This window comes from Streptomyces sp. Pv4-95, assembly GCF_045782725.1.
In the GTDB taxonomy this organism is placed as follows: Bacteria; Actinomycetota; Actinomycetes; order Streptomycetales; family Streptomycetaceae; genus Streptomyces.
Window position 1 is genome coordinate 3,149,288 of record NZ_CP127172.1, and the last position, 55,887, is coordinate 3,205,174.

A 55,887-nucleotide genomic window follows, 5' to 3' on the forward strand; every position below is an offset into this window, starting at 1 on the left:
TCCTCGGTCGGCCAGACCTCGCGCTGGATGTCCATCGGTACCCGGAACCAGCCGCCGTCGGGGTCGATCTGGGTGGCGTGCGCGATCAGCGCCTTGTCGCGGATCTCGAAGTAGTCCGCGCAGGGCACGTACGTCGTCAGCGTGCGCTCGCGCTGCTCGAACTGCTTCCAGCGCTCCAGCCACTCGCCGTAGGGCGACTCCATGCCCCGCTCCAGCAGCGCCTCGTGCAGCGCGACGGTGCGCGGCCGGTTGAAGCCCTGGTTGTAGTAGAGCTTCTGGGGCTGCCAGGGCTCGCCGGCCTGCGGGTACTTCTCCGGGTCGCCGGCCGCCTCGAAGGCCACCATCGTGATCTTGTGGGTCATGATGTGATCCGGGTGCGGGTAGCCGCCGTTCTCGTCGTAGGTCGTCATGACCTGCGGCTTGAACTCCCGGATCAGCTTCACCAGCGGCTCGGCCGCGGCCTCGACGTCCTGCAGCGCGAAGCAGCCCTCGGGCAGCGGCGGCAGCGGGTCGCCCTCGGGCAGGCCCGAGTCGACGAAGCCCAGCCACTCCTGCTTGACGCCCAGGATCTCCCGGGCCTCGTCCATCTCCTTCTTCCGTACCTCGTGGATGTTCTCCTCGATGTACGGGTCGCCCTGGAGTTTGGGGTTGAGGATGGAACCTCGCTCACCGCCTGTGCAGGTGGCGACCAGCACGTCCACCCCCTCGGACACGTACTTGGCCATGGTCGCCGCACCCTTGCTCGACTCGTCGTCGGGGTGGGCGTGGACGGCCATCAATCGCAGCTGCTCAGTCAAGACTCGATCCTCAGTGAAAGGCCGGAGAAGGTGCCTCCTATAGTGACCGAAGCGAGGGGGCACTGTATTCCCTGGGCAGGGGACCTCCGGGGTTCCGACCGCCCCGGGCCCCCGTACCAGGAGGAAAGATCATGACGGCGGCGCGCGAAAAGCTCCCGGACGGACGCTACGGCCGCTCCGCGGACGCCCGCGCGGATCGCAAGCTCAAGATCATCGGAGCGGTGCTCGGCGTCGCGCTGCTCGGGGTGCTCGGCTGGATCGGCGCCTCGTACATCGCCGGCCAGGACCTCAGCGCGCGGGTGATCGGCTGGGACGCGGTGTCGGACCACGCCATCAAGGTGCACCTGGAAGTGATCAAGGGCGAGGGCGACACGGGCGTGTGCACGCTCCGCTCGCAGGCCGAGGACGGCTCCGAGGTGGCCCGCAAGGACGTCACCATCGACCAGCGCACCCAGCAGGTCGACCAGGAGATCACGCTGCGCACGACGAAGCGTGCGACGAACGCGGTGCTCGTCGGCTGTACGGCGTCCGGCAGCGGCTGACCGGCCCCGGGGCCGCGGCAGGCCCCGGACCGACCCAGGTGCCCCCGGGACAGGCCCCGGACCGCGCCCCGTATCCGGCTCCCGTGGAGGGCGCAGACCTCCGTCACGCCGCCCGCGGGCCCCCGCCCCGTGCGTCCGGCATGCCCGACGCACGGGGCCGGGCGAGGCGGCTTCCGACCGCCTCTGATCAGCGAAGACGCGTTCCTGTGCGTTCCCTGTAAATTTCCTCTTCCCCGTTTTGTGCCGGAATTGTTAGGCTCGTGGTTTCGCCCACCCGTGAAGGCGCAAGTCTTCCTGGTAGGGCGTTTGATTTATCCCCAGTACCGACGAGGAGCACCTGTGACCCAGACCAGCGAGAACGTCACCTGGCTGACCCAGGAGGCGTATGACCAGCTCAAGGCCGAGCTGGAGCACCTGTCTGGTCCCGCACGCGCCGAGATCACCGAAAAGATCGCGGCGGCCCGCGAGGAAGGTGACCTGAAGGAGAACGCCGGGTACCACGCGGCCAAGGAGGAGCAGGGCAAGCAGGAGCTTCGGGTTCGCCAGCTCACGCAGCTGCTGCAGACCGCGAAGGTCGGCGAGGCTCCTGCCGCCAGCGGCGTCGTGGCCCCCGGTGCGGTTGTCACCATCGCGTTCGACGGAGACCCGGACGACACCCTTACCTTCCTGCTGGCCTCGCGGGAGTATGCGAGCTCGGACATCGAGACCTACTCCCCGCAGTCGCCGCTGGGCGAGGGCGTGAACGGCAAGAAGGTCGGCGCCAACGCGGAGTACGAGCTCCCGAACGGCAAGAAGGCCGCCGTGAAGATCCTCGACGCCAAGCCGTACACGGGCTGAGCCCCGGCGTCCCACGGACGAAGCGGCGGCCCGGAGCCCGAGAGGCTCCGGGCCGCCGCTTCGCTGCGTCCGGTGCGGCTTCGGGCGTCAGGCCGTCGCCGACCGGTACTTGCGCACCGCCAGTGTCCGGAAGACCACGATGATCACGATGGACCAGATCACCGAGGCGATGATCGGGTGGTCCATCGGCCAGGCACCGGTCACCGACTTCGGCACCCCCGCGATGGTGTTGCCGAACAGCTCACGGGCCGCGGCCACGGTCGCGCTGAACGGGTTCCACTCCGCGACGTGCTGGAGGAACGTCGGCATGCCGTTGACCGGAACGAACGCGTTGGAGATGAAGGTCAGCGGGAACAGCCAGATCAGCCCGCCGGACGTGGCCGCCTCGGGCGTCCGCACCGTGAGGCCGATCAGCGCGCCGATCCAGGAGAAGGCGTAGCCGAGCAGGAGCAGCAGCGCGAAGCCCGCCAGCACCTCCGCCATGTTCTCGTGGGTGCGCCAGCCGATGAGCAGCGCCACGGCGGCCAGGACCACCAGCGTCAGCGCGGTCTGCACGAGGTCGGCGAGGGTACGGCCGGTGAGCACCGCGCCGCGGGACATCGGCAGCGACCGGAACCGGTCGATCAGGCCCTTGTGCATGTCGTCGGCGATCCCCGCGCCGGCGCCCGCGGTGGCGAAGGTGACGGTCTGCGCGAAGATGCCGGCCATCAGGAACTCGCGGTACGCCTGGGCGTCGCCCACCGGGGCGCCTGGGATGTTGATGGAGCCGCCGAAGACGTACGTGAACAGCACCACGAACATGATCGGCTGGATCAGCCCGAAGATCACCACTTCGGGGATGCGCACCATCCGGATCAGATTCCGCTTGGCGACCACCAGCGAGTCGCGTACGGAGCGGCCGATGCTGCCGCGTGGCTGCGGCGCCCGGAGGGAGCCGGCTTCGGACACCGTCGTCACTTCGCGTCCTCCTTGGTTGCCGGCCCGCTCGCCGCGGCCGGGTCGGCCGGGTCGGCCGCCTCGGCGCCCTTCTTGCCCTTGCGCTTCCGGCCCTCGGCGCTCGCGCCGCTCCGGCCGTCCGCACCAACGGTGTCGGCAGCGCCCGCCGCGCCGCTCCCGCCGGCCGCGCCGTTGTCCTCCACGATCTCGGCCGCGTGCCCGGTGAGCGAGATGAACACGTCGTCGAGGGTCGGGCGGCGCAGCCCGATGTCGTCGATCTCCACACCCCGGGTGTCCAGTTCGCGGATGACCTCGGCGAGCAGCTTGGCGCCACCGGTCACCGGGACGGTCAGCTTGCGGGTGTGCGGCTCGACCGCGGTCTCCCCCTTGCCGAAGCCGCGCAGGACCTCGTCGGCGATGGCGAGGTGTTCCGGCGCGTGCACCACGACCTCGACGCGTTCGCCGCCGGTGCGCGCCTTGAGCTGGTCGGACGTGCCCCGGGCGATGACCTTGCCGTGGTCGACGACGCAGATGTCGTGCGCGAGGCGGTCGGCCTCCTCCAGGTACTGCGTGGTGAGCAGCAGGGTCGTGCCGCCGGCGACGAGTTCCTGGATGACGTCCCACAACTGCTGGCGGTTGCGCGGGTCCAGGCCGGTGGTCGGCTCGTCCATGAACATCACGGGCGGGCTGACGACCAGCGCGGCGGCGAGGTCGAGGCGGCGGCGCATACCGCCGGAGTAGGTCTTGGCGGTGCGCTCCGCGGCGTCGGCGAGGTGGAAGCGCTCCAGCAGTTCGCCGGCCCGCCGCTTCGCGTCGCGGGCACTCATCTGGTAAAGCTGACCGACCATCATCAGGTTCTCGCGGCCGGTCAAGTATTCGTCCACGGCGGCGAATTGACCGGAGAGTCCGATGGAGCGGCGCACCCGGTCGGGGTGCGCGAGGACGTCGATCCCCGCGACCTGGGCCGTGCCGCGGTCGGGCTTGAGCAGGGTCGTCAGCACGCGTACGGCAGTGGTCTTGCCGGCACCGTTGGGGCCGAGCATTCCGAGGACGGTTCCTTCGGGAACGTCGAGATCGACGCCGTCCAGTGCCCTGACTTCGCCGAAGGTCTTCACCAGACCCTCGGCATAAATGGCACCTGGCATGTGGGTACTCCCATGGCTTGGGTCAGTTCCAGGTCGAATATTACGTTTGGCAACCAAAGACCGCCTTGCGGTATTTGTCCACCCCAGGCCGCCATGTCGCACCGGTGACCCGGAAGCGCGATGGTAGTGCAACGCGATACATCGCGAGTAGTGGTTTTTCGCGATACACGTGCCAAGGATTCACCGGGCGGCGGGGCGGCCCGGCGCCCGTGCGCCCCCGGATGCCGACGAACACCCGGTCCGAGCTGCGACAGCGCACGCGAAAGGCGCCGCGGAGCTCCCGCGGCGCCTCGACCTCACCCTCCCTCTCACACCGCCACCGGCCGCGTACGCGCGCGTCAGCACGTACGTACGACACATACGTACGACGGCACCTGCGCACGCCCCACCCGGGACGCACGGGCACCTCACCCGGTGACGAAGTACCCCGCCTCCAGCAGCGCCGTACTCACTTCGCGGCAGTGGTCCGGCCCCTTCGTCTCCAGGTGCAACTCGACTTCCACCTCGGTCAGGCCGAGCCGCGGATCGGTCCGCACATGGCCCACATCGAGCACATTGGCGTCGACGACCGACAGCACGCCCAGCAGCGTCGCCAGCGCCCCCGGCCGGTCGGTCAGCCGCAGCCGCAGCGACAGGTAGCGGCCGGCAGCCGCCATGCCGTGCCGCAGGATGCGCTGCATCAGCAGCGGATCGACATTGCCCCCGGACAGCACCGCGACCACCGGCCCCTCGAAGGACCCCGGGTCGGAGAGCAGCGCCGCCACCGAACTCGCCCCGGCCGGCTCCACCACCAGCTTCGCCCGCTCCAGGCAGAGCAGCAACGCGCTGGAGAGCTCGTCCTCGGAGACCGTACGGACCTCGTCCACCAGCTCGTCGACGAGCCCGAACGGCACATCGCCGGGCCGCCCGACCTTGATGCCGTCCGCCATCGTCGACAGCCCCTCGACCGCCACCGGGTGCCCGGCCGCGAGCGACGGCGGATAGCAGGCCGCCCCCGCCGCCTGCACCCCGACGACCTTCACATCGGGCCGCAGGGCCTTGACCGCCACCGCGACACCGGCGGCCAGCCCGCCACCGCCGACGCCCACGACGATGGTGCGCACCTCCGGGCACTGTTCGAGGATCTCCAGGCCGACGGTGCCCTGGCCCGCGATGATGTCGCGGTGGTCGAAGGGATGGATGAAGACCGCGCCGGTCTCCCGCGCGTACTCCTGGGCGGCCGCCAGCGTCTCGTCCACCACCTGGCCCTGCAGCCGCACCTCGGCGCCGTACTCACGCGTCGCGGCGACCTTCGGCAGCGGGGCACCGACCGGCATGAAGACGGTCGAGCGCACGCCGAGCAGGGACGCGGCGAGCGCCACCCCCTGCGCGTGGTTGCCCGCGCTCGCCGCGACGACGCCGGCCGCCCGCTCCTGCGTGGAGAGCCCCGCGATCCGTACGTAGGCGCCGCGGATCTTGAAGGAGCCGGTGCGCTGGAGGTTCTCGCACTTGAGGTGGACAGGCGCGCCGACCAGCCCGGACAGATACCGGCTGCCTTCCATGGCGGTGGCCCGGGAGACGCCGGAGAGCATCTTGTGCGCCTCGCGGACATCCTCGACCGTGATCGCGGCAGCCGCCCCGCCCGCCGTCATCCCACCGGCGGTCGGCTCCTCGGCCGGTGCGGCGTCGGCGGGTCGCGGGGAGTCGGAGGGCTCGTGCGGTGTGCGCGGCGTGTGATCGGCCATGCCGTCAGTCTCGCAGTTCGCCCCGATCTCGGCCTTTCCGACCGGATGGCGGACCCCTCGGCGGGATTCCGGGGCCAAACCCCCTCGGACCTGCGGCGGAGCAGGGAGCGGAGCAAGAGCAGGAAGGGGCCGGGCCGGTGGAACGGACGGTTCCGCCATCCCGGGCGAATACGGTGGCGGTCTCGGGCGCCTCACGGTGCGTTATCGGATTCGACAGCGTCGGCACGGTCCGCGCCGGGTCCGCGTACTCTGTCCTCCAATCCGTACGCATCCCATGAAGCGAGCTCCCGGCCATGCCCACCTCTTCGGACATGACGACCCACACCGACCCCGCTCTTCTCGACGCGCTGCAGCATCAAGTCGCCGTCTTCGCCCGCCGCGCAGAACAGAGCCGGCTCGGCGGCGTCGGCCAGGCGCGCAATTCCATGGACCGCGCCGCCTACCTGCTGCTCAACCGCCTGGACCAGGAAGGCCCGATGGGCGTCAAGGCCCTGGCCGCCGGCATGGGTATCGACTCCTCGACGGTCACCCGTCAGGTCGCCCCGCTGGTCGACTCCGGGCTGGTCAGCCGCGCCACGCACCCCGAGGACGGCCGGGCCGTGGTGCTCCAGCTGTCCGACCGCGGCCGCTCGCGCCTCGAAGAGGTGCGCGCCTCGCGCCGCGCGCTGATGGCGCTGGTGACGGAGGAGTGGAGCGAGGAGGAACGCGACGCGTTCTGCACCCTCCTGACCCGCTTCAACTCCTCCCTCGCCACGATCACCACGTCCCTGACGCCGGCCGGCCCCACCTCCTGACTCCCGCGGAGAGGACACACCTCCCCTCCGCACTTCCTGTCGCGCCTCTTGACCGGGTGGCCGCACTGCCGTGCTATTGAGCCAGGGGCGGTCCGTGAGCCGGGGAGGCGCGGTGCGAGAGCGGCGGTTGGCTCAGGAACGCCGCCGCGCCCGGGAGTTCGAGGCGTTCGTGGCGGGCGCGGCGGGCCGGCTGCTGCACACCGCCACGCTGCTGACCGCGGAGCCGGGCTCCGGTCCTGCACCGGCCGCCGAGGAGTTGCTCGTCCGCGCGCTGTCGCGGACGTACGCCGACTGGGACCAGCTGCGCGGCGCGGACCCGTACGAGCGCGCCCGCCGGGAATTGGCCACCCACTTCGCCCGCACCGCCTGGCGGCACCGCAGACCTCGCGGCGGCCTGCTGGACCGGCTGCCACCGCGGGAGCGACTGGTCCTCGTCCTGCGCCTCTTCGAGAACGTGCCCGAGGAACAGACCGCGGCGCAACTCGGCCTGCCCGCCGAGCGGGTACACACCCTCTGTCTGCACGCCATCGCCGAAATCCGCAGCCGCCACCCAGCTCCGGCGGTCGACACCACCACCGCCGCCGGGTCCGGCGCCCCCTCGGCAGGCGCCTCGACCGGCCCCGCACGATCCACGGCCCCATGAGCCTGCCGGACCGCAAGGAGACCGAGGTACGGCGGATGCTGGCGGGGCCGCATCCGCTCGTCCCGCCCGACCTGGCCGCACGGGCCCTCACCCGCGGCGGCCGGCTGCTGGCGCACCGCAAGCTGCTGCGCTACGCCTGCTTGCTGCTCGGGCTCCTCGCCCTGGCTCTCGTGCTGCTCTGGGCCGTCGACCAGCCGTGGCTACCGCCACCGGCCCGCAGCACGCCGCCTGCGGAGGGATGGTGAACCGGGCCCCGGGGCAGGTGAATCCCGCCCCGGCGCCGAGGGTGCACCGCGGCCGGCCCCTACCCACAAGAGGGTGAAACGAGGCCGGCCGGGGCTCTGGGCACAGCGGACAGCAGGGCGGGTCAGCCCAGCGCCTTCGTGAGGTCGGCCAGCAGGTCCTCCACGGACTCGATGCCCACGGAGAGGCGCACCAGGTCGGCCGGGACCTCCAGCGGGGAACCGGCCGTCGAGGCGTGCGTCATCCGCCCCGGGTGCTCGATGAGCGATTCGACGCCGCCCAGCGACTCACCGAGGGTGAACAGCTGCGCCCGGTTGCAGACCTCCACGGCCGCCTGCTCGCCGCCCTCGACCTGGAACGACACCATGCCGCCGAACGCACGCATCTGCTTGGCGGCGATCTCGTGCCCCGGGTGCTCGGTGAGTCCGGGGTAGTAGACGCGGGTCACCTTGGAGTGCGAGGTCAGCAGCTCGGCGACGCGGGCGGCGTTGGCGCTGTGCCGGTCCATACGGACGGCCAGCGTCTTGAGGCCGCGCGAGACCAGCCAGGAGTCGAACGGCCCGGCGATCGCGCCCATCGCGTTCTGGTGGTAGGCGAGTTCGTCACCGAGGGTGTCGTCGTTGACGACCAGGGCACCGCCGACCACGTCGGAGTGGCCGCCCATGTACTTGGTCGTGGAGTAGACCACCACGTCCGCGCCGAGGGCCAGCGGCTGCTGGAGGTAGGGGCTCGCGAAGGTGTTGTCGACGACGAGGCGCGCGCCGGCGTCCCGGGCCACGGCGGCCAGCGCGGTGATGTCGCTGATGCCGAGCAGCGGGTTGCTGGGCGTCTCCACCCAGATCGCCTTCGTCCGGGGCCGGAGCGCCGCGCGGACGGCCGCCGGGTCGGAGGTGTCGGCCACCGACCACTCCACGCCCCAGCGCTCGACGACCTTCGCGAACAGACGGAACGTTCCGCCGTAGGCGTCATTGGGGATGACGACATGGTCACCCGGGGTCAGCAGGGTCCGCAGCAAGCAGTCCTCGGCGGCGAGGCCGGAGGCGAAGGCGAGACCGCGCCGACCGCCGTCCAGGGCGGCGAGGTTCTCCTCCAGAGCGGTACGGGTGGGATTGGCGCTGCGGCTGTACTCGTAACCGCCGCGCAGCCCGCCGACACCGTCCTGCTTGTAAGTAGAGACCTGGTAGATGGGCGGCACCACCGCGCCGGTGGCCTTGTCGGGCTCCTGGCCGGCGTGGATGGCGAGCGTTTCGAAGTGTTGGTGGCGCTGGTCGCGCTGATTGCTCATGCCTGCCGAGGGTAGTCGGCCGCACAGCCGAACTTTCCGGAACTTTCTGGTTCGCTGGATAGTGGATACATACGGGGGAACCGCACACCGGTTCCCGCCACCTCCGACACCGTCACGACCCCCTCCGGCCCCTTCCGGCGCACCACCGACCACCACCGCCCCCTCCGACCGGGACACACCACATGGACGCTCTGCTCGTTCTCTTCGCCGCCCTCGCGATCGGCGGTGTCGTCTTCCTCCCCTGGATGCGACGCCGACGGGCGGTCCAGCACGTCCGGCAGGGCATGGTGGTGGCCTCCGATCCGATGGCGGCCTACGGCTTCGTGCCGCTCGACGAGCTGGACGTACGCCTGCCGGGACCCGACCAGGAGCTCGACGACGCTTTGGCCGAAATGCGCCGTACGCACGACTGGCGCCCCGCGGCCGAGCTGCTGAAGTCCACCGGCGACGACTGGGAACGCCGCTGGCAGCGGGTCCAGACGCTCGCCGGCGCCGCCGCGTTCGAACTCGCCCAGGAGGCGGCGGAACAGCAGGGCGGCCCCGGGGCGACGGCCGCGGGCGGCCGCGTCGGCGGCATCTGGCTGCGCACCTGGCGCTCGGAGGCCCCCAAGGACCCCGGCGGCGCACAGACGCACGCCCAGTTCCTCGTCGTCCAGGCACTGCGCGACCCCGGCTCCCAGGACTTCCGCATGATCCTGGAGGAGGCCCGTACGGTCTGCCGGGAGGCGGCCCTGCTCGCGCCCGGCAGCCCGATCCCGTACATCACGGAGCTGGCCGTCGCCCGGGGCCTGGGCGACCGCCGTGCCGACTACGAAGAGCTGTGGTCCAAGGTCGTCCAGCGGGCGCCGCAGCACATGGGCGCGCACCTCGCCGCCCTCCCCTACTGGTCCGAGAAGTGGCACGGCTCCCGCAAGGAGGCCGACGCGTTCACCGAGCGGGCGGCCGCCGCGGCCCCGGCCGGGAGCCTGCTGCCGGCGCTGCCGCTCTTCGCGGTCTACGACCACCTCCCCGAGGCCAACATGGTCCGCAGCCTCTACCAGAGCGCCGTGGTCGAGCGCGCCGTGGAAGGCGCCCACTTCGCGCTGCGCGAGGCCCCCGCCGACCACCCGATGACGCCGCACGTGCGCCACCTGCTCGTCTGGTTCCTGGTCCGCGCCGAGCGCTACCCCGAGGCCATGGAACAGCTCCGCCTGGTCGACGGCCACGTCGGCGCCGTCCCGTGGTCCTACGGCCGCAGCCCCGCCGCGGAGTACGCCGCCTACCGCGCCCTGGCCATCGCCGGCTGGGAGCAGCTCGGCGGCACCTCCGCGGACTTCCCGCCCCCCGGCCACACCCCCTAGGGCCGGCCGTCGGGCGCAGCGGAATGCCGCACCCGGGCTCCGGCGTTGACCGAATAGCCCGGCTTCCCTCTCGTCCTCCTGGAGCTTGATCCTGATGCTGTTCTCCCGCTTCAAGACCCACCTCCCCACCCCCGAGGAGGCGCTCAAGGGCCGCCCGGAACGGGACTTCACCGTTCCCGACCGGCACACCGTCCTCGGCAACCCGCTGCTCGGCCCGTATCCGGAGGGCCTGGAGATCGCCGACTTCGGCCTGGGCTGCTTCTGGGGCGCGGAGCGGAAGTTCTGGCAGACCGAGGGCGTCTGGACCACCCTCGTCGGCTACCAGGGCGGCCACACCCCGAACCCCTCCTACGAAGAGGTCTGCAGCGGCCACACCGGCCACACCGAGGCCGTCCGCGTCGTATTCGACCCGGCCGTCGTCCCGTACACCGCACTGCTGAAGCTCTTCTGGGAGTCGCACGACCCGACCCAGGGCTTCCGCCAGGGCAACGACGTCGGCACCCAGTACCGCTCGGCGATCTACACCCACTCCCCCGCCCAGCAGCAGGCCGCCGAAGCCTCCCGCGACGCCTACCGCACCGTCCTGCACTCCTCCGGCTACGCCGACATCACCACCGAAATCCTCCCCACCGACCCCCGCCCCTTCTACCCGGCCGAGGGCTACCACCAGCAATACCTCGACAAGAACCCGGCGGGATACTGCGGAATCGGCGGGACGGGAGTGAGCTGCCCGGTGGGGGTGGCGCCGGCCGGTGACTGAACGTGCCACGTCACCCACCGGCCTGCTGCACGCTGCGGCAGTTCGGTGGGTGGACACCAGCGAATACCCCTCGGTTGTCGAGGTCGTCTTCGTCGATGCCGAGGGCGTGCGGCACTCGATCATCGACAAGACTCCTCTGTTCTGGGACGAGGACGAGGAGCCTGAGCCGAACACAGAGCTTCCGATCGCGGTCCGTCTGGATGCGACGCTTGTCGAGTCGGACCTACCTGGCAACCGGGTCCGCGTGGCCGTTGATCACCGATCTGTCAACGACGACGGGCACGCGGAGTTCACGGTCTTCGCCCATCAGGTCACCGCGGACACCTCCTGAGCGGCACCCAGAGGGCGGGCGCATCTGGCCGGGACGGGGGTGCAAGCTAGGTGACCCGTCCGAGACGAACTGGGGAGCGTCTTGCCGGACGGGTCTCACACCGGCTCCGACGGACGACTGACCCCGTTACAGGCCGCGTCATCCCAGGTAAGGGCGATCCCGCCGCTCCAGGAAATGCCGAATACGGAGCTGCTGCGTGTGGTGCATCGGGAGACCGCCGATGTCGTCGGGGTCGACGAAGCGCAGCTCCGTCGACTCATCCGAAATGGCAAGCTGCCCGCCGACGACTCGTGCCGTGAAGCAGACGTTGAACTGCCGCCGTACCTCCCCGTCCGCGTACGCGATCACGTGACGGGGATCGGTGTACGTCCCCACCAGCCCCGTGGTCTCCACATCAAGCCCGGTCTCCTCCTTGACCTCCCGGACCGCGGTACCAGGAAGGGAGCCCGTCATCTCCATGCCGCCGCCGGGCAGGGCCCAGAGGCCGCTGTCCCGGCGCCGCTGGAGCAGGATGCGGCCCTCGCCGTTGGTCACCACAGCTGAAGCGGCCACGACGAGACTGTTGGGCCGGGGGCATCGGGGTCGTCGTAATACTCGGTACGCGACAGGGTTCGCTCCTCGGAAACAGGCTTCGCCGTCGCCCGGACCAGCGTCGACGCGCTGGGCGTAGGTGTCGAAGATTCCACCATCCCCATTGCGGCGAAGGTGCCATACCGGCGCCCCGTAGGCGTTCACGTCTCAGACAGGGGCATTGGCCAGGAGCTGATCGTCCGCCCGATAACGGGAGTTGTACAGCGTGGCTCTTGAGTACGGATCTCGACTCCGGGTACCCCGAGGAGCGGCCGGTAGCGCAGGAGGGCGAGCCGGCAACGCGATTCGATGCCGTGCCCGAACCGTTCCGTCTGCCGATCAGAACTTGGCGAACCGGGAATCAAGGCAGTCCTGGCACATGTCGGCTTCCTCAAACGCGATATGAGCTACCTGTCCGCAGTACTCGCAGAGACCGTCGATCTGGCAGCCGTACTGGAAGCACACCCAGCTCCCCCGATCCGGGGCGGACGCCACCGCGGTTCGGATCGCCGCCCCTCCGCACTCAGCGCAGTCGTAGACCATTTGGGAGTCGCGGCCTTTGGCAACGAGATATGGATCCGTGCCTGTGTACTCCCACGCCGCCTCGCTCGAAGCACCGTAGCTACGACCGCACAGCGCGCACGTGATCGTGTCGCTTCCGTCAACAATTACGGTGAAGCGTGCGCACGAGAGGCACGCGAGAGTGGTCTCCTCCTGATCCTTCAACTGTTCGCGAAGGGGGTCGAGACGCAACGCCACCAGCTCCTTGATCGGGCCCAAGCCCGCGCGCACGCGCTCCATCGACCTGTCGACGTCCAGCCAGTCGGCGCCGTCGTCATTGGGGAGCAGATCAGCCGTGACGAACCGGAGGAGATTGTCCAAGACCGGGATGGCAAGAGCTTCTACGGCCGTGTGGCTCTCGGAAACCCCGAGGTGCTGGAATCGATTGCGCATCTTCGCAAGGGCCCTGTAAATGCGTTTGGGACCGATCTCAGTCTCAGGGGCACACTGCCTTTTGACCCGCTTGACAGCCTCCTCCCAACCGACGCTCGCGAAATCGCCGGCCTGGTGCCTGGCCTCGTCGTAGCCGTCGGGGAATACCCACACCCATTTGTTGCCTTCGAGCGCAAGACGTGCCTTGAGCAGCGTCTCAACGGCCGCCTGAAGGTGCAGGACTCCATACTTGACGTCGCGTGCGGATGGCTCACCCTTCTTTGGCCCAAGAAGTTCCACAGTGCTCTCGAGGTAGTCCAACCCGTTGAGAATCGGCGGGAAGTGGATTCGCTTACTCTCGTTGGTCATCGCTGCTCCTCGACGATCAGGGCGGCCTTCCGGTCCCAGCCTTGCGGCAGCTGATGAACCAGCATGCGTGGCATGAGTGCCAACCTGTAGACATGCGAGAACTGGCCATGGTTGCAAGGCGGTTCGAGCACCCCCCCCGCCTCCGTCGCAGCCTTCGTGGCTTGCTCAAACGGGTAGTTGGGGGTACAGCCGACAGGCCATGCTTGGGGCATGGCGGATCAAGCTGCCCTCTATGGGCTGGTGGGGGCGATCGGTGGGGCGGCTTTGGGGGCGGGGGCCGCAGTGGTCGGGCCGATGTTGCTGCACCGGCAGCAGGCGAGCGAGCGCCGTCGGCAAGAGGCTCGGCTGGAACAGCGGGAACTGGGCCAGGCGCAGCTGGAGTCGGAACGCGAGGAGCGACGCAGCCGTGAGGGGCTGGCCCAGAGGCTGATCAATCTGAGGGCGACCACGAGGAGCTATCAGGAGCTTCTGCAAGAAACGCTTCTCACCTTGCAATCAGGGCGCGAGGTCGACCTCGGAGCATTCGAGGTCGACCTGGCCGCCACGCACTCGGCGCTGAACTCCGCTTTCGACGAGGCCCTCCTGGACGGAATCTGGTTCGCCCACGCGGCGTCCGCCCGTTTCCTCCTGGCCCGGGGCAGCATGCTCGACGCCCTCGGCAGGGGAACGCCGGTGAGCGACAGAGTTGATGTCACCACCCTGGGGCACACCTTGAGTCACGCTGCCTACATCGTGGCGGAGTGCGTCAAGAGCGGTGTCCCGCTCGGCGCGGAGCGGAGCGCCGAAGCAGAGCGGGAACTTGTTCAAGTCGAGGCTGCTCGGGGGGAATTGACCGCATACATCAAGGGGAGGCTCGATGCCCGAAACGTCGAATTCATTGACCGGAACGAGGGGTAGCCGGTGAGGGAGCAGTCTTTGGGGGAAGGCGAGGCGCTCTCCTCGGGGGCGGTGGAGGTTCTCCTGGTTCTTCTGGAGGGGGCTGATCCTGTCCGTGCCGCGTTGCGCGCGCAGATTCCGCACGCGCGGGTCGTCAAGCGCTGCGGGTGTGGCTGTGCCACGGTCGACCTGGCTGTCGATCGGGACGCGGTTGTGGCGGCCCCGCCGCACGAGAGTCCCGTCGTCTCGGGTACCGCCCACACCGTCCCGAACGCGGCCGGTGTCCTGGTCTTCAGCGACGGCGGGTATCTGTCCGGGCTGGAGATCTACTCGGTGGCCGACGAGCCGATCTCCGAGTGGCCGGAGGCGCGGCTGCTCAGCGTCGATGCGAAAGGGTGAAGGGTGAGGCCGGCGGGTCGTTGACGCGGTGAGGGCCGGTCAGGAAGCGCGCCACCCCGTCGCTCAGCCGTTGCCGTCGTTCAGGCGGGCGCGGTCCGCGGCTGCTGTGCCCTGGTGCCAGCCGTCCGCGTCGCGTATGCCGCGCAGCCGGACCGGGGCGGTGTCGGGGAAGAGGGCGCCGGTGGTCTCCTCGACGGCCAGTTCGCGGGCGGCGAGGACCGGGAGGAGGTCGGGTGCGCCGACGGCCGATTCGGCGGTGGCGGCTGCCGTGGCCGCGGCGGTGGCCGCCGAGAGGCGCTCGCGGATGCGGTCGGCGTACGCGACGAGGAAGGTCTGACGGAAGTCGCGGGTACGGCGGGAGCGCCCGCGGGCGTGGTGGTCGTCGCCCGCGCGGCTCATCGCGGCGGTGGCCTGGAGCAGCAGCGAGGTGTAGAGCAGTTCCGCCGCCTCCAGGTCGGACGGGAAGCCGACGACAGTGGAGAAGCCGACATCGGCGGCCCAGACGGCCTGGCAGCGGTTGGCGGCGGCGACCGCGTCCAGCAGCAGGGCCTTGGCCTGTTCGTACGGGCCCTCGATGCCGATTCGGACCGCGGAAGGACCTGCGGCCGCGCCCCCGGGGGAGGCCGCGCCGTCGAGGAGGGCCTCGTCGATGCTGTGCCGGGCCATCAGCTCCTGGGCCTTGGCGGAGAGCGCTTCGGCTTCCTCCGCGAAGGTGGTCGCCTCCGCCTTGGCGAGCAGCCCGCGGATCCGTCCGAGGGCACGCGACGCGGCCGCGCCGCCGCCGTCCCTGACCTGCACAGGGGCCGGGGCGGGCAGCGGGGTGATCCGGGGCAGCCTGGCCAGGAGGCGGAGCGCCGCCAGGACGTCGTACGCGGTCTCGAAGCGGGATTTCTTGCGGCGGCGGGCCAATGCATCGAGGTAGTCGCGGTCGGCACCCCACCAGACGTCCGCGCCGAGCCGGTTCAGCTGCTCGCGCCGACGGGCGCCGCGCGGGGGCCCGGCGGGTGCGCGGGCCGCCTCGGCCGCGATGGCGTCCAGGACGAGGGCCACGAGCGTCACGTCGGACGCCTCGCGCCGCACGATGCGCTCCAGGTCGGCGGGCTCCCAGCCGCCCGCCCAGCACTGCGCCACGCCCGCCGCGGCGGCCGACACCACCGCGGTGCTCACCGCCTCCCAGCCGGCCGTGGCCGCGGCCAGCATCGAGGCGCCCGCCTCGATGGCGTCCTCGGCCGGTTCGCCGTCGGGCGCGTAGCGGACACTGCCGAGCACGTCGGCGACCAGTTCCTCGGCCGCCTTCGGCTGCCCGCCCCGGCCCTTCTTCCCGCGCTCCGTCACGCCTTCACTCTACGGAGGCGGGGCGGGAGCCCCGACGAGGGAGGCCGGGTCCGGCCGAGAGCCCCAAGGCCGAAGCCCAGCCCCCACCCCCCGGCCAGCGAACCCCGAGCCCGCGCAGCCCGCAGCCCGCAGCCCGCAGCCCGCAGCCCGCAGCCCGCAGCGAACGGTCCGCCCCAGCCGGCTCGCCCGCCCGCCCGCCTCAGAACCGGACCTGATAGACCCCCACGCCGCCCTCCGGCCGGTAGCCGAGGGCCGCGTTGACCGACCGCATCGGCCGGTTGTCGTCCGCGACGGTCGTCATGATCTCCCGTACGCCGGGGCATTGCCCGCGGAGGTACTCCAGCATCCGGAGCTTGACCGCCCGCCCCAGGCCGCGCCCACGATGGCCAGGGATGACAACGGTGTCGTACTGCAGCGCGCGGACGGACCGCGGTGTGGGCAGGACGAGTTCGGTGTACCCGGCGACGGTGCCGTCCGCCTCGGCGACGGCCGCGACGGTCAGCATCACGCCGCCGCGTTCGAGAACGACCCGGGCCACCGCCCGCACCCTCTCGGCGTCCCACGGATCGTGCTGCTCGTCCAGATCACCGGTCGGCGCGTCCTGCATGGCGTCGTGCGCGCGGGCGTGCGCGACGGCGTGGGCGTCCGGGACCACGCCGCTCCAGACCACGAAGCGATAGCCGTCGGGGGCCGCCAGGGACTTCCCCTCCACGCCCACCCGCGCCTCCGGCACCTCCTGCACGTACGCCACCAACGGCAGGGCGCACTCCGCGCCCTGCGCGACGGCGAACTTCTCGCCCAACCCGCCCCGTTGGACCGCTGAACTCACCGACGTACGGCCCTCCGCCGCGAGGACGGCGCACACCTCGACCCACAGCGCGCGGCCCACAGCGCGGCCGCGGTGGGCCGGGTGGACCGTCAGGGTGTCGAGGAAGGCGTTGCCGGCGTTCTCCTTCGTGTCGAAGAGACGGAGGAGGGCGACTCCCGCGAAATCCCCGCCATCACCGGGGGCAGGCAGGGCGAAGGCGACGGTGCGGCTGTTCGGGGAGGGGACCCGCAGCCGGCCTTCCTCGGCGGCACGTTCGGGGGCGGGGGTGCTCGGCCGGTCCTGCCGGTGGGCGGCCGCGAGCACCGCATGCCAGGCGTCGATGTCCATCTCCGCCACGGGTATGGGGCCGACGAGACCACCGCGGCCCCCACGACCATCGAGGTCACCACGGTCGCCGCGGGGCGCGCCGGCCGCTTCATCTCCGGGAAGCTTCTCCATGCGGCGCACCGTACGCAGCGCCGACGCCCGGTGCGCCGCATTTATCGGCATCACCGGGCGTCGGTCACTGTGCGTCATGATTTTCGGCTCTTACCGGCCAACCGGCGGCCGGGTTGCTTCAGTTGGTGCCCTGCGACTGCAGCGCGCTGCCGGCCACCCACTGCGACCAGTCCATGTTCCAGCCGTTGAGGCCGTTGTCGGGCTTGACGGTCTTGTCCGGGGAGTTGACGACGTTGACCACGTCACCGAGCTGCGAGTGGTCGAAGAACCACGCGCCGTCCGTGGTGGAGTCGTCCGCGCCCTTGGCGTCCTCCATGCCGATGCAGCCGTGGCTGGTGTTCGCCTTGCCGAAGATGCCCTTGCCCCAGTAGTTGCCGTGGATGAAGGTGCCGGACGCCGACAGGCGCATGGCGTGCGGGACGTCGGGGATGTCGTACTCGCCCTTGCCGTCCTTCTTCTTGAAGCCGACCGTGGAGCCGTCCATGCGGGTCTGCTTGAACCGCTCCGAGATGACCATCTGGCCGTTGTAGGTCGGGTTCTCCTCGCCGCCGGCCGATATCGGGATGGTCTTGACGGTCTTGCCGTCGCGGACCACGGTCATCTCGTGCGCCTTGGTGTCGACGGTGCTGACCTGCGAGTGGCCGACGTCGAAGCTGACGGTCTTGTTCTGGATGCCCTTGACGCCGGGCGACGCCTCGACGTCGTCCAGGCCGAGCTTCATGGTGACCTTGGAGTTCGCCTTCCAGTACTCCTGGGGGCGGAAGTCCAGGCGGGTGTCGTCGAACCAGTGGCCCACGACCTTCTGGTTGCTGCTCGACGCGACCTTGATCGCGGACTCGACTTCCTTCTTGTTCTTCACCGGCTTGTCGAAGTTCAGCGACACCGGCATGCCGACGCCGACGGTCGAGCCGTCCTCCGGCGTGAAGTTTCCGATGAAGCTGTTGGCCGAGGAGACCGTGGTGAAGCTGGAGTTCTCCACCGCCTTGCGCTTCTTGGAGTCCACCGCGTGCGCGGTGACCTTGTACTTCGTCGCGCGGGACAGCGGGGCGTCGGGCTTCCAGGAGGAACCGTCGGCGGACAGGGTGCCCTGGACGGTCTCGTCGGATTCGACGGCGGTCATGGTGACGTCGGTGAGCTTTCCGCCACTGGCGGTCACCCTGGCGTCACCGTTGATGCCGGCGTTGGTCGTGCCGTCCTCGGGTGAAATCTTGATCTTGGCCTTCGAGGCGTCCTTCGCGGCCGCCGCATCCACCTGCTGAGACGTGTCGTGCCGGGCTTCGCCGCCACCGGTCCCCCCGCTGCCCCCGCCGTCGCCGCACGCCGAGAGCGTGATGGCGCCCCCGACCAGCACGGCAGTGGCTATGAGGCCCTTGCGGCGCTTACTGTCCGTCATTACACACATTCCCATCGTTGCGATCCTCAACTCCCCCGAGTTGACGACTGGACGCAGGCATTCCGGCCGACGTCTTATGAACGTCTTTTCCGTTTCGCCCGTTCCATGCATGCGAAAGGTGTGGGGAAGGACACCCGGCCCCGAACGTGGTCGACCCCTGCGCGGCGAGCAGCCGCACAGGGGTCGTGACCAGCGGGTTTGTCATCCGCAGGGGTTGTCGCGCACCACGGGGTGCGCGGAATCGGACACCGGGGGGGGACGGTCGGCCCGGGAACTTCCGGCGATCGGGATCCCGGAATGCGGGACAGCGGGACGCCCGGGGCCGGGCGGCCGGGGCGGCCCGGCCCCGGCGGGTCAGGTCCCCTCTACCGCTCTACCGCGTCATCGGCCAGATCCCACTCCGCCGCGTCCCACTCGGCCTCCGGGTCGTAGTCGGTCAGCTCCTCGCTGCTCCAGGACGCCTGCGCCAGTTCGGTGCCCGGTACGGCGTTGACGAGGTCGAACGGGTCGACGAGATGCGCAAGCGCCTCCGCGGGATCCTCCTTGACCGTCTCCAGGGCCTGCCCGCGCTCCTCCTCCGGCAGGGCGGGATCGCCGCCGATGTGGTCCATGGCCGCGCCGGTCAGCTCGCCGGTGTCGGTGATCTCCAGGACCAGCTCGACATGAAGCCGTACAAAACGTGATGCCTCACCATTGCTCATACCACGGAGCGTAAGCATGTCCGGGTCCCGACTTCCCCGCGACCCGCGGCGGTCACTAACATCTGCGATCACCGGCCAATTCGCCGAACCCACAAGGGGGATCGCTCCGTGACCGCACGTCGACCACTGCTGACCGCCGCTGCCGCGGGATCGGTGCTGTTCGCCCTGTGGTTCGTACCGTCCGCGAACGCCATCGTGGGCGAGGACGGGGTGACGCATTCCCGCCTGCGGGCGGCGCAGCAGCCGGCGGCGTCCGAGGGCGCGGAACGCGCCGGTGCCGCCGCACAGCAGGCCGGCAGCCGGGCCGCGACCGCCCGGTCGGCCGCCGCCGCGGCACCCCAGCGTTTCCTGGCCGACACCGGCAGCCCGGACACCACGCCCTATGTGATCGGCGGCGTCGCCTGCCTCGCCCTCGGCGCCGGCCTGGTCAGCTACTCCCTCCAGCGCACCCGCGGCGTCGCCTGAGCAAACGGGCCCACGCCCCCGCACGGACGGCAGCGGGGGCCGGAACGGGGCAAAAAACGGCCGCGGGCCGAGCGCATCGCGCCCGGCCCGTGCCCATCGAGCGGGACCGTCAGGCCAGCTCGCCCGTGACCGACTCCACGGCCTCGACCAGCTTCCCGGCCCGCACGAACGCGTACGCGCCCTCCAGGTCCGGCGCCAGGAAGCGGTCCTCACCCGGGCCCTGGATGCCCGCGGCGCGGACCGCGTCCACCACCGCTCGGGTGGCGGGGGCCGGCGTCAGCCCCTCACGCATCTCGACGGCACGCGTCGCCGCGTAGAGCTCGACGGCGATGACCCGGGTCAGGTTGTCGACCGCGGTGCGCAGCTTCCGGGCGGCCGACCAGCCCATCGAGACATGGTCCTCCTGCATGGCGGAGGACGGGATGGAGTCCACCGACGCGGGCGCGGCCAGCCGCTTCAGCTCGCTGACCAGCGCCGCCTGCGTGTACTGGGCGATCATCAGGCCCGAGTCGACGCCCGGGTCGCCGGCCAGGAAGGCGGGCAGTCCGTGCGAGCGGTTCTTGTCCAGCAGGCGGTCCGTACGGCGCTCCGCGATGGAACCGAGGTCGGCCGCGGCGATGGCGAGGAAGTCCAGGACATAGGCGACCGGTGCGCCGTGGAAGTTGCCGTTGGACTCGACACGTCCGTCGGGCAGCACGACCGGATTGTCGACCGCTGCGGCCAGCTCGCGGTCGGCGACGAGCCGGGCGTGGTCGAGGGTGTCCCGGCCGGCGCCCGCGACCTGCGGGGCGCAGCGGATCGAGTAGGCGTCCTGGACGCGCGGCGCGTCGTCCTGGTGGTGGCCGGTGAAGCCCGAACCGTCCAGCACCTTGAGCATGTTGGCGGCCGAGGTGGCCTGGCCGGGGTGCGGGCGGATGGCGTGCAGCTCGGGCGCGAGAACCTTGTCCGTGCCGAGCAGCGCCTCCAGGGAGAGCGCGGCGGTGATGTCCGCGGAGGTGAGGAGCCGGGCGAGGTCGGCGCAGGCCATCACGAGCATGCCGAGCATGCCGTCGGTGCCGTTGAGGAGCGCCAGCCCCTCCTTCTCGCGCAGCTCGACGGGCTCGATGCCGTGTGCGGCCAGCAGCTCACCGGCGGGCCGGACGACGCCGTCGGGGCCCTCGGCGTCGCCCTCGCCCATCAGGGTCAGCGCGCAGTGCGAGAGCGGCGCGAGGTCTCCGGAGCAGCCCAGCGAGCCGTACTCGTGCACCACCGGGGTGATGCCGGTGTTGAGCAGGGCGGTCATCGTCTCGACGACGAGCGGGCGGACGCCGGTCCGCCCGGAGGCCAGGGTCTTCAGGCGCAGGAACATCAGCGCGCGCACGACCTCGCGCTCCACGCGGGGGCCCATCCCGGCCGCGTGCGAGCGGACGATGTTGCGCTGGAGCTGGGCGCGCAGCTCGGGGCTGATGTGCCGTACGGCCAGCGCGCCGAAACCGGTGGAGACGCCGTACACGGGGTCCGGCTTGGCGGCGAGGTCGTCGATGAAAGCGCGGGAGGTGGCGACGGCCGCGAGGGTCTCCTCGGACAGCTCGATCCTGGCGGCGCCGCGGGCCACCGCGATGACGTCCTGTGCGGTCGTGCCGGACGTCCCGAGCACCACAGTGTGCATATCCATATTCAGGCACCCTAGAGACTGAATCGCCGGATGTCACCACCGGATTTGGGGATCACCCCTTACCCACCCGGCGACCTGCACGGATCCGCGCCGGCGGACCGGCAACACGACCCGCCGAGCGGCCCCCTGAAGAACACCCCGCCCGAAAGCCCACCCCGGACGCCCCGGAGGAAACCCGGCCGGAACCCCCACCGGCACCCACCACAAGCCCCACCGGGCGCCCCGCCGAAAACCCACCGCGCTCTCACCGAACACCTCACCTCCGGAACCGTCGGCGCTCCGTACCCTGCCGCCGCTCCGGGGTGTCCGCCAGCCGTACGACCGGGTCGTCCTCGCCGCCGTGCCGCCCGGCGATCACCGGCTCGCCCGTCCGCGCCGCCTTGGCCCGGTACTGCGCGGCGTCCGCCAGCCGGAAGAGCCGGCGGGCGCTGCGCACCGGGCCGATCGGATCACCGGTCGAGGCGACGCCCACCGCGACCCCTTCGCCGAGGTCCAACTCCCCCGCGCGTTCGCACAGTTCACCCGCCACCTTCACCACCTCGTCGGACGGCGGGCCGACCGCGAGCAGACAGAACTCGTCCCCGCCGAGCCGGGCCGCGAGCGTTCCGGGGAGCATCGCCCCGCACAGCGAGAGCACCGAGCCGAAACGTTCCAGCAGACGGTCGCCGACCGCGTGGCCCCGCGAGTCGTTCACCCGCTTCAGCCCGTTGAGGTCGCACACCACCAGGCTGACCACCGCACCGTCCCTGCGGTGCAGCTCCAGCGCCTCGTCCAGTCGCATGTCCACGGCACGCCGGTTGGCGAGGCCGGTCAGCGCGTCGGTGAAGGCGAGCCGGCGCGCCTCCGCGAGCCGTTCCGTCTGCGCGATGCCGGCGGCCGTCACCGCGGCCAGCACGGTCGCGAAATCGGCGTCCGCCCGGTTGAAGACCGTCTCGCCGTCGGGTCGCGCCACATACAGCTCGCCCCAGGCCCTGCCGTGCAGCACGATCGGCGCGACCACACAGCACCCACGGCCGCGGCGGCGCAGCGCGGCCACCCGCTGGCGGTTGTGGAAGCCGTCGTCGAAGGGCCCGTTCGCGGTCTCCACCCAGGCGTTGGGTTCGCCGCCACCCGCCCACCGCTCGTGCAGAAAATTGACGATCTCGGGGAACTCGTGCACCGGATATGACTCGTTGTCCGGGAACTCCCGTTCGTCCTCGGCGAGTTCGCCGACATTGACCAGCACCCGCAGTTTGCCCCGCTCGCGCTCCCACTTCGAGATCGCCGCGAACGAGCCCCCCAGGGCCAGCCGCACCCCCTGCGCCGCGGCGTGCGCCGATTCGCGCGGAGTATGCGCGGCCGCCATCGCCTGCGCCAGCTCCACCACGGCCCGCAGCCTCGCATCGCCCGCACCCTCGCCCGCCACCGGACCCTCACATTCCGTCACCGTGAGCACACCCTGTACTACAGCGTAGGAATGTTTAACCCGATTCGCCCCTTTCCGTACGCACTACACGTCTGCGTCATCCTTGAGACCACCGCGCCCTCACCCCACGCCACCGTCACCGGACGCACCGTGGCGCGCCCGCTCGGCCCGTACGGCAGCGGCCGGGCACCCCGCGCGGGCACCCGGCCACAGCCACCGAAGGGGCCATCCGGCCCTGCCTACTCCCCCGGCCAGTCCGGGTCACGCTTCTCGTTGAACGCCGCGACGCCCTCCGCCCGGTCCCCGGAGAAGGCCACGCTCCGCCAGGCGCCGTCCTCCAGGTCCAGCCCCGCACGCAGATCCAGCCCGTGCCCGAGCCGCATCGCGCGCTTGGCCGCCCGCAGGCCGACCGGCGAATTACGGGCGATGCGGGCCGCCAGCGCCAGCGCCTCCGCGCGGTCCTGGCCGTCCGCCACGACCTGGTCGACCAGGCCCAGCCCCCCGGCCTCGGCCGCCGGCACCCGCCGCGCGGTGAAGACCAGCTCGGCCGCCCGCGCCGCACCCACCCGGCGCGGCAGCAGCTGCGTGCCCCCGCCCCCGGGAATGACACCCACCGACACCTCCGGCAGGCCGACCACGGCCGTACCGTCCGCGACGATCAGATCGCAGGCCAGCGCCAGCTCGAAGCCCCCGCCCAGCGCGAAGCCGTGCACCGCCGCGATGGTCGGCATCGGCAGCTCCAGAACGCCCGTGTACGCGGCGCGGGTGTGCGGGCGCTGACGCATCAGGTCCGCGTCCGTGAAGGAGTTCCGCTCCTTGAGGTCGGCGCCCACGCAGAACGCCCGTTCATGGGTGGAGCTGAGCACCACCGCCCGCACGGAGCTGTCCGCGGCCAGTTCGGCACACGCCTCGGACAGACTGTCGGCCATCGCCGTCGAGACCGCGTTCATCGCCTTCGGACGGTCCATGACGAGTTCCGCCACGAAACCGTGCCGGTCCACGCCGACGAATTCCCCGAACCGTTGCATACAGCCCTCCCGGTTAACGACCGTTGACCTGACTGACCGGGATCATGTCAGGTCGCGGCCCGGCGGGACCAGGAAGGGTCGTTCAGCCCCTTCGGCTGAGCAGCCACGGCTCGATGACGCCGAGGCCACGGACGGGGCGCTGCCACATCGGCTGCAACGCGAAGCGGTACGACGGCGGCGGGCTGCCCCCGCTCTCCCGCGCGGCCTTCTCCGCGGCCGCGGCCTCCGCCTCGGACACCGGCGCATCGCCGGTACGCCCCAGCTCCTCCGCGAACGCCTCGTCCACCAGCACGGTGTCCTTCGGCGCTATCGACGTGAGCCGGCTGGCGAGGTTCACGGTCGTGCCGAAGACATCGCCCATCCGCGTGGTGACCGTGCCGAACGCGATGCCGACCCGCAGCTCGGGCATGGTCTCGTCGTTCGCCATGGTCTCGATCAGCCGCAGCCCGATCTCGGCGGCCAGACCCGCGTCGTCGGCCGCGTAGAGGACCTCGTCGCCGAGGGTCTTGATGAGCCGGCCGCCGTGCGCCGCCACCAGATCGGAGCAGGTGGTCTCGAACGCCTCCACCAGCTCGCCGAGTTCCTCCTCCTCCAGCCGGCGGGTCAGGCGGGTGAAGCCCACCAGGTCCGCGAAGCCGACGGCCAGCCGCCGGTCGACCATCTCCTCGTCGTCCTGGGCGCGCACGACCCGGCCGGTGGCCGCGGCGAGCTGCCGCCGCCAGACGTAGACGAGGAACTCCTCCAGCTCCGGGAGCAGCAGCTCGACCAGCGGATAGGTGATCTCCGTACGCGTCAGCCCGGAGTCCTGCGGCTCGGTCAGCCCCTCCAGGAAGGAGTCGATCTGCCAGTCGGCGAGGCGGGCAGTGGTCTGGCCGGTGGAACGGGCGACCTGTACGGCCATCGCCTCGCTCAGCAGCCCCGCCTCCACGAGACCGGCCAGCCGCCGCAGCGCCAGCACATCGGCCTCGGTGAGCGCCTTGACCTGGCCGATGTCGGCGAAGCCCATGGCACGCCAGAAGCGGGCCGCGAGATCCATCGAGACGCCGGCGCTACGGGCCGCCTGGAAGGGCGTGTAGCGCCGGTCGGCTCCGAGGATGAGTTGTTCGAGGCGGACGGCGATGTTGTTCTCGTCGTTGTCGCCGTGCTCCTCGTCCCCTGCGGGGTCGCCGGTGGTGGGATCGGCGCCCGCGGCACCGTCCGCATCATCGGTTTCCGTATCGCGCGGGGTGGCGCCCGAGTCGTCGGCGTTCACCGGCCGCTCCCTGTCCGATCCCTGCGCACTGCCCTTCCGATCACTGCTCGCCCGAGGTCCGCTCCCTGGCGAACCGCCTCAACGATACGGCAGGTGTGCTGTGGCTCACTCTCACATGTCCGCTCTGACCACGGAAGGGGTCTTGACGCGTCGGCGCGCCGGGCACAGGGGCGGCGGGGCCGCGAGGCGCGGCCCACCGCGGCCACGAAAGTCCGGGAGACGGGTGCGGCCGTTCGGTGCGTATGCCCGCCGGACGAGGCCAGCGCGGGCCCGGGTCGTGGCCGCGTGCCCTGTGCGCCCCCGCAGGACACCGCACGGCTCCGGCCCGAGCGCACGCGGACGCTCAGCTCGACGGTGCGCCGCCCCCACCGCCGTCGCCCCCGCCCCCCGCCGGGCGCAGATGAACGATGTCGCCCGCTCCCACCGGCTGCTGGACGCCGTCGCCGGTCGCCAGAACCAGACGGCCGTCGCCGTCGATGGCCACGGCCTCGCCGACGATCGCGGTGTCGCCGGGGAGTTCGGCGCGTACGGTCCGGCCCAGCGTGGCGCAGCCCGCCGCGTACGCCTCCTGGAGATGGCTGGCCACGGGGTCGCCGGCCGCCGCCTGCCACTCGCCGTACCAGTGCGCGAACGACCGCAGGACGGCCCGCAGCAGCGTGTCGCGATCGGTGTTGTGCGCCCCGGCGAGCGCGAGGGAGCCCGCGGTGGGCACCGGCAGCTCCCGCTCGTGCAGCGAGACATTGAGGCCGATGCCGACGACCACGCCCTCGCCGGCCCGCTCGGCGAGGATGCCGCCGGCCTTGCGCTCGTCACCGTCGACGGTCACCAGCAGGTCGTTGGGCCATTTGAGCGCCGTGTCGACGCCGGCCTCGCGGGAGAGCGCGGCGGCGGTGGCGACGCCGGTGAGCAGCGGCAGCCAGCCCCAGCGCTCCTGCGGCACGCGCGGCGTCAGGTAGACGGAGAAGAAGAGCCCGGAGCGGGGCGGCGCGGACCAGCGGCGGTCCAGCCGGCCGCGGCCCGCCGTCTGCTCCTCGGCGACGAGCACCGCCCCCTCGGCCAGGCCCGCCGCGGCCCGTTCCGCGAGGTCGGTGTTGGTCGAGCCGGTGCTGGTGACGATGTCGAGGCCGGTCCACATCGTCTCGGGACGCAGGAGGGCCCGGCGCAGGGCCGTGGCGTTCAGGGGCGGGCGCTCCAGGTCGCTCCAGCGGCCGGCGCCGGCAGCTCCGGAACCGCCGTCCCCGGCCGAGGGGCGGCCATCTTTGTCCCGGTTTTCCGGTGGTTGAGGCGTCATGGGCCCAGCCTAGGTGTGGTCAACGACGCAGTGCCTCAGAGCAGTCCCGCCGATACGCTACGAGGCGGTAGCCCACCCCGTATCACTCTCCGTACGAGCACCAGTCCAGGACGAGCAGGAGCCGCATCCCGATGTCCGAGCCGGAAGCAAACATCCACACCACCGCGGGCAAATTGGCGGATCTGCAGCGGCGGATCGATGAAGCCACCCACGCCGGTTCCGCCCGTGCGGTGGAAAAGCAGCACGCAAAGGGGAAGCTGACGGCGCGTGAGCGCATCGATCTGCTTCTGGACGAGGGCTCGTTCGTCGAGCTGGACGAGTTCGCCCGGCACCGCTCGACGAACTTCGGCCTTGAGCAGAACCGCCCGTACGGCGATGGCGTGGTCACCGGCTACGGCACGGTCGACGGCCGCCCCGTCGCGGTGTTCTCCCAGGACTTCACGGTCTTCGGCGGCGCGCTCGGCGGCGTCTTCGGCGAGAAGATCGTCAAGGTCATGGACTTCGCCCTGAAGAACGGCTGCCCGGTCATCGGCATCAACGACTCCGGTGGCGCGCGCATCCAGGAGGGCGTCGTCTCGCTGGGCATGTACGGCGAGATCTTCCGCCGCAACACCCATGCCTCGGGCGTGATCCCGCAGATCTCGCTGATCGTCGGCCCGTGTGCGGGCGGCGCGGTCTACTCCCCGGCGATCACGGACTTCACCGTCATGGTCGACCAGACGTCGCACATGTTCATCACCGGCCCGGACGTCATCAAGACCGTCACCGGCGAGGACGTGGGCTTCGAGGAGCTGGGCGGCGCCCGGACGCACAACAGCACCTCGGGCGTGGCGCACCACATGGCGGGTGACGAGAAGGACGCCATCGACTACATCAAGGCGCTGCTGTCCTACCTGCCCTCGAACAACCTCTCCGAGCCGCCGGCCTTCCCCGAGGAGGCCGACCTGGAGACCTCGGACCACGACCGCGAGCTGGACGTCCTGATCCCGGACTCCGCGAACCAGCCGTACGACATGCTCAGCGCCGTCGAGCATGTGCTGGACGACGGCGAGTTCCTGGAGACCCAGGCGCTGTACGCACCGAACATGCTCACCGGCTACGGCCGTGTCGAGGGCCATTCGGTGGGCATCGTCGCCAATCAGCCGATGCAGTTCGCCGGGATCCTGGACATCAAGGCGAGCGAGAAGGCCGCGCGGTTCGTGCGGACCTGCGACGCGTACAACATTCCCGTGCTGACCTTCGTGGACGTGCCCGGCTTCCTGCCCGGCACCGACCAGGAGTGGGACGGCATCATCCGGCGCGGCGCGAAGCTGATCTACGCCTACGCCGAGGCGACCGTCCCGCTGATCACGATCATCACCCGCAAGGCGTTCGGTGGCGCGTACGACGTCATGGGCTCCAAGCACCTGGGCGCGGACCTCAACCTCGCCTGGCCGACCGCGCAGATCGCCGTCATGGGCGCGCAGGGCGCGGTCAACATCCTCTACCGCCGCACGCTCGCCGAGATCGAGGACCCGGCGGAGCAGGACAGCAGGCGCCAGGAACTGATCCAGGAGTACGAGGACGCGCTGCTGAACCCCTACGTCGCGGCCGAGCGCGGCTACGTCGACTCGGTGATCATGCCGTCCGAGACCCGCCGGCACGTCGTCCGGGGGCTGCGCACGCTGCGCAACAAGCGTGAGTCGCTGCCGCCGAAGAAGCACGGCAACATCCCGCTCTGATCCGGCAGCATCCAGCCGAGGAGGCCGATTCCGATGTTCAAGGTCGTACGGGGCAACCCGACCCCTGAGGAGCTGGCCGCCGCACTCGCGGTGGTCCAGGCCCGCGCGGCGGCGGCCGCCGCCGTCGAGCCCGGCAGCGCCGCGGGCAACGAGTGGTCCGATCCGGCGACGGCGATTCCGGCCCGCCGGCTGCCGCACCCGGGGCCGCGCGCGTGGCGCACGAGTTTCTGGCCGCGCTGAGCAGCCGGTGACTCCCGGGCGTCGCGGCCGGGAGTCACCACCCCCGGGACAGATCGGTGCACAGTGCACTGACTAGTTCTTTTGCGTCGTGACGCCTGAGTACGCGTACTCAGGCGTCACTGCCGTAACGGGCGCAGGATCGATGTCATGCTGTGGTCAGATCCGCCCGACGAGCCACCCGAGGAGCTGCGCGAGGCGCAGGCGAAGCTCCGCCGGATGGGTGTCGTGCTGGCCGTGGCCGCGGTGGTGTTGATGGTCCTGCTCGCGGGGAGGTGACCCCGCGCAGCACCGTGGCGGGGCGCCCGCCACGCGCCGGAGGCCGTCGATGGTTCCCCCTCCCGGCGAGGTGACGCTCACAGCACCCACCCGCAACCATCGCCTCAGGAAACTCATCTTTCACTCCCGAAGAGCGTAATTCGGGCAGGCGGCGGCGTGGGCAGACGGCCCACGGTGCCCGTGCCGGGAGTGGGAGAGCGATGAACAGGCCGCTGAGGCACATAGCCGTCTTCTGCGGGGTGCTGGTGCTCGCTCTGCTGGTGCGGGCGACATGGGTGCAGTTCGTCCAGGGCGAGGAGCTCGCCAACGACGGGAACAACCGCCGGGTCAAGATCGAGGCCTACTCCTACCCGCGCGGCAACATCATCGTCGGCGGCAAGCCGATCACGGGTTCCGTGGCGACCCCGGGCGACTTCCGGTACAAGCGGACGTTCAAGAACGGCCCGATGTACGCCCCCATCACCGGCTACGCCTCCCAGGCGCAGGGCCCGAGCTTCCTGGAGGGGGTCTACGAGAAGGTCCTCAACGGCAAGGACGACCGGCTCTTCTTCAACCGCGCCCAGGACATCCTCACCGGCGAGAAGCCACGTGGCGGCGATGTGCTCACGACCATCGACGAGAAGGCCCAGAAGGCCGCCTACAAGGGGCTGACCGACCTGCACGCCAAGGGCGCGGTGGTCGCCCTCGACCCCCGCAGCGGCAAGATCCTCGCGATGGCCAGCACACCGTCCTACGACCCTTCCGACTTCGCGGGCATCTCCGAGGCGGAGGGCAAGCGGTTCCTGAAGCTCGACGCGGACAAGAGCAAGCCGATGAGCAACCGGGCGCTGCGCGAGGTCTATCCGCCCGGCTCGACGTTCAAGATCCTCACGGCGGCCGCGGCCCTGGAGCACGGCGCGGTCGACGACATCAACGCCTCCTCCGGAGCCCCCGCCCCGTACACCCTTCCCGGGACCCGCACCCAGGTCGGCAACGACATCGCCTCGGCCCCCTGCGACAAGGCGTCCCTGAAGACCGGCATGCAGTGGTCGTGCAACAACGTCTTCCTGGACGCCGCGCACCGGCTGGGCACCGACAAGATGCGGGAGACGGCCGAGAAGTTCGGCTTCAACAAGGAGCAGTTCACCCCGGTCCGATCGGCCGCGAGCGGCTACCCCGCCGAGCTCGACAAGCCGCAGACCGCGCTCACCGGCATGGGCCAGGGCAGTCTGACCAGCACGCCTCTGCAGATGGCGATGGTCACGGCCGGCCTCGCCAACGACGGCAAGCTGATGAAGCCGTACATGGTCGAGGAACTGCGCGGCCCCGACCTGTCCACGCTGGAGAAGTTCGAGCCCACGCCGCTGAATCCGAAGGATCCGCAGGCCGTCTCCGAGAGCACCGCGAAGAAGGTGCAGGAGATGATGGAGTACACCGTCTCGGACGGCACCGCCGCCAAGGCGAAGATCGACGGAGTCACGGTCGGCGGCAAGACCGGCACCGCGCAGCACGGCGCCGACGTCGGCGACGAACGCCCCTATGCCTGGTTCGTCTCCTACGCCAAGAAGAGCGACGGCAGTTCCCCGGTCGCGGTCGCCGTCTTCGTCGACCCCGAGGACATGGACATCCCCCGCTCGGAGATCGCCGGCGGCAAGCTGGGCGGCCCGATCGCCAAGTCGGTCATGGAGGCCGTGCTCGGCGAATAGCGGGCCCCGGCGGACGCCGGACGCCGCCGGCCGCGCACGGCCTCCGTACGATGGCGGACATGACCGAAGAGCCCAGCCCCCGCCGCCTCGTACTCGCCTCCCAGTCCCCCGCCCGCCTGGCGCTGTTGCGGCAGGCAGGACTGGCACCGGAGGTCGTCGTCAGCGGCGTCGACGAGGACGCGATCACCGCGGGTACGCCCGGCGAACTGGCCCGTGTGCTGGCCGAGGCCAAGGCGGCCGCCGTCGCGGCCCGCCCGGAGTCCGGCGGAGCGCTCGTCGTGGGCTGCGACTCGGTGCTGGAGCTGGACGGCCGGGCGCTCGGCAAGCCGGCCGACGCCGAGGACGCCACGGCGCGCTGGAAGTCCATGCGCGGCCGCTCCGGCGTTCTGCAGACCGGCCACTGCCTCATCGACACCGCCGCCGGCCGCCAGGTATCGGCCACCGCCTCCACCACCGTCCGCTTCGGCGAGCCCACGGACGCCGAGATCGCCGCTTACGTCGAGAGCGGCGAACCGCTCTTCGTCGCGGGCGCCTTCACCCTCGACGGCCGCTCGGCTCCCTTCATCGACGGCATCGACGGGGACCCGGGCAACGTCATCGGCCTGTCCCTCCCGCTCCTGCGCCGCCTCCTCGCCGACCTGGACGTGGCGATCACCGACCTGTGGACCTGAGCGGCCGCAGCGACGGCTGAACGCGCGCGTCGTCACGCCCCGCCCACGCCGGCGAGGCCGCCGCGGACCTTCGCAACTCAGACGCTGCGGGCGGCAGATGGGCGGAACGGCCGCCCCGCCCGCCGCGCGGGGACCTTCCGGCCGCCCGTTCGCCGGGCGGAGTTCAGGCCGAGCTGGGGGCGGGCGGCGCGCCGTTCGGGGTGCCGTCGCCGGTGGCCGGCCGCGCGCCGTCCTCGGCCGGTGCGTAGGACATCAGGGTCAGGACGAGCAGCGCCAGCACGACCATCGCCCCCAGGAACGCCACCCAGCCGACCAGGCCGACCGCCAGGGCACCGGCCACACCGTGCACCACCGCGCAGCTGATCAGCGCGATGCGGACGAAGCCGCCGGGGGCGCGGTCGCGCAGCGCGGTGCGCACCAGGACGACGGCGCAGAACAGCAGATACAGGCCGAAGAGGCCGCCGGCCACCCAGGCTCCGGTGGACATCGCGCGGGGCTGCAGGCCCGCCATCGACATCTGCTGCCTGTCCACGACGATGCTGAGGATCCAGTTGAGCAGCACGATCCCGACCGCCTCCAGGACCAGGACCACCGCTGCTGCCAGAGCCACCGGTCTGCGTGCCGCCACCCCGCCCACCCACTTCCGTCGTTTGCCGAACGCTGCGCGCCCCTGAGGCGCCTGTTACCGAGAAGTACAGAAGACATCGCGCACGCTAATGGGGCGGCCCCCCGCTCGTGAAGAGCCCGGGAACGGGTAATCGTCGGAGGAGGGGTCGACACGGATGCGTAGGACACCTGCGCGACCTGGCGGCATCGGGCGGAGACGCACGCAAAGTTTCCTTCGCCCATTCGTAGGGACTCCACAAAGAATTGACGATTCGCCGGAGGTCCGGGCCCAGAGACCTAGACCACACCCGGGAAGGTCCCCGAGGCCGGGATTCCGGGCCTACCCTGGGGTTTCAGGGGACTTCAGTCCCTCACTGGCGCGCCCTGCACGCTCCGTGTGGGCAAGGTCACCCCTGGGAACGGGTCGGCACGCGGTGTCGTCAGTCCCTAAACTCGCGTCGTTAAATTTGTTGCGGCGAAGCGCCAAGGAAGGATCCATCGTGCGCAAGGTGCTCATCGCGAACCGTGGCGAAATCGCTGTCCGCGTTGCCCGTGCATGCCGGGACGCGGGGATCGGGAGCGTAGCCGTCTACGCCGACCCTGACCGGGACGCCCTGCACGTCCGCGCGGCGGACGAGGCATACGCCCTGGGCGGTGACACACCTGCCACCAGCTACCTGGACATCGCCAAAGTTCTCGCGGCCGCAGCCGATTCGGGCGCGGACGCCATCCACCCGGGCTACGGCTTCCTCTCCGAGAACGCCGAGTTCGCGCAGGCCGTCCTCGACGCGGGCCTGACCTGGATCGGCCCGCCCCCGCAGGCCATCCGTGACCTCGGTGACAAGGTCGCCGCGCGGCACATCGCCCAGCGGGCCGGCGCTCCGCTCGTCGCCGGCACCCCCGACCCGGTCTCCGGTTCGGACGAGGTCGTCACCTTCGCCGAGGAGCACGGCCTGCCGATCGCGATCAAGGCGGCGTTCGGTGGCGGCGGCCGCGGTCTGAAGGTCGCCCGCACCCTCGAAGAGGTGCCGGAGCTGTACGACTCCGCGGTCCGCGAGGCGGTGGCCGCGTTCGGCCGCGGCGAGTGCTTCGTCGAGCGCTACCTCGACCGCCCCCGGCACGTCGAGACCCAGTGCCTGGCCGACAAGCACGGCAACGTCGTCGTCGTCTCCACCCGTGACTGCTCGCTGCAGCGCCGCCACCAGAAGCTGGTGGAGGAGGCCCCCGCGCCGTTCCTGTCGGACGAGCAGAACGCCGAGCTGTACCGCGCCTCCAAGGCGATCCTCAAGGAAGCCGGCTACGAGGGCGCGGGCACCTGCGAGTTCCTCGTGGGTCAGGACGGCACCATCTCCTTCCTGGAGGTCAACACCCGCCTCCAGGTCGAGCACCCGGTCACCGAAGAGGTCACCGGACTGGACCTGGTCCGCGAGATGTTCCGTATCGCCGACGGCGAGAAGCTCGGCTACGACGACCCGGCGGTGCGCGGCCACTCCTTCGAGTTCCGCATCAACGGCGAGGACCCGGGCCGCAACTTCCTGCCCGCCCCCGGCACGGTCACCCGCTTCGAGGCCCCGGCGGGCCCCGGTGTCCGTCTGGACGCGGGCGTGGAGTCCGGCAGCGTCATCGGCCCCGCCTGGGACTCGCTGCTGGCCAAGCTGGTCGTCACGGGCGCCACCCGCGAGCAGGCTCTGCAGCGCGCGGCCCGTGCGCTGGACGAGTTCACCGTCGAGGGCATGGCCACCGCCATCCCGTTCCACCGCACGGTGGTCAAGGACCCGGCGTTCGCCCCGGAACTGACCGGCTCCGCCGACCCGTTCACGGTCCACACCCGCTGGATCGAGACCGAGTTCAAGAACGACATCCCGGCCTTCGTCGCGCCCGGCGCGGACGAGGCCGAGGCGGACTCCCGCGAGACGGTCGTCGTCGAGGTCGGCGGCAAGCGTCTGGAGGTCTCGCTGCCGTCGTCGCTCGGCATGCCGCTGGCCCGTGCCGCGGTCGCCGGTGGCGCCAAGCCCAAGCGCAAGGCCTCCAAGAAGTCCGGCAGCGCCGCCTCCGGTGACTCGCTGGCCTCGCCGATGCAGGGCACCATCGTCAAGGTCGCCGTCGAGGAGGGCCAGCAGGTCGCCGAGGGCGAACTGGTCGTGGTCCTGGAGGCGATGAAGATGGAGCAGCCGCTGAACGCGCACCGTGCCGGCACCATCAAGGGCCTGACCGCCGAGGTCGGCGCGGCGCTCACGGCGGGCGCCGTGATCTGCGAGATCAAGGACTGACGCGGCAGCACGCACGACAGGCGCCCGGCGGCTCGACCGCCGGGCGCTTTCCTCTGCCCGCACGCCCTTCTACGAGGCGCCGACCACGTCCTCCGGGAAGGTCAGGGAAGAGCTCATCCACCGCAGCGCGGCGGGCAGTTCACGGCGCCAGGTGGCGAAGTTGTGACTGCCGTGGTCGAGCACGAGGGCGTCCGCCCGCATCGGCGGCCGCACCGCGTCCAGGAACTCCCGCGCCGCCGCATGGTTGCGCTCCCCCGTGCGGCTGGTGCCCACCAGCACGTTCACCTGCGGTACGGGCAGATGCGCCAGCCGCCAGAGCAGGTCGTGCTCCTCGCGCCGTCGGACGCGGTCCTTGCCGTCTCCGAAGAGGTTGCCGGTGGTGGGGTCGTTGGCGACCCGGAAGTCGGGCGAGAGCGCGGCCGCCGAGGTGTACGTCCGCGGGTGCCGCAGCACCAGTTGCAGGGCGCAGCTGCCGCCCGAGGAGTAGCCGAGGACGCCCCAGCCGCCCGGGTCGTGGCCGACGCGGTAGTGCGAGCGCAGTGCGTCCGGCACCTCTCGCGTGAAGAACGTCTCGGCCTGCGGGCCGTCCGGCACATCGACGCACTGGGTGTCGCGCGGCGGCGCGATGGTGGGCCGCAGCATGACGATGACGGTGGGCTGCATCCGGCCGGCCCGGATCAGCACGGCGGCCGTCTGCGGCACCCGCAGGTGCTGCGCCAGCAGGAACGTCCCGCCCGGGTAGCCGCTGAGCGCGACGATGACGGGGAAGCGCTGCCGGGCGTACTGCGGCTGGAAGTACTGCGGCGGCAGGTAGACGTAGGCGGGGTTCACGACCCGGGTCCGTCCGCCGACGATCCGGACGGTCTCCACTCTGCCCGCCATCTCCGGCGGCCCCTTCGGCAGCCCGTGGACCTTGTCCAGGCCCTCGGGCCCCGAAGGCTGTACGAGCCCCTTCGTCGGGTCGCCCGCGGGCCCGGCGGCTCCCGCGTCCCCCCACTTGCCGAGGGCGGCCGGGGCGTCGTCGTAGCGGCCCAGGAGCTCGTGCCAGGAGGAGTAGAACTGGAAGTTGGCGTTCACCGCCAGGCCGAGGGTGGCGAGGACGGTCAGCTGGGTTCCGGCGAGCATGCCGAGCCGCCCGAGCAGCGCCCGCGGCCCGCGCCCGGCGAACCGCGGCCACAGCCAGAGGGTGAGCAGCACACCGACCACCGCGACCGCGGCCATGACGTACAGCAGCGAGCGGCTGGTCAGTCCCATGACACTTCCTCGGAATCCCGCGACGTGTTTCCCCGGTGGGGCCCGCACGCCGTCCCCGGCGCCTCCCGTCGTTCCCGGGAGACCTCATTGCGCCAGGTTCGATGGCGTTCGGGGCGCCGGCGTTGCCGGGGTCCCGCGGAGTTCGGCCAGGCGCCCGCCGCGGTATGCCCGGCGGCCATCCGCCGTCCGCCGGCCGTCCACCGACTGCCCGGCGGCACGGCGTACGGACCAGGAAACCCGGTACGGGTCACCGCTCCCCCAAGCGTCCGGGCGTGAGGAAACGCTACGGGGAGGGCCGGGCACCGGCGGGCACGCATGCGGAGGAGGGCTCCGATTGTGCAATGGCATCCTGGAGCCACCGGGCCGGGACCGGCCCGGTCGAGGGAGGACGGCGATGGCGACCGAGACGGCAGGGCAGCGGCACCCAGGACGGGGTCCGGCGGCACAGGCGCCGGCGGGCCGGTATGCCGCACGCCCGATGCGTGCCGATGCGCGCCGCAACTACGAGCGACTGCTGACCGAGGCCCGTACGGCCTTCACCGAACACGGCACGGACACCTCGCTCGAGGACATCGCCCGCCGGGCCGGCGTCGGCATCGGCACCCTCTACCGCCACTTCCCCAACCGCACGGCCCTGATGGGCGCGGTCTTCCAAGGAGAGGTGGACGCGCTGCTGGCGCACGCCAAGGAGCTGGCGGACGCGCCGCAGCCGTGCGTCGCGCTGGTCGAGTGGCTGCGCGCGATCATCACGCACGCCAGCACCTACCGCGGCCTGTCCCGCGCGCTGATGGCGGCCTCGGCCGACGACAGCGACAGCTCGGGCATGGCGCGGTGCAGTGTGCCGATGCGCGAGGCCGGCGGTGCCCTGCTCACCCGGGCGCAGAAAGCCGGTTCGGTGCGCCCGGATGTGAGCATCGGCGATCTGATGCAGCTGACCAACGGCATCGCCCTGGCCGTCGAGGAATCCCCGGGCGACCCGAAGCTGGCCGACCGGCTGCTGACGCTCACCCTGAGCGGCCTGAAGGCAGGCAGCCGGCGGACGGCGGACTGAGCCGACGGACGGGCCGCGCCCGGCCGCGCGGTGGCACGGGGTGCGCGGTCGCGTCACGGCCCGGCGGTCACCGCGTACGGCAGCGGGCCGGCCTCAGCGCCGCCGGGGCGCCAGATCCGCGACCCGGCCGCCCGGCGCCTCCGCGAGCGAGGCGGCGGAGCGCAGCTGCGGTGCCGCACCACCCGGCGGGTGGTTGCGCCGCTGCCCCGGCAGCGGGACGTCCCGCCGAGGGCCTCGCCGGTCCGCGGCCGCGCCCTCCATGCCCGGCTGCCCGACCGCCTGTCCGGCGCCGCAACCGCCCGCGACGGCGATCTGCACTCCCTGGTCCGCCAGGGCCTGCAGTTCGGTCCCGGCCCGGTCGTCGTGCGCCGGCGGCTCGTCGGTGACCAGCCGGGTGATCACGTCCGTCGGCACCGTCTGGAACATGGTGTCGGAACCGAGCTTGGTGTGGTCGGCGAGCACCACCACCTCCCCCGCCGCCTGCACCAGCGCCCGGTCGACGCTGGCGGAGAGCATGTTGGAGGTGGACAGGCCGCGCTCCGCGGTCAGGCCGCTGCCCGACAGGAAGGCGCGGGAGACCCGCAGCCCCTGGAGGGACTGCTCGGCACCGCTGCCGACCAGGGCGTAGTTGGATCCGCGCAGGGTGCCGCCGGTCATCACGACCTCGACGCGGTTGGCATGGGCCAACGCCTGCGCGACGAGCAGGGAGTTCGTGACCACGGTCAGGCCGGGCACGCGGGCGAGCCGGCGGGCCAGCTCCTGCGTGGTGGTCCCGGCGCCGACGACGATGGCCTCGCCCTCCTCGACGAAGCTCGCGGCGAGATCGGCGATGGCCGTCTTCTCCGCGGTGGAGAGATGGGACTTCTGTGGAAAGCCCGACTCCCGGGTGAAGCCTCCCGGTAGGACCGCACCGCCGTGTCGGCGGTCGAGCAGTCCCTCTGCCTCCAGCGCCCGCACGTCCCGCCGTACGGTTACTTCGGAGGTCTGGACGACACGGGCGAGCTCCCGGAGCGAGACCGCTCCGTTCGCGCGCACCATTTCAAGGATCAGTTGGCGACGTTCTGCAGCGAACACGAAACTGACAGTAACGCCAACGACCGTCTGTTTTCAGCACGTTGCACCAATTAACGGAAGTTGTGCACGCCACGGAGAGCGACATGGTATGCAGCGCGCATATGTCGAACTCCTGGGCGACGAACGCACAGTGACCCCTGGTCAGCCCGGCCGGCCGGGCCGTGCGGCCGTACGGCCGTACGGCGCGGCCGGGCCCCAGAGCGGTGCATTTCATCCCAAGTGCTCAGTAGGGGCACAAACTTTCCCGCCCGTCACATCCGGAGCGGGAGCCCGGACGGGACGGGCGGGGGCCCGTGCGCGGCGCTACTCGTCGCCCGACTTACGGGTGTGCAGCTGCCGGGCGACCTCGGCGATGGAGCCGGAGAGCGAGGGGTAGACGGTGAAGGCGCTGGCGATCTGCTCGACGGTGAGGTTGTTGTCGACCGCGATCGAGATCGGGTGGATCAGCTCACTGGCGCGCGGGGAGACCACCACACCGCCGACGACGATGCCCGTGCCGGGGCGGCAGAAGAGCTTCACGAAGCCGTCGCGGATGCCCTGCATCTTGGCGCGCGGGTTGCGCAGCAGCGGCAGCTTCACGACCCTGGCGTCGATCCTGCCGTTGTCGACGTCCGCCTGGGAGTAGCCGACGGTGGCGATCTCCGGGTCGGTGAAGACGTTGGCGGAGACCGTCTTGAGGTTCAGCGGCGCGACCGCGTCGCCCAGGAAGTGGTACATCGCGATCCGGCCCTGCATGGCGGCGACGGACGCGAGGGCGAAGACGCCGGTGCAGTCACCGGCGGCGTAGACGCCAGGAGCGCTGGTGCGGGAGACCTTGTCCGTCCAGATGTGGCCGGACTCCTTGAGGGTGACACCCGCCTCCTCCAGGCCGATGCCCGCGGAGTTCGGGATGGAGCCGACGGCCACCAGGCAGTGCGTGCCGGAGATCGTCCGGCCGTCGGCCAGCGTCACCTCGACGCGGTCGCCGACCCGCTTGACGGCCGAGGCGCGGGAGCGGGCCATGACGTTCATGCCGCGGCGGCGGAAGACGTCCTCCAGGACGGCGGCGGCGTCCGGGTCCTCGCCCGGCAACACCCGGTCACGGGAGGAGACGAGGGTGACGCGGGAGCCGAGGGCCTGGTAGGCACCGGCGAACTCGGCGCCGGTGACACCGGAACCGACCACGATGAGCTCCTCGGGAAGCTCGTCGAGGTCGTAGACCTGCGTCCAGTTCAGGATCCGCTCGCCGTCCGGCAGCGCGTCCGGGATCTCCCGCGGATGCGCGCCGGTGGCGATGAGCACGGCGTCGGCGGTCAGCGTCTCCTCGGTCCCGTCGGCCACGGTCACCGTCACCCGGCGCGAACCGTCCGGCGACTGGCCCGGCTCCAGCCGGCCGCGGCCGCGCATCACGCGGCCGCCGGCCCGGGTCACCGAAGCGGTGATGTCGTGGGACTGGGCGAGCGCCAGGCGCTTGACACGGCGGTTGACCTTGCCGAGGTCCACGCCGACGACCCGCGCGGGGCGGTCGATGTGCGGCGTGTCGTCCTCGACGATGATGCCCAGCTCCTCGTACGAGGAGTCGAAGGTCGTCATCACCTCGGCCGTCGCGATAAGAGTCTTCGACGGGACGCAGTCGGTGAGCACCGACGCCCCGCCCAGACCGTCGCAATCGACGACGGTCACCTCCGCGCCGAGAGAGGCGCCCACCAGGGCCGCCTCGTATCCGCCGGGTCCGCCACCGATGATCACGATCCGAGTCACGTACTCCATTGTCCCGCACGCCCTCGCGTCGTTCTCCCCGGGGGGCGGGGTGCGTGACTTTCGGCCGCCGGTGTGCGCTCCCTCCTGCGGCGTTGTGTGAAGCTCCGCCACCAAGAGCCGACTCGGCAACCTCCCGTACCCTCAGAACCATGTCGCTCTACGCCGCGTACGCCGGCAACCTCGACGCGCGGCTGATGTCCCGCCGCGCACCGCACTCGCCGCTGCGCGGCACGGGCTGGCTCAACGGCTGGCGTCTGACCTTCGGCGGGGAGCAGATGGGCTGGGAGGGAGCGCTGGCGACGATCGTCGAGGCCCCCCGCTCCCAGCTCTTCGTCGCGCTCTACGACATCGCGCCCATGGACGAGGACTCCATGGACCGGTGGGAGGGCGTGGGCCTGGACATCTACCGCCGGATGCGGGTGCGGGTGCACACCCTCGACGGCGACGAGGCCGCCTGGATCTACGTCCTCAACGGCTACGAGGGCGGCCTGCCCTCGGCCCGCTACCTGGGCGAGATCGCGGACGCCGCGGAGTCGGCGGGCGCCCCGCACGACTATGTGATGGAGCTGCGCAAGCGGCCCTGCTGACGGCGGGCGACGGCGGCGGCCCGCCGTAGCCTGCGACGCCCCGGCCCGGCCGCGCCCGTGCTCCGTACGGGTGACGCGACGCGCCCGGGCGTCTTTTCGTCGAAAGACACAACACAACGATCTCAGGACAGTGGGCAGAGACATCTACGCGCGTAGGGGATTAGCGGCTACCCTCGTCGGCGTGAACGCATTTGCTACTACCGACATCGAGGCAGACCCGCAGGGTGCCGCCGACGCCGCCGCTGCCCGCCTGAGCGAGCTGACCGGCGCCGAGACCCACGACGTCGCCCTGGTGATGGGCTCCGGTTGGGCTCCGGCCGCCGACGCGCTCGGCGCGCCCGAGCACGAGTTCCCGGTGACCGAGCTGCCCGGCTTCCCGCCCCCGGTCGTCGCCGGTCACAGCAGCAAGGCCCGCTCCTACAAGATCGGCGAGAAGCGCGCGCTGGTCTTCCTGGGCCGGACCCATTACTACGAGGGCCGCGGCGTCGCCGCCGTCGCGCACGGCGTCCGCACGGCCGCCGCGGCCGGCTGCAAGACCATCGTCCTCACCAATGGGTGCGGTGGCCTTCGCGACGGCATGCGCCCCGGTCAGCCGGTCCTCATCAGCGACCACCTCAACCTCACCGCCACCTCCCCCATCGTCGGCGCGAACTTCGTCGACCTGACGGACCTGTACTCGCCGCGGCTGCGCGCGCTGTGCAAGGAGGTCGACCCGAGCCTGGAGGAGGGTGTCTACGCCCAGTTCCCCGGCCCGCACTACGAGACCCCGGCCGAGATCAAGATGATCCGGACCATGGGCGCCGACCTCGTCGGTATGTCCACGGTCCTGGAGGCCATCGCGGCCCGCGAGGCCGGCGCCGAGGTGCTCGGCCTGTCGCTGGTGACGAACCTCGCCGCCGGCATGACGGGCGAGCCGCTCAACCACGCCGAGGTCCTGCAGGCCGGCCGCGACTCCGCGACGCGGATGGGCAGCCTGCTCGCCCAGGTGCTCGGCAAGATCTGAGACCGCACCCGCGGGGCCGGTCCGGCAGGTGCCTGACACCGCAGGACCGGCCCCTCTCCGGGCAGCCGCCCGCCGCCGCGCACCCGGTCTCCCCGCCGGGCCCTGCGGCCCCCGCCGAGCACCGGCGCCGGGCACACCGCCCGGTGCGGCCGGCCCGCCTCCGGCACGCACGCCGTCGTACGGCATTGGCCGGTTCGGCGGCTCGAAGCACCCGCGCACCGGGTAAGCGTGACGAGCAGCCGAGCGCTCCCCCACCCGCATCCACCGTCAGGAGCATCACGTGGCTACCGATCCCGCGGAGCTGACCAACCGGGCCAGGGCATGGCTGGCCGAGGACCCCGACCCGGAGACCCGGGAGGAGCTGTCCGGGCTCATCGCCGCCAAGGACCTCGAAGAGCTGGCCGCACGGTTCGCCGGCACCCTCCAGTTCGGCACCGCCGGGCTCCGCGGTGAACTGGGCGCGGGTCCGATGCGGATGAACCGCGCGGTGGTCATCCGCGCGGCCGCCGGCCTCGCCGCCTACCTCAAGGGCAAGGGCGACGGTGCGGGCCTGGTCGTCATCGGCTATGACGCGCGCCACAAGAGCGCCGACTTCGCCCGGGACACCGCGGCCGTGATGGTCGGCGCGGGACTGCGTGCGGCGGTGCTGCCCCACCCGCTGCCCACCCCCGTGCTGGCCTTCGCCATCCGGCACCTGGGCGCGGTCGCCGGTGTCGAGGTCACCGCAAGCCACAACCCGCCGCGTGACAACGGCTACAAGGTCTACCTCGGGGACGGCTCGCAGATCGTGCCGCCCGCCGACGGCGAGATCGCCGCGGAGATCGCCGCCATCGGCTCGCTCGACGACGTGCCCCGGCCCGAGGACGGCTGGGAGACCCTCGGCGACGACGTCCTCGCGGCCTACCTGGCGCGTACGGACGCGGTGCTGACCCCGGGCTCGCCCCGCGACACCCGCGTCGTCTACACCCCGCTGCACGGCGTCGGCCGGAACACCCTCGTGCGGGCCTTCTCGCGCGCCGGCTTCCCGGCACCGACGGTCGTCCCGCAGCAGGCCGAGCCGGACCCGGACTTCCCGACCGTCGCCTTCCCCAACCCGGAAGAGCCCGGCGCGATGGACCTCGCCTTCGCCACCGCGCGCTCCCTGGCCCCCGGCAGCGTCGACATCGTGCTCGCCAACGACCCGGACGCGGACCGCTGCGCCGTCGCCGTGCCCGCCCCCGGCACACAGGACGGCTGGCGGATGCTGCGCGGCGACGAGGTGGGGGCGCTGCTCGCGGCCCACCTCGTCCGCAAGCACCGCGACGGCCGGGGCGGATCGGGCACTCTCGCCACCACGATCGTGTCGTCGTCGCTGATGTCCCGGATCGCGGCGGCCGCCTCGCTGCCGTATGTGGAGACTCTGACCGGCTTCAAGTGGCTGGCCCGCGTGGACGGGCTCCGCTACGCCTTCGAGGAGGCGCTTGGCTACTGCGTCGACCCGGAAGGCGTCCGCGACAAGGACGGCATCACCGCGGCCCTGCTGATCACCGAGCTCGCGGCCGAGCTGAAGGGTGCCGGCCGTACGCTCACCGATCTGCTGGACGACCTCGCGCTGGAGTTCGGGCTGCACGCCACCGACCAGCTCTCGGTCCGCGTCGAGGACCTGTCGCTGATCGCCGACGCCATGCGGCGGCTGCGCGAGCAGCCCCCGACGGCGCTCGCGGGCCTGGCGGTCGACCGGTCCGACGACCTGAACGAGGGCACCGAGACACTGCCGCCGACCGACGGGCTGCGCTATTACCTGTCCGGTTCGCCCGCAGCCGGAGTGGAGAGCGGCCGGGTCGTGGTGCGTCCCAGCGGCACCGAGCCCAAGCTCAAGTGCTACCTGGAGGTGGTGGTTCCGGTGGCCTCGGCGCAGGCGCTGCCGGACGCCCGGAAGCAGGCCGCCGCGGCGCTGACGGCGATCAAGTCCGACCTTTCGGCGGCCGCCGGAATCTGACGACGCGCGAACCGGTGAGCGGGCCCCCGCGCAGGACCAGGGGCCCGCTCACCGCCTCCGGCCCGCGGCCCGACTCCTGGCGGAGGGGCTGCGGGCCGCCCCGTCTCTCGTACGGGTGACTCCCCTACTGCACCTGTCGCAGCACTTCAGGGCGGGCGCGCCCGGAGCGCGGAAGCCTGGACCCGGACGTACACGCCGCCAGTCCACCCCAGGAGTCGCGCAGTGCCCACGACCGCGCCCCCGCCGATCCCCGCCGGCCCGGCCCCGCCGGCGTCCGTACCGTCCGGGCCCGGGCAACTGACCGGAGCCCTGGGCGCGGCGCTGCGCCGGGCCGCACCCGCGCTGTTCGGCTATCTCGCCGTCCGGCTGCTGGGCGCGCTGGTGCTGATGAAGTGGGCGCACCTCAAGCAGCACGGACTGTGGCCGCTGCTCGCCAGCCACTGGGATTCGCGCTGGTATCTGGGCATCGCCGACCACGGATACGCGCAGACCCTCGACGAGCGGCTGTTCAACGAGAACAATCTCGCGTTCTTCCCTCTCTATCCGGTGATCGTCAAGGCCGTCGCCGGGGTCACCCCGGGCTCGCGCGCCAGCATCGGCCTGGTCGTCGCCGTCGTCTGCTCGCTCACCGCCGCCTGGGGCGTCTTCGCGGTGGGCGACCGGCTCCACGGGCGCCGGGTCGGCACCGTGCTGGCCGTCCTGTGGGGGGCGACGCCGGTGGCCGTCGTCCAGTGGATGGGCTATACGGAGTCGCTGTTCACGGCCCTGGTGGCCTGGTCGCTGCACTCCGTGCTGACCGGCCGGTGGATCGGTGCCGGGGCCCTGGCCCTGCTCGCCGGCCTCACCCGCCCCACCGGCCTCGCCGTGGCGGCGGCGGTCTCGGTGACGGCCCTGGTCGCCCTGTGGCGCCTGTGGCGTCCACCGGCGGACCGCGCCGAGGGGCGGCCCGAACCACGCGCCGGCGCCCCGCGGCTGCTGCTCGCCGCGCTGCTCGCCCCGCTCGGCTGGCTCGGCTACGTGGGCTGGGTGGGGCTGCGCCTGCACCGCGCCGACGGCTACTTCGCGGTCCAGAGGATGTGGCACAACGAGTGGGACGGCGGCATCGGCACGCTCCGCACCCTGCGCTCGATACTCGGCTACCAGCCCCGCCCGCAGCTGTTCTTCGTGGTCGTCTCGCTGGTACTGATCGCGTCGGTGGTGCTCTATCTGCTGTGCGTCGCCGGGCGGCAGCCGCTGCCGCTGCTGGTGTTCAGCAGTGTGCTGCTCGCGATCGTGCTGGGCAGCGGCGGCGTCTACTTCCCGCGCGCCCGGTTCCTGCTGCCCGGCTTCCCGCTGCTGCTCCCGGCGGCCGTCGCGATCGCCCGCGCCCGTCGCAGGTCCGTCGTACTGGTCCTCGGCGGTTCGGCGCTGGTGTCCGCCTACCTGGGCGCGTACATGATCCTGGTCTACGGCGGGGCGCCGTAGCCGCGGCGGTCGTCCCGCGAGGCGAGGCCGGGCGGTGGCTCAGACAGGGCCCGGACGGCCGCCGGACCTGGTCGCCTCGACGCCCGCGACGATGATCCGCAGCCCCGCCTCGAACCCGGCCTCCACATCGCCGAACATCTCCCATCCCGCCGCTGCCGCGAGCGGGTGCTTCTCGCCGAGCCGCCGCGCGCGGCCTTCGAGGTCGTAGGCCGGGTCGCGGTCGGCCGGATTCTCCGGGTCGGGATGGATCGACTGCTCCTCGATCACCAGCCCGATGGTGAAGTTGTAGACGGTCCACCAGGCCCTGACCGCCTCCGTCGGCGTGAAGCCTTCCGCGGTGAGCCGGCCCAGCAGTCGGTCCGTCGGCGCGGCGTGGCTCTCGTCGGTCAGCCGCGTACCGCTGAAGACCTTGCCGCCGTCGCGGTAGGCGAGCAGTTCCCGGCGCAGCGCCCGGGCGCAGGCGAGCAGGGTGTCCTGCCAGGTGCGGGCGGATCCGTCCGCCTCCCGGCCGTCCGGTGACAGCCGCGGCCACTTCATCCGCCGGAACATCTCGGTGGCCATCTCGTCCAGCAGCTCCTGCTTGTTCTTGAAGTGCCAGTAGAGCGCGGGTGCCTGGACGTTCAGCTCCTTGGCGATGCGGCGCAGGGTGAGGCCGTCGAGCCCCACCTCGTTCAGCAGGCGCAGGGCGGTGTCCACCACCTGTTTCCGGTCGATGCGCGAAACCATGTTGACAACTTAACACTGTTAAGCACATCCTCGGAAGCATGGAACTTAACAACGTTAAGGAAGCCTGCGGGGCAGGGTCCACGGCATCCGTCACGACCGTCGACGTCCTGATCGCCGGAGCCGGCCCCACCGGCCTCGCCCTCGGCATCGACCTCGCGCGGCGCGGCGTCCGCGCCCTGATCGTCGAGCGGCAGCCCGCCCTGTCGCCCGGAGCCCGCGGCACCGGTCTCCAGCCGCGCACCCAGGAGGTCTACGACGACCTCGGCGTGCTGCCCGCCGTCCGGGCGGCCGGGGGCCGCTACCCGCGGCTGGCACTGTGGGAGGACGGCCGGATCGCCCACACACAGGAAATGGTCGAGAGCGTCGAACCGACGCCCGGCAGCCCGTACTCCAACGCGCTGATGATTCCGCAGTGGCGCAATGTCGAGCTGCTGCACGAGCGGCTGTCGGAGCTGGGCGGCGGCGTGCGCTTCGGCGCCGAGCTGACGCACTTCGAGCAGGACGCGGACGGCGTCACGGCCCGGCTCCGCCTCGCCGACGGAGGCGCGCACACCGTGCGGGCCCGCTATCTGGTCGCCGCCGACGGCGGGCGCAGCACCGTCCGCAAGGGGCTCGGCATCGGCATGAGCGGCCCGCAACTGGCGCCGGGTGCGGGCGTCCTGGCGGATCTGCGGGTGGACGGCCTCGACCGGGACCACTGGCACCGCTGGATACTGCCGGACGGCCGCTTCGTCATGCTGCTGCCCCTGGCGGGCACCGACCACTTCCAGAGCTTCACCGTGGCCACCACCGACCAGCCGGACACCTCGCCCGACGGGGTCCGCGCCCTGATCGCCAGGTGGACACACCTCGCCCCCGAGCAACTCGGTGAGGTCCTGTGGGCGTCCGTCTACCGGCCCCGGGCGGGCCTGGCCGACCGCTACCGCTGCAACCGGATCCTCCTCGCCGGCGACGCCGCCCACATCCACTCACCGGCCGGCGGCCAGGGCCTGAACACCAGCGTCCAGGACGCCTACAACCTCGGCTGGAAGCTCGGCCAGGTGCTGCACCACGGCGCACCCGACGCGCTCCTGGACACCTACGAGAGCGAACGCCGCCCGATCGCCGCCGGCATCCTGGAGACCAGCACCCGCCTGCACCGCTCCGGCTCACTGGTCCGCGGCCGCGACCTCCACCAACTCGGCATCGGCTACCCCGACAGCCCGCTGAGCACGGAACTGCGGCCGGCCGTCGCCGAAGGCGCGCGCACCGCCGGCGACCGGGCCCCCGACGCCCCGTGCCGGACCGCGGACGGCCGTCCCACCCGCCTCTTCGACGTCTACCGGGGCCCGCACTTCACCCTGCTCACCCTGGGCGGCACCGACCTCGACGAGACCGCGCTGCCCGTGGGCAAGGACCGGCTGCGCACCGTCCGCGTCGACGGCCCCGACCCGGACCTGACCGACGAGGACGGCCACATCCGGGACGCCTACGGGGACGGCCCCGGCGTCTTCCTCATCCGGCCCGACGGCTACGTCGCCGCCGCCGCTCCGGCCCAAGGGGCCACCGCCCACGTCACCGCCGCCCTGGCCCCGTACCTGGCAGGGGCCACAGCGGGCGCGGCGGCGCGGTAGTTCAGGACGCCGCCGGACGCCACATGGTGGTCACGACATGGCCGGTGGCGACGGTGATCCGGCCATGGGCGGCGAACCCGGCCCGCTCGTACCGTGCGAGGTTCGCCGGGTTGGACGACTCCAGGTAGGCGGGCGCGCCCAGGGCGTCGATGTGTGCGAGCGCCTCGGCCGGCAGCCCCATGCCCAGCCCCTTGCCGCGATGCGCGTCATGGGTGCCCAGAAGGGTCAGATAGAAGTGCGGCTCGGCGGGGCGGGCCGCCGCGAACTGCTCGCAGATGCGCAGGACGCCCTCGGCCACCTCCGGGCCCGCGCTGCCGGCCAGGAGGCCCTCCATGCCGTCCTCCTCGTCGGGCGTCAGCTCGGTACCGCCCGGCGGGATCCAGACGGCCGCCGACTCCGCGTTCGGCGTCACCAGCGTCCACGGATAGCGCACGGCCGAGGACACGAAGAGGCGCCACATCACCGCCGCCTGCCGGGCACGGCGACCGGGGTCGGGGAAGGCGGGACCCCACAGCGGGTCGTCGAAGAACGCGGTCGTCAAGGTCTCGACGACGGCGTCGATGTCGGCGGGGCCGGCGATTCGCGCGGGGACCGGCCGGGGTGCGGAAGCCATCGGCCCACGGTAGCCACGCCCCTGCGGGCGGAGAGAGGCCCCGGTGGCCATCAGTCACCGGGGCCACGCGGCGCCTCGGGGCGGCCGCCTGTGGGAGCCGCCTACCGGAGCCCGATCATCACGGCCAGCCCGACCGCGCCCGCCATGCACGGCGCGATGATCTCGTAGGCCCAGCGCACCACCGGCTCGCCCGTGGCGCTCTCGCGGTGCGCGGCGCGCTCCTTGATCTCGCGCAGCTCGTCGAGGGTCTGGTCGGCCATGGCGCGCGGTACCGGGCCGTCGTCGGCGCCCAGACCGAAGCGGCTCCGGGGCGCGCCCGCGCCACGTGCCGCCTGCTTGCTGACCTTCTTGCGCTGCCGGAGCGAGACCGGCACCGCCCAGAGCTGGTACTTGCCGGCGCCGGTGAACACCTCGGCGGAGAACGTCGCCCGCAGGTATTCCACCGCGCTCCAGGGCAGCGTGATCGTACGGAACGGATTGCGCACCGTCAGCCGGTCCTCGTTCGCCCTGACCTGCGGCCGGAGGGTGAAGGCCGTCACCAGCGGCACGCCGAGGAGCAGGGTGAACGCCGCCGTCAGCTTGGTCCGCGCGTCGCCCCGCAGCAGCGCGTCGCCGCCGAGCCACAGCCCGAGCAGCAGGAGCAGCACACCGCCGACGAGGGCCGCGGGCGAGCGGTAGCTGCGCTCGGCGAACTGCTGTTGCGGCGGGGAGGACCGTTCCGGGCTCGTCATGGTGCCGATTCTGCCTGACGTCCCAGCATGCGGACATTGCGGTACGACAACGGCTCGCGGCCCGCATCCGGTCAACTCCGCGGGCCCGGAACGCACACGCCGGGCGCGGTGACCTCGTCCGCGAATTCGCGGCGCAGGGGGGTGGCATGCCGCTACGCGCGTAGATATGCTCCTCTCGTGACCATGCCCATCACTGTTCCCGCATACGGCAAGGAAGCCGCGGAACGTCTGGCGTCGATGGCGGACGTGACCGCCGACGACGGTGCGCTGCGCCGCTTCCTGCACGGCCTCCCAGGCGTCGACGCGGTCGGCCTGCAGGCCCGCGCCGCCACACTCGGCACCCGCTCGATCAAGACGACGGCGAAGGCGTACGCCATCGACCTCGCCATCTCGATGATCGACCTGACGACCCTCGAAGGCGCGGACACCCCGGGCAAGGTCCGGGCGCTGTGCGCCAAGGGCATCACCCCGGACCCCACCGACCGCACCGCTCCCCGGGTCGCGGCGATCTGCGTCTACCCCGACATGGTCGCGACGGCCAAGGAGGCACTGCTCAACGGCGGTGCCCCGGACATCCATGTCGCGTCCGTCGCCACCGCCTTCCCGGCCGGCCGGGCGGCCCTGCCGGTCAAGCTCGCCGACACCCGTGACGCGGTCGCGGCCGGCGCCGACGAGATCGACATGGTGATCGACCGGGGCGCCTTCCTCTCCGGCCGCTACCGCGCGGTCTTCGAGGAGATCAAGGCCGTCAAGGAGGCATGCGCCCGGCCGGACGGCACGGTCGCGCACCTCAAGGTCATCTTCGAGACCGGTGAACTCCAGACGTACGACAACGTCCGCCGGGTCTCCTGGCTCGCGATGCTCGCGGGCGCCGACTTCATCAAGACCTCGACGGGCAAGGTGTCGGTGAACGCCACCCCGCCCGTCACGCTCCTGATGCTGGAGGCGGTCCGCGACTTCCACGCCGCGACGGGCGTGCAGGTCGGCGTGAAGCCGGCCGGCGGCATCCGTACGACCAAGGACGCGATCAAGTACCTGGTCATGGTCAAGGAGACGCTCGGCGAGAGCTGGCTGACCGGCGACTGGTTCCGCTTCGGCGCCTCCAGCCTCCTGAACGATCTGCTGATGCAGCGCCAGAAGCTCAGCACCGGCCGCTACTCCGGCCCCGACTACGTCACGGTGGACTGAGGCATGACCTTCGACTACGCACCCGCCCCCGAGTCCCGCTCGGTCGTCGACATCGCGCCGTCCTACGGCCTGTTCATCGACGGTGAGTTCGCGCCGGGCTCCGACGGCAAGGTCTTCAAGACCGTCTCCCCCTCGTCCGAGGAGGTCCTCTCCGAGGTCGCCCAGGCGAGCGCGGAGGACGTCGACCGCGCCGTGAAGGCCGCCCGCAGGGCCTTCGAGAAGTGGTCCGCGCTGCCGGGCGCCGAGCGCGCCAAGTACCTCTTCCGGATCGCCCGGATCATCCAGGAGCGCTCGCGCGAGCTGGCCGTGCTGGAGTCGCTGGACAACGGCAAGCCGATCCGCGAGTCCCGCGACGCCGACCTGCCGCTGGTCGCCGCGCACTTCTTCTACTACGCCGGCTGGGCCGACAAGCTCGACCACGCGGGCTACGGCGCCAACCCCCGCCCCCTGGGCGTCGCGGGCCAGGTCATCCCCTGGAACTTCCCGCTCCTGATGCTGGCGTGGAAGATCGCCCCTGCTCTGGCGACCGGCAACACCGTCGTCCTCAAGCCGGCCGAGACGACCCCGCTGTCCGCCCTCTTCTTCGCGGACATCTGCCGCCAGGCGGGCCTGCCCAAGGGCGTCGTCAACATCCTCACCGGCGACGGCTCCACGGGCGCCGCCCTGGTCGCGCACCCCGACATCAACAAGGTCGCCTTCACCGGCTCCACCGAGGTCGGCAAGGCCATCGCCCGTACGGTCGCCGGCACCGACAAGAAGGTGACGCTCGAACTGGGCGGCAAGGCCGCGAACATCGTCTTCGACGACGCCCCCGTCGACCAGGCCGTCGAGGGCATCGTCAACGGCATCTTCTTCAACCAGGGCCACGTCTGCTGCGCCGGCTCACGACTGCTGGTCCAGGAGTCCGTCGCCGAGGAGGTGCTGGACTCCCTCAAGCGCCGGATGCGGACGCTCCGGGTCGGTGACCCGCTCGACAAGAACACCGACATCGGCGCCATCAACTCCGCCGAGCAGCTGGCCCGCATCACCTCGCTGGTCGACGCGGGCGAGGCCGAGGGCGCCGAACGCTGGGCCCCGGCCTGCGATCTGCCGTCCGCCGGCTACTGGTTCGCCCCGACGATCTTCACCGGGGTCACCCAGGCGCACCGCATCGCGCGCGAGGAGATCTTCGGCCCGGTCCTCTCCGTCCTCACCTTCCGTACCCCCGAGGAGGCGGTGGAGAAGGCCAACAACACTCCGTACGGCCTCTCGGCGGGCATCTGGACGGAGAAGGGCTCGCGGATGCTGTGGACGGCGAACAAGCTCCGCGCCGGGATCGTCTGGTCCAACACGTTCAACAAGTTCGACCCGGCCTCGCCCTTCGGCGGCTACAAGGAGTCGGGCTACGGCCGCGAGGGCGGCCGGCACGGTCTGGAGGCGTACCTCGCCGGAGCGACCGGACCGACGAGCGAGCGAGAAGGCGAGTCCGACCGATGAAGCAGTCCGATCGTTTGAGCGTGCTCAAGACCTACAAGCTGTACGTCGGGGGCAAGTTCCCCCGGTCCGAGAGCGGGCGGGTGTACGAGGTGACCGACTCCAAGGGCAAGTGGCTGGCGAACGCGCCGCTGTCCTCCCGCAAGGACGCCCGGGACGCGGTCGTCGCGGCCCGCAAGGCGTTCGGCGGCTGGTCGGGCGCCACCGCCTACAACCGCGGCCAGATCCTCTACCGCGTCGCCGAGATGCTGGAGGGCCGCCGCGAGCAGTTCGCCGCGGAGGTCGCCGACGCCGAGGGCCTGTCCAAGGCCAAGGCGGCGGCGCAGGTGGACGCGGCCATCGACCGCTGGGTCTGGTACGCGGGCTGGTCCGACAAGGTCGCCCAGATCGCCGGCTCCGCCAACCCGGTCGCGGGCCCGTACTTCAACCTCTCCTCCCCCGAACCGACCGGCGTCGTGGCGGTCCTGGCCCCCCAGGACTCGTCCTTCCTCGGTCTGGTCTCGGTCCTCGCGCCCGCCGTCGTCACCGGCAACACGGTGGTCGTGGTGACCGCGCAGGATGCCCCGCTGCCCGCCCTCTCCCTGGCCGAGGTGCTCGCCACCTCCGACCTCCCGGGCGGCGTCGTCAACATCCTCTCGGGCCGTACGGCGGAGATCGCGGCCCCGCTCGCCGCCCACCAGGACGTCAACGCCATCGATCTCACCGGCGCCGACGCCGCGTTGGCGAAGGACCTGGAGACGGCCGCGGCCGACAACCTCAAGCGCGTCCTCCGCCCGGCACCGGTGGACTGGACGTCCGACCCGGGCACCGGCCGCCTGCTGGCCTTCCTGGAGACCAAGACCGTCTGGCATCCGATGGGTGTGTAGTACCGGACCGGCATCCTTCCGGTGCCGACCGGCCAACTGCGTGGGGCCCCGCCTTCCTTGGGCGGGGCCCCACGCTGCTGTCCGCGTTGACCACTGCGGCCGGGCCGGCGCCCCGGCCCGGGGGCCTCACCCCGGCAGTGCCTGCGTGGCCTCCCCCACCACCGGCAGGTCCTTCAGGGCCGCGCCCTCCGAGAGGGGGCCGGTCGCCGCGGCGGTGCTCACGGGCTTGAAGTCGGCGATCTGGGTGCCGACGCTGTTGCTCAGCGGGTCGACGGGAGTGTTCGCCAGCGGGTTCAACTGGAGGTTCTTGGCGGTGGCGATGCTGCCGCCCGCGGTGTCCAGCACGGCGTCGGCCAGGGCCGCGGCCCTGCCGCCGCTGTTGTCGGCACTCGGCGTGGGTGCGGCCTGCGCGCCGGCCGCGCCGCCGGCCGCGAGCGCGGCACCGGCCGCCGAGACGACCAGACCTGCCCGCAGGAGAGCGCGCGGGAAGCGGCTGGGCTTGGAGCGTACGTGTGAGGCCATGTGCTGCCACCTGCCTGTGGGTCGGAAGGCATCCACCGGAAGGAGACCTTCTGCGAGAGCGGAGGAAACGATTGCGTAATCGTACGGTTGCGTAGCGTAGTTGAGGGGGCGCGGACCGATCCACCCAGGACGCCAGGGGGTACCCCTCTCGGCCCAATGCACGACAATGGCTGTCCGTGAGCTCCCACTCCTCCGCCCGGCCGCCCGCCGCCCGCGTCGTCCTGCTGACCGGCCCGTCCGGTTCCGGCAAGACGTCCCTGGCCGCCCTGACCGGCCTGCCCGTCCTGAACCTCGACGACTTCTACAAAGAGTGCACGGACCCGACGCTGCCGCAGCTGCCGGAAGGCGGCGCCGACTGGGACTCTCCGCTCTCCTGGGACGCCGCCGCCGCGGTCGCGGCCATCGAGTCGCTGTGCCGTACGGGACGCACCTGCGTGCCGGTGTACGACATCTCCGTCAGCGCCCGCGTCGGCGAGACGGGTCTTGACCTAGGCGGGGCGGCGCTGTTCATCGCGGAGGGCATCTTCGCGGCCGACGTCATCGCGGGCTGCCGTTCGGCGGGGCTGCTCGCCGACGCGCTGTGCCTGCGCGGGCGTCCCACCACGACCTTCCGGCGGCGGCTGGCCCGGGATCTGCGCGAGGGCCGTAAGTCGGCGCCGTATCTGGTGCGGCGTGGACTGCGGCTGCTGCGCAGCGAACGCGCCATCGTCGCCCGGCACAGCGCCCTGGGCGCGCACCCGTGCGCCAAACCGGAGGCGCTGGCCCGGATATCGGCGGTGCGGGCGGCGGACGCGGTGGGCGACGCGGTGCGTTCCTGACCCGTCGGCGTACACGAAGAAGCGGGTTCGGACCGGCCCCCCCGGCCGTCCGAACCCGCTTTGTTTCCCCCGTGCCCCCCCTACTTTCCCCCGTATCCCCCGATACGCCGGCCTCCCCGGAGCGCTCCGGTTCGGCCGTTCCCCCGTATCCCCGTCCCCTCGGGCTTTCCCCCGCCCTCAGGCCACCAGCTCGCCGAAGGACTCCTCCTCGTCACGGCCGAAGCTGAGGACCTCGTCCTCGCGCAGCCGGCGCAGGGAGCGCCAGATGCTCGACTTCACCGTGCCGACACTGATGTCGAGGATCTCCGCGATCTCCGGGTCCGTGCGGCCCTCGTAGTAGCGCAGCACCAGCATGGTGCGCTGCGTCTCGGGCAGCCGGGCCAGCGCCTGCCACAGGACGGCGCGCAGTTCGGTGCCGCGCATCGCGTCCACGTCGCCGGCCGTCTCGGGCAGTTCCTCGGTCGGGTACTCGTTGAGCTTGCGTCGGCGCCAGGCGCTGATGTGCAGATTGGTCATCGTGCGCCGCAGGTAGCCGCCGAGCGCCGCCTTGTCGCTGATCCGGTCCCAGGCCCGGTAGGTCGAGAACAGCGCGCTCTGCAGCAGGTCCTCGGCCTCGTAGCGGTCACCGGTCAGGTGGTAGGCAGTGGCGTACAGGGAGGCGCGGCGCTCCTGGACGTAGGCGGTGAAGGCCGCTTCGGCCTCCGCCGTCTCCGACGCGGAACGCCGTTCCCCCGTCTTCTCCCCGTACGCCGCTGCCGCGGTGCTCCCCCCGGAGCCGTCTCCCCCGTTGACTCCCTGGCCCGCGTTGCCCCCGTTGCGTCCCCCCACGGTCGCGTCGACGGCCACCATGTACGGCGGTCGCTGACGTCCCACGCCGCGGGCGCACCCCCGGCCTCCCGTACCGGACGGGGCCGTACCGGCCCGCCCGATGTCGTGGAGGCGCGTGATTACTGCGCTGGTGGTGGTGCCGTGCAGTGTGTTCATGTCGCGCCCCCCGTCGGTTGAGCCGGTCGTTCGGTGTCTCTCCGGGCGGTGATCTCTCCCGGTGCCCCAAACACTGCCAACCCAGTTTCATCGCGTTGTCCGTCGACTGTCACAGCCCTGTCACAGGGGTGAGCGGTGTCCGGCGCGGGGCCGCCACGGGTGGGGGCCTTGTGTGGGAGAGCGCCACTGGTCGATCTCGTGGCGTCCCATGGGCCAGAATGGCCAACGTGCCTTTCCTGTTGCTGATCGAGGACGACGACGCCATCCGCACGGCCCTCGAACTCTCGCTGTCGCGCCAAGGTCACCGTGTGGTGACCGCGGCGACGGGCGAGGACGGCCTGAAGCTGCTGCGCGAGCAGCGCCCGGACCTGATCGTGCTGGACGTGATGCTGCCGGGCATCGACGGCTTCGAGGTGTGCCGGCGGATCCGGCGTACGGACCAATTGCCCATCATCCTGCTCACCGCGCGCAACGACGACATCGACGTCGTGGTGGGCCTGGAGTCCGGTGCCGACGACTATGTCGTCAAACCGGTCCAGGGGCGGGTGCTGGACGCCCGGATCAGGGCCGTGCTGCGCCGTGGGGAGCGCGAGTCCAGCGACTCGGCGACATTCGGCTCACTGGTGATCGACCGCTCGGCGATGACGGTCACCAAGAACGGCGAGGATCTCCAACTGACGCCCACCGAGCTGCGGCTGCTGCTGGAGCTGAGCCGCAGGCCCGGGCAGGCGCTGTCCCGTCAGCAGCTGCTGCGGCTGGTGTGGGAGCACGACTATCTCGGGGACTCGCGTCTTGTGGACGCCTGTGTGCAGCGGCTGCGCGCGAAGGTGGAGGACGTACCGTCCTCGCCGACCCTGATCCGTACGGTCCGCGGCGTCGGGTACCGGCTGGACTCCCCGCAGTGACCGCACGCCCCGATGACGGCGGCTCGCACGACGGCACCGAGGGCTCCGCGCCGCCCGCGCCCGGCAGGCGCCCGCTGCGGCTGCCGCGGTGGATGCGGCGCGCGTCCGGGCTGCTGCGCTGGACGAGCCTGCGGCTGCGGCTGGTCGTCGTCTTCGCGCTGGTCGCGCTGACCGCCGCGGTCTCGGCGTCCGGCATCGCCTACTGGCTCAACCGCAACACCGTCCTGGACCGCACCCAGAACTCCGTGCTGAACGACTTTCGCAAGGCGCTGGAGGACAGCACCCGTTCGCTGCCGCCGCGTCCCCGGTGCGCCGAACTCCAGGACGCCGCGCGGCGGATGGCGGGCGGGCCGCAGAACTATGCGGTGCTGCTGATCGGGGTGGACAGTGCGGGCAAGGACTGCGCGGCCACCACGAACAAGAACCTCCTCACGCTCAAGAACGTCCCCGCGTCGCTGCGGACCGCCGTCAACGACGTGCGGAAGGTCGACGAGTCCAACCGCTACGCGCATCACCTCTACTGGCAGCGCAGGGAGGTCGGCGACGTCCCCTATCTCGTGGCCGGCGCGAAGGTCATCGGTGGTGGCCCGACCGGCTACATGATGAAGTCGCTGGCCGCGGAGCGGCAGGACCTCAACTCGCTGGCCTGGTCGCTGGGGATCGCCACCGCGCTCGCGCTGGTCGGCTCGGCGCTGCTGGCGCAGGCCGCCGCGACGACCGTGCTGCGGCCGGTGCAGCGGCTCGGACACGCGGCCCGGCAACTGGGCGAGGGCCGCCTGGACACCCGGCTGCGGGTGACCGGCACGGACGAACTCGCCGATCTGTCACGGACGTTCAACCGCACCGCGGAGCGGCTCGAACAGCGGGTGGAGGAGCTGAGCGCGCGGGAGGCGTCCTCGCGCCGCTTCGTCGCCGACATGTCGCACGAACTGCGGACGCCGCTGACGGCGATCACGGCGGTCTCGGAGGTGCTGGAGGAGGAGGCCGACTCCCTCGACCCGATGATCGCGCCCGCCGTGCAGCTGGTCGTCAGCGAGACGCGGCGGCTCAACGACCTCGTGGAGAACCTGATGGAGGTCACCCGCTTCGACGCGGGGACGGCCCGGCTGGTGCTGGACGACGTCGAGGTCGCGGACCAGGTGACCGCCTGTATCGACGCACGGGCCTGGCTGGACGCGGTCGATCTGGACGCCGACCGCGGCATCGTCGCCCGCCTGGACCCGCGGCGGCTCGACGTCATCCTGGCGAACCTTATCGGCAACGCCCTCAAGCACGGCGGCTCCCCGGTGCGGGTCTCGGTGCACACCGAGCCTGCGGCCGGCGAGGACGGCGCGGCGGCCGGCCGCCGCGGACCGGACGCCGAGGAGGCACCGGGCGGGCACGGCACCGCCGCCGACCGCGGGGCGCCGGGCGGCCGTCCGGCATCCCCCGACGACGGCGGGCCCGAGCAGCCGGAGAAGCCGGCGGCGGACGCGCACCGGGGCGGCGCGGGAGATCTGGTGATCCGGGTGCG

53 protein-coding genes and 2 pseudogenes (2 of these 55 only partly in view) are annotated in these 55,887 nt (G+C 71.7%); 29 read left to right on the forward strand and 26 right to left on the reverse strand.

The window, feature by feature from the left end:
- Positions 1-797: the 5' portion of a mycothiol conjugate amidase Mca gene (gene mca / locus QOM21_RS13785; RefSeq protein ID WP_407550191.1), read on the reverse strand. 76 nt of this gene lie to the left of the window's left edge; the window shows 797 of its 873 coding nt (coding positions 1-797); its start codon is at positions 795-797; its stop codon lies beyond the left edge, outside the window.
- A 131-nt stretch (positions 798-928) separates the two neighbouring features.
- Here mca and QOM21_RS13790 point away from each other — a divergent pair, with 131 nt between their 5' ends.
- Positions 929-1,339 carry a DUF4307 domain-containing protein gene (locus tag QOM21_RS13790; RefSeq protein WP_407550192.1) on the forward strand — a complete coding sequence of 137 codons (411 nt, stop codon included), beginning with the start codon at positions 929-931 and terminating at the stop codon, positions 1,337-1,339.
- 339 nt (positions 1,340-1,678) lie between these two features.
- Positions 1,679-2,176, forward strand: coding sequence for a transcription elongation factor GreA (gene greA, locus QOM21_RS13795; RefSeq protein ID WP_407550193.1), 498 nt, complete (start codon positions 1,679-1,681; stop codon positions 2,174-2,176).
- 87 nt (positions 2,177-2,263) lie between these two features.
- Here greA and QOM21_RS13800 read toward each other — a convergent pair whose 3' ends face one another.
- The 3 genes from QOM21_RS13800 to ilvA form a co-directional block, all read right to left on the reverse strand.
- Positions 2,264-3,124 (reverse strand): ABC transporter permease, encoded by an 861-nt coding sequence (locus QOM21_RS13800; protein ID WP_407555664.1) that lies wholly within the window; start codon positions 3,122-3,124, stop codon positions 2,264-2,266.
- Between the two features lie 5 nt (positions 3,125-3,129).
- Positions 3,130-4,257 carry an ATP-binding cassette domain-containing protein gene (locus QOM21_RS13805; RefSeq protein WP_407550194.1) on the reverse strand — a complete coding sequence of 376 codons (1,128 nt, stop codon included), beginning with the start codon at positions 4,255-4,257 and terminating at the stop codon, positions 3,130-3,132.
- Positions 4,258-4,664: 407 nt separating this feature from the next.
- Positions 4,665-5,888 carry a threonine ammonia-lyase gene (ilvA, locus tag QOM21_RS13810; RefSeq protein ID WP_407555665.1) on the reverse strand — a complete coding sequence of 408 codons (1,224 nt, stop codon included), beginning with the start codon at positions 5,886-5,888 and terminating at the stop codon, positions 4,665-4,667.
- 386 nt (positions 5,889-6,274) lie between these two features.
- On the opposite strand from ilvA, the gene QOM21_RS13815 reads away from it, so the two are divergent.
- The 3 genes from QOM21_RS13815 to QOM21_RS13825 all read left to right on the forward strand — a co-directional run bounded on the left by QOM21_RS13815 (position 6,275) and on the right by QOM21_RS13825 (position 7,663).
- Positions 6,275-6,775: a MarR family winged helix-turn-helix transcriptional regulator gene (locus QOM21_RS13815; protein ID WP_407550195.1), complete on the forward strand. Its 501-nt coding sequence runs from the start codon at positions 6,275-6,277 to the stop codon at positions 6,773-6,775.
- Between the two features lie 112 nt (positions 6,776-6,887).
- A complete protein-coding gene (locus tag QOM21_RS13820; RefSeq protein ID WP_407550196.1) occupies positions 6,888-7,418 on the forward strand; it encodes a sigma factor-like helix-turn-helix DNA-binding protein in 531 nt (176 codons plus the stop codon).
- A complete protein-coding gene (locus QOM21_RS13825) occupies positions 7,415-7,663 on the forward strand; it encodes a hypothetical protein (protein WP_407550197.1) in 249 nt (82 codons plus the stop codon). The genes QOM21_RS13820 and QOM21_RS13825 overlap by 4 nt, the downstream gene beginning before the upstream one ends.
- Positions 7,664-7,785: 122 nt before the next feature.
- Here the strand turns inward: QOM21_RS13825 and QOM21_RS13830 are convergent, their stop codons facing one another.
- Positions 7,786-8,946, reverse strand: a complete 1,161-nt coding sequence (locus tag QOM21_RS13830) for a cystathionine gamma-synthase (RefSeq protein ID WP_407550198.1) — start codon at positions 8,944-8,946, stop codon at positions 7,786-7,788.
- 182 nt (positions 8,947-9,128) lie between these two features.
- Here QOM21_RS13830 and QOM21_RS13835 point away from each other — a divergent pair, with 182 nt between their 5' ends.
- The 3 genes from QOM21_RS13835 (at position 9,129) to QOM21_RS13845 (ending at position 11,377) form a co-directional block, all read left to right on the forward strand.
- Complete coding sequence (locus tag QOM21_RS13835) at positions 9,129-10,286, forward strand: hypothetical protein (protein ID WP_407550199.1); 1,158 nt, start codon at positions 9,129-9,131, stop codon at positions 10,284-10,286.
- A 94-nt stretch (positions 10,287-10,380) separates the two neighbouring features.
- On the forward strand, positions 10,381-11,046 hold the full coding sequence (gene msrA / locus QOM21_RS13840; RefSeq protein ID WP_407550200.1) for a peptide-methionine (S)-S-oxide reductase MsrA: 666 nt from the start codon (positions 10,381-10,383) through the stop codon (positions 11,044-11,046).
- The gene (locus QOM21_RS13845; protein WP_407550201.1) at positions 11,039-11,377 is read left to right on the forward strand and encodes a hypothetical protein; all 339 of its coding nucleotides are present in this window, start codon (positions 11,039-11,041) and stop codon (positions 11,375-11,377) included. Before msrA ends, QOM21_RS13845 begins: the two co-directional genes overlap by 8 nt.
- A gap of 138 nt (positions 11,378-11,515) precedes the next feature.
- Here QOM21_RS13845 and QOM21_RS13850 read toward each other — a convergent pair.
- The 3 genes and pseudogenes from QOM21_RS13850 to QOM21_RS13860 form a co-directional block, all read right to left on the reverse strand.
- Positions 11,516-11,985 (reverse strand): annotated as a pseudogene (locus QOM21_RS13850) (NUDIX domain-containing protein).
- A 6-nt stretch (positions 11,986-11,991) separates the two neighbouring features.
- Positions 11,992-12,282 (reverse strand): annotated as a pseudogene (locus QOM21_RS13855) (XRE family transcriptional regulator); the annotation flags it as partial.
- A gap of 4 nt (positions 12,283-12,286) precedes the next feature.
- Positions 12,287-13,249 carry a hypothetical protein gene (locus tag QOM21_RS13860; RefSeq protein ID WP_407550202.1) on the reverse strand — a complete coding sequence of 321 codons (963 nt, stop codon included), beginning with the start codon at positions 13,247-13,249 and terminating at the stop codon, positions 12,287-12,289.
- Positions 13,250-13,459: 210 nt separating this feature from the next.
- Here QOM21_RS13860 and QOM21_RS13865 point away from each other — a divergent pair, with 210 nt between their 5' ends.
- Both QOM21_RS13865 and QOM21_RS13870 read left to right on the forward strand, forming a co-directional pair.
- A complete protein-coding gene (locus QOM21_RS13865; protein WP_407550203.1) occupies positions 13,460-14,146 on the forward strand; it encodes a hypothetical protein in 687 nt (228 codons plus the stop codon).
- Positions 14,147-14,149: 3 nt separating this feature from the next.
- Positions 14,150-14,524, forward strand: coding sequence for a hypothetical protein (locus QOM21_RS13870; protein WP_407550204.1), 375 nt, complete (start codon positions 14,150-14,152; stop codon positions 14,522-14,524).
- Positions 14,525-14,587: 63 nt separating this feature from the next.
- Here the strand turns inward: QOM21_RS13870 and QOM21_RS13875 are convergent, their stop codons facing one another.
- The 4 genes from QOM21_RS13875 to QOM21_RS13890 all read right to left on the reverse strand — a co-directional run bounded on the left by QOM21_RS13875 (position 14,588) and on the right by QOM21_RS13890 (position 19,220).
- A complete protein-coding gene (locus tag QOM21_RS13875) occupies positions 14,588-15,793 on the reverse strand; it encodes a DUF2786 domain-containing protein (protein ID WP_407555666.1) in 1,206 nt (401 codons plus the stop codon).
- A gap of 265 nt (positions 15,794-16,058) precedes the next feature.
- Positions 16,059-17,126: a GNAT family N-acetyltransferase gene (locus QOM21_RS13880; protein WP_407550205.1), complete on the reverse strand. Its 1,068-nt coding sequence runs from the start codon at positions 17,124-17,126 to the stop codon at positions 16,059-16,061.
- 118 nt (positions 17,127-17,244) lie between these two features.
- Positions 17,245-18,519, reverse strand: a complete 1,275-nt coding sequence (locus QOM21_RS13885) for an Ig-like domain-containing protein (protein WP_407550206.1) — start codon at positions 18,517-18,519, stop codon at positions 17,245-17,247.
- A 365-nt stretch (positions 18,520-18,884) separates the two neighbouring features.
- Positions 18,885-19,220 (reverse strand): hypothetical protein, encoded by a 336-nt coding sequence (locus QOM21_RS13890; protein ID WP_407550207.1) that lies wholly within the window; start codon positions 19,218-19,220, stop codon positions 18,885-18,887.
- 108 nt (positions 19,221-19,328) lie between these two features.
- Here QOM21_RS13890 and QOM21_RS13895 point away from each other — a divergent pair, with 108 nt between their 5' ends.
- Complete coding sequence (locus QOM21_RS13895) at positions 19,329-19,685, forward strand: hypothetical protein (protein WP_407550208.1); 357 nt, start codon at positions 19,329-19,331, stop codon at positions 19,683-19,685.
- Positions 19,686-19,794: 109 nt separating this feature from the next.
- Here the strand turns inward: QOM21_RS13895 and hutH are convergent, their stop codons facing one another.
- The 5 genes from hutH to QOM21_RS13920 form a co-directional block, all read right to left on the reverse strand.
- Positions 19,795-21,339 carry a histidine ammonia-lyase gene (hutH, locus tag QOM21_RS13900; protein WP_407550209.1) on the reverse strand — a complete coding sequence of 515 codons (1,545 nt, stop codon included), beginning with the start codon at positions 21,337-21,339 and terminating at the stop codon, positions 19,795-19,797.
- 256 nt (positions 21,340-21,595) lie between these two features.
- Positions 21,596-22,684 carry a diguanylate cyclase domain-containing protein gene (locus QOM21_RS13905; RefSeq protein ID WP_407555667.1) on the reverse strand — a complete coding sequence of 363 codons (1,089 nt, stop codon included), beginning with the start codon at positions 22,682-22,684 and terminating at the stop codon, positions 21,596-21,598.
- Positions 22,685-22,983: 299 nt separating this feature from the next.
- The gene (locus QOM21_RS13910) at positions 22,984-23,772 is read right to left on the reverse strand and encodes an enoyl-CoA hydratase/isomerase family protein (protein WP_407550210.1); all 789 of its coding nucleotides are present in this window, start codon (positions 23,770-23,772) and stop codon (positions 22,984-22,986) included.
- Between the two features lie 82 nt (positions 23,773-23,854).
- Positions 23,855-25,024, reverse strand: a complete 1,170-nt coding sequence (locus QOM21_RS13915) for an adenylate/guanylate cyclase domain-containing protein (protein ID WP_407550211.1) — start codon at positions 25,022-25,024, stop codon at positions 23,855-23,857.
- Between the two features lie 343 nt (positions 25,025-25,367).
- Positions 25,368-26,315, reverse strand: coding sequence for a biotin--[acetyl-CoA-carboxylase] ligase (locus QOM21_RS13920; protein ID WP_407550212.1), 948 nt, complete (start codon positions 26,313-26,315; stop codon positions 25,368-25,370).
- 131 nt (positions 26,316-26,446) lie between these two features.
- Here QOM21_RS13920 and QOM21_RS13925 point away from each other — a divergent pair, with 131 nt between their 5' ends.
- From QOM21_RS13925 to QOM21_RS13945, 5 genes are all read left to right on the forward strand, one after another.
- Entirely contained in the window at positions 26,447-28,036 is a 1,590-nt protein-coding gene (locus tag QOM21_RS13925) for an acyl-CoA carboxylase subunit beta (RefSeq protein WP_407550213.1), read from the forward strand.
- A gap of 33 nt (positions 28,037-28,069) precedes the next feature.
- Entirely contained in the window at positions 28,070-28,276 is a 207-nt protein-coding gene (locus QOM21_RS13930) for an acyl-CoA carboxylase subunit epsilon (protein ID WP_407550214.1), read from the forward strand.
- A 147-nt stretch (positions 28,277-28,423) separates the two neighbouring features.
- Positions 28,424-28,552 carry a morphogenic membrane protein MmpB gene (gene mmpB / locus QOM21_RS13935; protein WP_393894533.1) on the forward strand — a complete coding sequence of 43 codons (129 nt, stop codon included), beginning with the start codon at positions 28,424-28,426 and terminating at the stop codon, positions 28,550-28,552.
- A gap of 200 nt (positions 28,553-28,752) precedes the next feature.
- Entirely contained in the window at positions 28,753-30,237 is a 1,485-nt protein-coding gene (locus QOM21_RS13940) for a peptidoglycan D,D-transpeptidase FtsI family protein (protein ID WP_407550215.1), read from the forward strand.
- A gap of 59 nt (positions 30,238-30,296) precedes the next feature.
- Positions 30,297-30,908, forward strand: a complete 612-nt coding sequence (locus QOM21_RS13945) for a nucleoside triphosphate pyrophosphatase (RefSeq protein WP_407550216.1) — start codon at positions 30,297-30,299, stop codon at positions 30,906-30,908.
- Between the two features lie 163 nt (positions 30,909-31,071).
- On the opposite strand, the gene QOM21_RS13950 is transcribed toward QOM21_RS13945, so the two are convergent.
- Positions 31,072-31,545: a hypothetical protein gene (locus tag QOM21_RS13950; protein ID WP_407550217.1), complete on the reverse strand. Its 474-nt coding sequence runs from the start codon at positions 31,543-31,545 to the stop codon at positions 31,072-31,074.
- Positions 31,546-32,014: 469 nt separating this feature from the next.
- Between QOM21_RS13950 and QOM21_RS13955 the strand changes: the two genes are divergently transcribed.
- Positions 32,015-33,784 (forward strand): acetyl/propionyl/methylcrotonyl-CoA carboxylase subunit alpha, encoded by a 1,770-nt coding sequence (locus QOM21_RS13955; protein ID WP_407550218.1) that lies wholly within the window; start codon positions 32,015-32,017, stop codon positions 33,782-33,784.
- Between the two features lie 69 nt (positions 33,785-33,853).
- On the opposite strand, the gene QOM21_RS13960 is transcribed toward QOM21_RS13955, so the two are convergent.
- Positions 33,854-35,038, reverse strand: a complete 1,185-nt coding sequence (locus QOM21_RS13960; RefSeq protein WP_407550219.1) for an alpha/beta hydrolase — start codon at positions 35,036-35,038, stop codon at positions 33,854-33,856.
- Positions 35,039-35,432: 394 nt separating this feature from the next.
- Between QOM21_RS13960 and QOM21_RS13965 the strand changes: the two genes are divergently transcribed.
- Positions 35,433-36,089 (forward strand): TetR/AcrR family transcriptional regulator, encoded by a 657-nt coding sequence (locus QOM21_RS13965; RefSeq protein ID WP_407550220.1) that lies wholly within the window; start codon positions 35,433-35,435, stop codon positions 36,087-36,089.
- A 93-nt stretch (positions 36,090-36,182) separates the two neighbouring features.
- On the opposite strand, the gene QOM21_RS13970 is transcribed toward QOM21_RS13965, so the two are convergent.
- Positions 36,183-37,127 carry a DeoR/GlpR family DNA-binding transcription regulator gene (locus QOM21_RS13970; RefSeq protein WP_407555668.1) on the reverse strand — a complete coding sequence of 315 codons (945 nt, stop codon included), beginning with the start codon at positions 37,125-37,127 and terminating at the stop codon, positions 36,183-36,185.
- A 339-nt stretch (positions 37,128-37,466) separates the two neighbouring features.
- Complete coding sequence (locus tag QOM21_RS13975) at positions 37,467-38,912, reverse strand: NAD(P)H-quinone dehydrogenase (RefSeq protein WP_407550221.1); 1,446 nt, start codon at positions 38,910-38,912, stop codon at positions 37,467-37,469.
- A 140-nt stretch (positions 38,913-39,052) separates the two neighbouring features.
- Here QOM21_RS13975 and QOM21_RS13980 point away from each other — a divergent pair, with 140 nt between their 5' ends.
- The 4 genes from QOM21_RS13980 (at position 39,053) to QOM21_RS13995 (ending at position 43,935) form a co-directional block, all read left to right on the forward strand.
- A complete protein-coding gene (locus QOM21_RS13980; protein ID WP_227048110.1) occupies positions 39,053-39,490 on the forward strand; it encodes a gamma-glutamylcyclotransferase in 438 nt (145 codons plus the stop codon).
- Positions 39,491-39,671: 181 nt separating this feature from the next.
- Positions 39,672-40,493: a purine-nucleoside phosphorylase gene (locus QOM21_RS13985; RefSeq protein WP_393894542.1), complete on the forward strand. Its 822-nt coding sequence runs from the start codon at positions 39,672-39,674 to the stop codon at positions 40,491-40,493.
- Between the two features lie 280 nt (positions 40,494-40,773).
- Positions 40,774-42,471 carry a phospho-sugar mutase gene (locus QOM21_RS13990; protein WP_407550222.1) on the forward strand — a complete coding sequence of 566 codons (1,698 nt, stop codon included), beginning with the start codon at positions 40,774-40,776 and terminating at the stop codon, positions 42,469-42,471.
- Positions 42,472-42,693: 222 nt separating this feature from the next.
- Positions 42,694-43,935, forward strand: a complete 1,242-nt coding sequence (locus QOM21_RS13995; protein ID WP_407550223.1) for a hypothetical protein — start codon at positions 42,694-42,696, stop codon at positions 43,933-43,935.
- Between the two features lie 39 nt (positions 43,936-43,974).
- On the opposite strand, the gene QOM21_RS14000 is transcribed toward QOM21_RS13995, so the two are convergent.
- Positions 43,975-44,661 (reverse strand): TetR/AcrR family transcriptional regulator C-terminal domain-containing protein, encoded by a 687-nt coding sequence (locus tag QOM21_RS14000; protein ID WP_407550224.1) that lies wholly within the window; start codon positions 44,659-44,661, stop codon positions 43,975-43,977.
- Positions 44,662-44,699: 38 nt separating this feature from the next.
- On the opposite strand from QOM21_RS14000, the gene QOM21_RS14005 reads away from it, so the two are divergent.
- Positions 44,700-46,274: an FAD-dependent monooxygenase gene (locus QOM21_RS14005; protein WP_407550225.1), complete on the forward strand. Its 1,575-nt coding sequence runs from the start codon at positions 44,700-44,702 to the stop codon at positions 46,272-46,274.
- Between the two features lies 1 nt (position 46,275).
- On the opposite strand, the gene QOM21_RS14010 is transcribed toward QOM21_RS14005, so the two are convergent.
- Both QOM21_RS14010 and QOM21_RS14015 read right to left on the reverse strand, forming a co-directional pair.
- Entirely contained in the window at positions 46,276-46,887 is a 612-nt protein-coding gene (locus tag QOM21_RS14010; protein WP_407550226.1) for a GNAT family N-acetyltransferase, read from the reverse strand.
- Between the two features lie 101 nt (positions 46,888-46,988).
- Positions 46,989-47,618, reverse strand: a complete 630-nt coding sequence (locus QOM21_RS14015; RefSeq protein WP_407550227.1) for a PH domain-containing protein — start codon at positions 47,616-47,618, stop codon at positions 46,989-46,991.
- Positions 47,619-47,801: 183 nt separating this feature from the next.
- On the opposite strand from QOM21_RS14015, the gene deoC reads away from it, so the two are divergent.
- From deoC to QOM21_RS14030, 3 genes are read left to right on the forward strand one after another with little or no spacing between them, the layout of a single operon-like run.
- The gene (gene deoC, locus QOM21_RS14020; RefSeq protein WP_407555669.1) at positions 47,802-48,806 is read left to right on the forward strand and encodes a deoxyribose-phosphate aldolase; all 1,005 of its coding nucleotides are present in this window, start codon (positions 47,802-47,804) and stop codon (positions 48,804-48,806) included.
- 3 nt (positions 48,807-48,809) lie between these two features.
- On the forward strand, positions 48,810-50,282 hold the full coding sequence (locus tag QOM21_RS14025) for an aldehyde dehydrogenase family protein (RefSeq protein ID WP_407550228.1): 1,473 nt from the start codon (positions 48,810-48,812) through the stop codon (positions 50,280-50,282).
- Positions 50,279-51,145 carry an aldehyde dehydrogenase family protein gene (locus QOM21_RS14030; RefSeq protein ID WP_407550229.1) on the forward strand — a complete coding sequence of 289 codons (867 nt, stop codon included), beginning with the start codon at positions 50,279-50,281 and terminating at the stop codon, positions 51,143-51,145. Before QOM21_RS14025 ends, QOM21_RS14030 begins: the two co-directional genes overlap by 4 nt.
- A gap of 126 nt (positions 51,146-51,271) precedes the next feature.
- Here QOM21_RS14030 and QOM21_RS14035 read toward each other — a convergent pair whose 3' ends face one another.
- The gene (locus tag QOM21_RS14035; RefSeq protein ID WP_407550230.1) at positions 51,272-51,667 is read right to left on the reverse strand and encodes a hypothetical protein; all 396 of its coding nucleotides are present in this window, start codon (positions 51,665-51,667) and stop codon (positions 51,272-51,274) included.
- Between the two features lie 176 nt (positions 51,668-51,843).
- On the opposite strand from QOM21_RS14035, the gene QOM21_RS14040 reads away from it, so the two are divergent.
- On the forward strand, positions 51,844-52,485 hold the full coding sequence (locus QOM21_RS14040) for a uridine kinase (RefSeq protein ID WP_407550231.1): 642 nt from the start codon (positions 51,844-51,846) through the stop codon (positions 52,483-52,485).
- 177 nt (positions 52,486-52,662) lie between these two features.
- On the opposite strand, the gene QOM21_RS14045 is transcribed toward QOM21_RS14040, so the two are convergent.
- On the reverse strand, positions 52,663-53,469 hold the full coding sequence (locus tag QOM21_RS14045) for a SigE family RNA polymerase sigma factor (protein ID WP_407550232.1): 807 nt from the start codon (positions 53,467-53,469) through the stop codon (positions 52,663-52,665).
- Positions 53,470-53,696: 227 nt separating this feature from the next.
- On the opposite strand from QOM21_RS14045, the gene afsQ1 reads away from it, so the two are divergent.
- Entirely contained in the window at positions 53,697-54,374 is a 678-nt protein-coding gene (afsQ1, locus tag QOM21_RS14050) for a two-component system response regulator AfsQ1 (protein WP_026169550.1), read from the forward strand.
- On the forward strand, positions 54,371-55,887 hold the 5' portion of the coding sequence (locus QOM21_RS14055) for an ATP-binding protein (protein ID WP_407550233.1). 340 nt of this gene lie beyond the right edge of the window; only the first 1,517 of its 1,857 coding nucleotides appear in the window; its start codon is at positions 54,371-54,373; its stop codon lies beyond the right edge, outside the window. Before afsQ1 ends, QOM21_RS14055 begins: the two co-directional genes overlap by 4 nt.

Bases quoted from the DNA above. Each gene is read 5' to 3' on its own strand.
- QOM21_RS13940 (WP_407550215.1), top strand. From the start codon at position 28,753: ATGAACAGGCCGCTGAGGCACATAGCCGTCTTCTGCGGGGTGCTGGTG.
- QOM21_RS14005 (WP_407550225.1), top strand. From the start codon at position 44,700: ATGGAACTTAACAACGTTAAGGAAGCCTGCGGGGCAGGGTCCACGGCA.
- QOM21_RS13835 (WP_407550199.1), top strand. From the start codon at position 9,129: ATGGACGCTCTGCTCGTTCTCTTCGCCGCCCTCGCGATCGGCGGTGTC.
- mmpB (WP_393894533.1), top strand. From the start codon at position 28,424: ATGCTGTGGTCAGATCCGCCCGACGAGCCACCCGAGGAGCTGCGCGAG.
- QOM21_RS14025 (WP_407550228.1), top strand. From the start codon at position 48,810: ATGACCTTCGACTACGCACCCGCCCCCGAGTCCCGCTCGGTCGTCGAC.
- hutH (WP_407550209.1), bottom strand. From the start codon at position 21,339: ATGGATATGCACACTGTGGTGCTCGGGACGTCCGGCACGACCGCACAG.
- QOM21_RS14010 (WP_407550226.1), bottom strand. From the start codon at position 46,887: ATGGCTTCCGCACCCCGGCCGGTCCCCGCGCGAATCGCCGGCCCCGCC.
- QOM21_RS14035 (WP_407550230.1), bottom strand. From the start codon at position 51,667: ATGGCCTCACACGTACGCTCCAAGCCCAGCCGCTTCCCGCGCGCTCTC.
- QOM21_RS14015 (WP_407550227.1), bottom strand. From the start codon at position 47,618: ATGACGAGCCCGGAACGGTCCTCCCCGCCGCAACAGCAGTTCGCCGAG.
- QOM21_RS13880 (WP_407550205.1), bottom strand. From the start codon at position 17,126: ATGGAGAAGCTTCCCGGAGATGAAGCGGCCGGCGCGCCCCGCGGCGAC.
- QOM21_RS13860 (WP_407550202.1), bottom strand. From the start codon at position 13,249: ATGACCAACGAGAGTAAGCGAATCCACTTCCCGCCGATTCTCAACGGG.
- QOM21_RS13825 (WP_407550197.1), top strand. From the start codon at position 7,415: ATGAGCCTGCCGGACCGCAAGGAGACCGAGGTACGGCGGATGCTGGCG.
- QOM21_RS13980 (WP_227048110.1), top strand. From the start codon at position 39,053: ATGTCGCTCTACGCCGCGTACGCCGGCAACCTCGACGCGCGGCTGATG.
- ilvA (WP_407555665.1), bottom strand. From the start codon at position 5,888: ATGACGGCGGGCGGGGCGGCTGCCGCGATCACGGTCGAGGATGTCCGC.
- QOM21_RS13975 (WP_407550221.1), bottom strand. From the start codon at position 38,912: ATGGAGTACGTGACTCGGATCGTGATCATCGGTGGCGGACCCGGCGGA.
- QOM21_RS14030 (WP_407550229.1), top strand. From the start codon at position 50,279: ATGAAGCAGTCCGATCGTTTGAGCGTGCTCAAGACCTACAAGCTGTAC.
- QOM21_RS13910 (WP_407550210.1), bottom strand. From the start codon at position 23,772: ATGCAACGGTTCGGGGAATTCGTCGGCGTGGACCGGCACGGTTTCGTG.
- QOM21_RS13815 (WP_407550195.1), top strand. From the start codon at position 6,275: ATGCCCACCTCTTCGGACATGACGACCCACACCGACCCCGCTCTTCTC.
- QOM21_RS13930 (WP_407550214.1), top strand. From the start codon at position 28,070: ATGTTCAAGGTCGTACGGGGCAACCCGACCCCTGAGGAGCTGGCCGCC.
- QOM21_RS13890 (WP_407550207.1), bottom strand. From the start codon at position 19,220: ATGAGCAATGGTGAGGCATCACGTTTTGTACGGCTTCATGTCGAGCTG.
- QOM21_RS13830 (WP_407550198.1), bottom strand. From the start codon at position 8,946: ATGAGCAATCAGCGCGACCAGCGCCACCAACACTTCGAAACGCTCGCC.
- QOM21_RS13965 (WP_407550220.1), top strand. From the start codon at position 35,433: ATGGCGACCGAGACGGCAGGGCAGCGGCACCCAGGACGGGGTCCGGCG.
- QOM21_RS13865 (WP_407550203.1), top strand. From the start codon at position 13,460: ATGGCGGATCAAGCTGCCCTCTATGGGCTGGTGGGGGCGATCGGTGGG.
- deoC (WP_407555669.1), top strand. From the start codon at position 47,802: ATGCCCATCACTGTTCCCGCATACGGCAAGGAAGCCGCGGAACGTCTG.
- QOM21_RS14000 (WP_407550224.1), bottom strand. From the start codon at position 44,661: ATGGTTTCGCGCATCGACCGGAAACAGGTGGTGGACACCGCCCTGCGC.
- QOM21_RS13970 (WP_407555668.1), bottom strand. From the start codon at position 37,127: ATGGTGCGCGCGAACGGAGCGGTCTCGCTCCGGGAGCTCGCCCGTGTC.
- QOM21_RS13925 (WP_407550213.1), top strand. From the start codon at position 26,447: ATGTCCGAGCCGGAAGCAAACATCCACACCACCGCGGGCAAATTGGCG.
- QOM21_RS13885 (WP_407550206.1), bottom strand. From the start codon at position 18,519: ATGACGGACAGTAAGCGCCGCAAGGGCCTCATAGCCACTGCCGTGCTG.
- QOM21_RS14045 (WP_407550232.1), bottom strand. From the start codon at position 53,469: ATGAACACACTGCACGGCACCACCACCAGCGCAGTAATCACGCGCCTC.
- QOM21_RS13805 (WP_407550194.1), bottom strand. From the start codon at position 4,257: ATGCCAGGTGCCATTTATGCCGAGGGTCTGGTGAAGACCTTCGGCGAA.
- QOM21_RS13960 (WP_407550219.1), bottom strand. From the start codon at position 35,038: ATGGGACTGACCAGCCGCTCGCTGCTGTACGTCATGGCCGCGGTCGCG.
- QOM21_RS13790 (WP_407550192.1), top strand. From the start codon at position 929: ATGACGGCGGCGCGCGAAAAGCTCCCGGACGGACGCTACGGCCGCTCC.
- QOM21_RS13920 (WP_407550212.1), bottom strand. From the start codon at position 26,315: ATGACGCCTCAACCACCGGAAAACCGGGACAAAGATGGCCGCCCCTCG.
- msrA (WP_407550200.1), top strand. From the start codon at position 10,381: ATGCTGTTCTCCCGCTTCAAGACCCACCTCCCCACCCCCGAGGAGGCG.
- QOM21_RS13945 (WP_407550216.1), top strand. From the start codon at position 30,297: ATGACCGAAGAGCCCAGCCCCCGCCGCCTCGTACTCGCCTCCCAGTCC.
- QOM21_RS13905 (WP_407555667.1), bottom strand. From the start codon at position 22,684: ATGGCGGCCGCGCATACTCCGCGCGAATCGGCGCACGCCGCGGCGCAG.